Source organism: Aquiflexum gelatinilyticum (assembly GCF_024813435.1).
Taxonomy (GTDB): Bacteria; Bacteroidota; Bacteroidia; order Cytophagales; family Cyclobacteriaceae; genus Cognataquiflexum; species Cognataquiflexum gelatinilyticum.
In genome coordinates, this window is the sequence record NZ_JANAEZ010000010.1 from 57,672 (window position 1) to 115,342 (window position 57,671).

50 protein-coding genes (1 of these 50 only partly in view) are annotated in these 57,671 nt (G+C 40.6%); 24 read left to right on the top strand and 26 right to left on the bottom strand.

The genetic code is table 11. The features are described from left to right. From NK987_RS18465 to NK987_RS18480, 4 genes are all read right to left on the bottom strand, one after another. Positions 1-739, bottom strand: partial view of a glycosyltransferase family protein gene (locus tag NK987_RS18465; protein ID WP_259265065.1) — the 5' portion only. The gene continues 416 nt to the left of window position 1, outside the view; the window shows 739 of its 1,155 coding nt (coding positions 1-739); its start codon is at positions 737-739; its stop codon lies off the left edge, out of view. Between the two features lie 4 nt (positions 740-743). Continuing rightward, positions 744-1,592 carry a UDP-2,3-diacylglucosamine diphosphatase gene (locus tag NK987_RS18470; RefSeq protein WP_258425082.1) on the bottom strand — a complete coding sequence of 283 codons (849 nt, stop codon included), beginning with the start codon at positions 1,590-1,592 and terminating at the stop codon, positions 744-746. A 166-nt stretch (positions 1,593-1,758) separates the two neighbouring features. Beyond that, complete coding sequence (locus NK987_RS18475) at positions 1,759-3,102, bottom strand: sensor histidine kinase (protein ID WP_258425083.1); 1,344 nt, start codon at positions 3,100-3,102, stop codon at positions 1,759-1,761. Continuing rightward, positions 3,092-4,474, bottom strand: a complete 1,383-nt coding sequence (locus tag NK987_RS18480) for a sigma-54-dependent transcriptional regulator (protein ID WP_259265066.1) — start codon at positions 4,472-4,474, stop codon at positions 3,092-3,094. Before NK987_RS18480 ends, NK987_RS18475 begins: the two co-directional genes overlap by 11 nt. Positions 4,475-4,690: 216 nt before the next feature. Between NK987_RS18480 and NK987_RS18485 the strand changes: the two genes are divergently transcribed. Then, positions 4,691-5,119 (top strand): FKBP-type peptidyl-prolyl cis-trans isomerase, encoded by a 429-nt coding sequence (locus NK987_RS18485; protein ID WP_259265067.1) that lies wholly within the window; start codon positions 4,691-4,693, stop codon positions 5,117-5,119. A gap of 59 nt (positions 5,120-5,178) precedes the next feature. Here NK987_RS18485 and NK987_RS18490 read toward each other — a convergent pair whose 3' ends face one another. From NK987_RS18490 to rsfS, 4 genes are all read right to left on the bottom strand, one after another. Beyond that, the gene (locus NK987_RS18490) at positions 5,179-6,009 is read right to left on the bottom strand and encodes a hypothetical protein (protein WP_259265068.1); all 831 of its coding nucleotides are present in this window, start codon (positions 6,007-6,009) and stop codon (positions 5,179-5,181) included. Then, a complete protein-coding gene (locus NK987_RS18495; protein ID WP_259265069.1) occupies positions 6,006-6,767 on the bottom strand; it encodes a UDP-2,3-diacylglucosamine diphosphatase in 762 nt (253 codons plus the stop codon). The genes NK987_RS18490 and NK987_RS18495 overlap by 4 nt, the downstream gene beginning before the upstream one ends. 83 nt (positions 6,768-6,850) lie before the next feature. Further along, positions 6,851-8,908, bottom strand: coding sequence for an ATP-dependent zinc metalloprotease FtsH (gene ftsH, locus NK987_RS18500; protein ID WP_259265070.1), 2,058 nt, complete (start codon positions 8,906-8,908; stop codon positions 6,851-6,853). Positions 8,909-8,968: 60 nt separating this feature from the next. Beyond that, a complete protein-coding gene (gene rsfS, locus NK987_RS18505) occupies positions 8,969-9,316 on the bottom strand; it encodes a ribosome silencing factor (protein WP_258425124.1) in 348 nt (115 codons plus the stop codon). 90 nt (positions 9,317-9,406) lie between these two features. On the opposite strand from rsfS, the gene NK987_RS18510 reads away from it, so the two are divergent. Then, a complete protein-coding gene (locus NK987_RS18510) occupies positions 9,407-10,162 on the top strand; it encodes a biotin--[acetyl-CoA-carboxylase] ligase (protein ID WP_259265071.1) in 756 nt (251 codons plus the stop codon). A gap of 79 nt (positions 10,163-10,241) precedes the next feature. After that, positions 10,242-11,561: an adenosylhomocysteinase gene (gene ahcY / locus NK987_RS18515; protein ID WP_259265072.1), complete on the top strand. Its 1,320-nt coding sequence runs from the start codon at positions 10,242-10,244 to the stop codon at positions 11,559-11,561. Between the two features lie 91 nt (positions 11,562-11,652). Here ahcY and NK987_RS18520 read toward each other — a convergent pair whose 3' ends face one another. Beyond that, the gene (locus tag NK987_RS18520) at positions 11,653-12,468 is read right to left on the bottom strand and encodes a hypothetical protein (RefSeq protein WP_259265073.1); all 816 of its coding nucleotides are present in this window, start codon (positions 12,466-12,468) and stop codon (positions 11,653-11,655) included. A gap of 129 nt (positions 12,469-12,597) precedes the next feature. On the opposite strand from NK987_RS18520, the gene NK987_RS18525 reads away from it, so the two are divergent. Next, a complete protein-coding gene (locus tag NK987_RS18525; protein ID WP_258425092.1) occupies positions 12,598-13,470 on the top strand; it encodes an SDR family oxidoreductase in 873 nt (290 codons plus the stop codon). Between the two features lie 100 nt (positions 13,471-13,570). Here NK987_RS18525 and NK987_RS18530 read toward each other — a convergent pair whose 3' ends face one another. The 3 genes from NK987_RS18530 to NK987_RS18540 form a co-directional block, all read right to left on the bottom strand. Next, positions 13,571-14,095 carry a hypothetical protein gene (locus NK987_RS18530; protein WP_258425093.1) on the bottom strand — a complete coding sequence of 175 codons (525 nt, stop codon included), beginning with the start codon at positions 14,093-14,095 and terminating at the stop codon, positions 13,571-13,573. 78 nt (positions 14,096-14,173) lie between these two features. Beyond that, on the bottom strand, positions 14,174-15,127 hold the full coding sequence (locus tag NK987_RS18535) for a sodium-dependent bicarbonate transport family permease (protein WP_259265074.1): 954 nt from the start codon (positions 15,125-15,127) through the stop codon (positions 14,174-14,176). Continuing rightward, a complete protein-coding gene (locus tag NK987_RS18540; protein WP_259265075.1) occupies positions 15,124-15,612 on the bottom strand; it encodes a hypothetical protein in 489 nt (162 codons plus the stop codon). The genes NK987_RS18535 and NK987_RS18540 overlap by 4 nt, the downstream gene beginning before the upstream one ends. 96 nt (positions 15,613-15,708) lie before the next feature. Here NK987_RS18540 and NK987_RS18545 point away from each other — a divergent pair, with 96 nt between their 5' ends. The 6 genes from NK987_RS18545 to NK987_RS18570 all read left to right on the top strand — a co-directional run bounded on the left by NK987_RS18545 (position 15,709) and on the right by NK987_RS18570 (position 25,322). Then, a complete protein-coding gene (locus tag NK987_RS18545; RefSeq protein WP_259265076.1) occupies positions 15,709-16,623 on the top strand; it encodes a LysR family transcriptional regulator in 915 nt (304 codons plus the stop codon). Between the two features lie 174 nt (positions 16,624-16,797). After that, the gene (locus NK987_RS18550; RefSeq protein WP_259265077.1) at positions 16,798-17,178 is read left to right on the top strand and encodes an HYC_CC_PP family protein; all 381 of its coding nucleotides are present in this window, start codon (positions 16,798-16,800) and stop codon (positions 17,176-17,178) included. Positions 17,179-17,436: 258 nt separating this feature from the next. Next, a complete protein-coding gene (locus NK987_RS18555; RefSeq protein ID WP_259265078.1) occupies positions 17,437-21,306 on the top strand; it encodes an efflux RND transporter permease subunit in 3,870 nt (1,289 codons plus the stop codon). Between the two features lie 76 nt (positions 21,307-21,382). Next, a complete protein-coding gene (locus tag NK987_RS18560) occupies positions 21,383-21,775 on the top strand; it encodes a four helix bundle protein (protein WP_258425099.1) in 393 nt (130 codons plus the stop codon). Continuing rightward, positions 21,772-23,283 (top strand): TolC family protein, encoded by a 1,512-nt coding sequence (locus NK987_RS18565; RefSeq protein ID WP_259265079.1) that lies wholly within the window; start codon positions 21,772-21,774, stop codon positions 23,281-23,283. Before NK987_RS18560 ends, NK987_RS18565 begins: the two co-directional genes overlap by 4 nt. 317 nt (positions 23,284-23,600) lie before the next feature. Continuing rightward, the gene (locus NK987_RS18570) at positions 23,601-25,322 is read left to right on the top strand and encodes an efflux RND transporter periplasmic adaptor subunit (RefSeq protein ID WP_259265080.1); all 1,722 of its coding nucleotides are present in this window, start codon (positions 23,601-23,603) and stop codon (positions 25,320-25,322) included. 7 nt (positions 25,323-25,329) lie between these two features. Here NK987_RS18570 and NK987_RS18575 read toward each other — a convergent pair whose 3' ends face one another. Further along, positions 25,330-26,367: a PAS domain-containing protein gene (locus tag NK987_RS18575; protein ID WP_259265081.1), complete on the bottom strand. Its 1,038-nt coding sequence runs from the start codon at positions 26,365-26,367 to the stop codon at positions 25,330-25,332. A gap of 118 nt (positions 26,368-26,485) precedes the next feature. On the opposite strand from NK987_RS18575, the gene NK987_RS18580 reads away from it, so the two are divergent. Further along, positions 26,486-27,085, top strand: coding sequence for a hydrolase (locus tag NK987_RS18580; RefSeq protein WP_259265082.1), 600 nt, complete (start codon positions 26,486-26,488; stop codon positions 27,083-27,085). A 9-nt stretch (positions 27,086-27,094) separates the two neighbouring features. On the opposite strand, the gene NK987_RS18585 is transcribed toward NK987_RS18580, so the two are convergent. Continuing rightward, the gene (locus tag NK987_RS18585; RefSeq protein WP_259265083.1) at positions 27,095-27,613 is read right to left on the bottom strand and encodes a DUF4494 domain-containing protein; all 519 of its coding nucleotides are present in this window, start codon (positions 27,611-27,613) and stop codon (positions 27,095-27,097) included. Positions 27,614-27,731: 118 nt separating this feature from the next. Between NK987_RS18585 and NK987_RS18590 the strand changes: the two genes are divergently transcribed. Next, on the top strand, positions 27,732-30,011 hold the full coding sequence (locus tag NK987_RS18590) for a patatin-like phospholipase family protein (RefSeq protein ID WP_259265084.1): 2,280 nt from the start codon (positions 27,732-27,734) through the stop codon (positions 30,009-30,011). Positions 30,012-30,017: 6 nt separating this feature from the next. Here NK987_RS18590 and NK987_RS18595 read toward each other — a convergent pair whose 3' ends face one another. Beyond that, positions 30,018-32,033 (bottom strand): cation:proton antiporter domain-containing protein, encoded by a 2,016-nt coding sequence (locus NK987_RS18595; RefSeq protein ID WP_259265085.1) that lies wholly within the window; start codon positions 32,031-32,033, stop codon positions 30,018-30,020. Positions 32,034-32,191: 158 nt separating this feature from the next. Then, a complete protein-coding gene (locus NK987_RS18600) occupies positions 32,192-32,671 on the bottom strand; it encodes an Mpo1 family 2-hydroxy fatty acid dioxygenase (RefSeq protein WP_258425106.1) in 480 nt (159 codons plus the stop codon). Between the two features lie 90 nt (positions 32,672-32,761). On the opposite strand from NK987_RS18600, the gene NK987_RS18605 reads away from it, so the two are divergent. Genes NK987_RS18605 through NK987_RS18615 form a run of 3 tightly spaced genes read left to right on the top strand, consistent with a single transcriptional unit; the run spans position 32,762 to position 36,023 of the window. Beyond that, positions 32,762-33,889, top strand: coding sequence for an NAD(P)/FAD-dependent oxidoreductase (locus NK987_RS18605; RefSeq protein ID WP_259265086.1), 1,128 nt, complete (start codon positions 32,762-32,764; stop codon positions 33,887-33,889). Positions 33,890-33,939: 50 nt separating this feature from the next. Then, entirely contained in the window at positions 33,940-35,421 is a 1,482-nt protein-coding gene (nhaC, locus tag NK987_RS18610) for a Na+/H+ antiporter NhaC (RefSeq protein WP_259265087.1), read from the top strand. Further along, a complete protein-coding gene (locus NK987_RS18615; RefSeq protein WP_258425109.1) occupies positions 35,418-36,023 on the top strand; it encodes a 3'-5' exonuclease in 606 nt (201 codons plus the stop codon). The genes nhaC and NK987_RS18615 overlap by 4 nt, the downstream gene beginning before the upstream one ends. On the opposite strand, the gene NK987_RS18620 is transcribed toward NK987_RS18615, so the two are convergent. Further along, the gene (locus NK987_RS18620) at positions 36,010-36,615 is read right to left on the bottom strand and encodes an IMPACT family protein (RefSeq protein WP_259265088.1); all 606 of its coding nucleotides are present in this window, start codon (positions 36,613-36,615) and stop codon (positions 36,010-36,012) included. The two genes, NK987_RS18615 and NK987_RS18620, sit on opposite strands and share 14 nt — an antisense overlap. Positions 36,616-36,750: 135 nt before the next feature. On the opposite strand from NK987_RS18620, the gene NK987_RS18625 reads away from it, so the two are divergent. Further along, positions 36,751-37,191 (top strand): sugar 3,4-ketoisomerase, encoded by a 441-nt coding sequence (locus NK987_RS18625; RefSeq protein ID WP_259265089.1) that lies wholly within the window; start codon positions 36,751-36,753, stop codon positions 37,189-37,191. Positions 37,192-37,286: 95 nt separating this feature from the next. After that, positions 37,287-38,252, top strand: a complete 966-nt coding sequence (locus NK987_RS18630) for a glycosyltransferase (RefSeq protein ID WP_259265090.1) — start codon at positions 37,287-37,289, stop codon at positions 38,250-38,252. On the opposite strand, the gene NK987_RS18635 is transcribed toward NK987_RS18630, so the two are convergent. From NK987_RS18635 to NK987_RS18655, 5 genes are read right to left on the bottom strand one after another with little or no spacing between them, the layout of a single operon-like run. Next, complete coding sequence (locus tag NK987_RS18635; protein ID WP_275982570.1) at positions 38,239-39,501, bottom strand: M16 family metallopeptidase; 1,263 nt, start codon at positions 39,499-39,501, stop codon at positions 38,239-38,241. The two genes, NK987_RS18630 and NK987_RS18635, sit on opposite strands and share 14 nt — an antisense overlap. A 2-nt stretch (positions 39,502-39,503) precedes the next feature. After that, the gene (porV, locus tag NK987_RS18640) at positions 39,504-40,718 is read right to left on the bottom strand and encodes a type IX secretion system outer membrane channel protein PorV (protein WP_258425113.1); all 1,215 of its coding nucleotides are present in this window, start codon (positions 40,716-40,718) and stop codon (positions 39,504-39,506) included. Then, a complete protein-coding gene (porU, locus tag NK987_RS18645) occupies positions 40,715-43,984 on the bottom strand; it encodes a type IX secretion system sortase PorU (RefSeq protein WP_259265091.1) in 3,270 nt (1,089 codons plus the stop codon). The genes porV and porU overlap by 4 nt, the downstream gene beginning before the upstream one ends. Beyond that, positions 43,977-44,669, bottom strand: coding sequence for a CDP-diacylglycerol--serine O-phosphatidyltransferase (gene pssA / locus NK987_RS18650; protein WP_259265092.1), 693 nt, complete (start codon positions 44,667-44,669; stop codon positions 43,977-43,979). Before pssA ends, porU begins: the two co-directional genes overlap by 8 nt. Further along, positions 44,670-45,323 carry an MBL fold metallo-hydrolase gene (locus NK987_RS18655; protein ID WP_259265093.1) on the bottom strand — a complete coding sequence of 218 codons (654 nt, stop codon included), beginning with the start codon at positions 45,321-45,323 and terminating at the stop codon, positions 44,670-44,672. A 55-nt stretch (positions 45,324-45,378) separates the two neighbouring features. Here NK987_RS18655 and NK987_RS18660 point away from each other — a divergent pair, with 55 nt between their 5' ends. From NK987_RS18660 to NK987_RS18690, 7 genes are all read left to right on the top strand, one after another. Beyond that, complete coding sequence (locus NK987_RS18660) at positions 45,379-46,428, top strand: NAD(P)/FAD-dependent oxidoreductase (RefSeq protein WP_259265094.1); 1,050 nt, start codon at positions 45,379-45,381, stop codon at positions 46,426-46,428. A gap of 44 nt (positions 46,429-46,472) precedes the next feature. Then, a complete protein-coding gene (locus tag NK987_RS18665) occupies positions 46,473-49,856 on the top strand; it encodes a biopolymer transporter Tol (RefSeq protein WP_259265095.1) in 3,384 nt (1,127 codons plus the stop codon). A 16-nt stretch (positions 49,857-49,872) separates the two neighbouring features. Beyond that, complete coding sequence (locus NK987_RS18670) at positions 49,873-50,751, top strand: YicC/YloC family endoribonuclease (RefSeq protein ID WP_259265096.1); 879 nt, start codon at positions 49,873-49,875, stop codon at positions 50,749-50,751. A 316-nt stretch (positions 50,752-51,067) separates the two neighbouring features. After that, positions 51,068-51,385, top strand: coding sequence for a DUF1493 family protein (locus NK987_RS18675; protein WP_259265097.1), 318 nt, complete (start codon positions 51,068-51,070; stop codon positions 51,383-51,385). A gap of 326 nt (positions 51,386-51,711) precedes the next feature. Then, positions 51,712-52,128, top strand: coding sequence for a hypothetical protein (locus NK987_RS18680; protein ID WP_259265098.1), 417 nt, complete (start codon positions 51,712-51,714; stop codon positions 52,126-52,128). A 19-nt stretch (positions 52,129-52,147) separates the two neighbouring features. Continuing rightward, entirely contained in the window at positions 52,148-52,966 is an 819-nt protein-coding gene (locus NK987_RS18685; protein WP_259265148.1) for an RHS repeat-associated core domain-containing protein, read from the top strand. A gap of 12 nt (positions 52,967-52,978) precedes the next feature. After that, positions 52,979-53,698, top strand: coding sequence for an SH3 domain-containing protein (locus tag NK987_RS18690; RefSeq protein WP_259265099.1), 720 nt, complete (start codon positions 52,979-52,981; stop codon positions 53,696-53,698). Positions 53,699-54,006: 308 nt separating this feature from the next. Here NK987_RS18690 and NK987_RS18695 read toward each other — a convergent pair whose 3' ends face one another. From NK987_RS18695 to NK987_RS18710, 4 genes are all read right to left on the bottom strand, one after another. Then, positions 54,007-54,342, bottom strand: coding sequence for a type II toxin-antitoxin system RelE family toxin (locus NK987_RS18695; protein WP_259265100.1), 336 nt, complete (start codon positions 54,340-54,342; stop codon positions 54,007-54,009). Then, positions 54,332-54,541, bottom strand: a complete 210-nt coding sequence (locus NK987_RS18700; protein WP_259265101.1) for a hypothetical protein — start codon at positions 54,539-54,541, stop codon at positions 54,332-54,334. Before NK987_RS18700 ends, NK987_RS18695 begins: the two co-directional genes overlap by 11 nt. 1,506 nt (positions 54,542-56,047) lie before the next feature. Beyond that, on the bottom strand, positions 56,048-56,716 hold the full coding sequence (locus NK987_RS18705) for an energy transducer TonB (protein ID WP_259265102.1): 669 nt from the start codon (positions 56,714-56,716) through the stop codon (positions 56,048-56,050). Positions 56,717-56,836: 120 nt separating this feature from the next. Then, entirely contained in the window at positions 56,837-57,511 is a 675-nt protein-coding gene (locus NK987_RS18710) for an energy transducer TonB (RefSeq protein WP_259265103.1), read from the bottom strand. Between the last annotated feature and the right edge of the window lie 160 nt (positions 57,512-57,671).

The window sequence follows — 57,671 nt, forward strand, 5'->3', positions numbered from 1 at the left end:
GGATTTTTGCTTCGTTTTTTTTATCCCAAAAAGCCTCAATTTTGATCTCCGGATTGTCAACAGCTTCTTTGATTACTTCTTCTGCATAGCCGGGATTGACCATGTAAGCCAAGAAAAATCCCCCTTCAGTCGATTTTAGATTTATGACTTCCTTTCTTAATAGGGGAGGAAGAACCAAAAGATTTTCGATGTTGTGCGCTTTCATTGGCCTAAATGAGAGCGCCAACAGTAAATCCGCACCTAGTGAAGTGATATGGGTATTGGTTTTAAAAAGCAGTTTTTGGAGTGGTTGCCCGGGAGCAAAAGGAAAATCAGGATGGTGGATCAGGTATTGGTGACCGATCACCCAAAACTGGCATTTCGGTTTGTAAAGTGCATTGTATATTCCTCCCAAAACATCGTAAAAATTTAAGATGACATCCGGTTTGTGTGTTTTTACCAAATGATCGATCTGCTTTAGGCTTGTTTTAAAAACCTTGAATTTTAAGAGATTTTGCCAAATTGTTTTGGACAAGTTGATGGACTTTTGTGATTTGTCAGTCACAAAATTCGGACTCTCAAAAAGGCTTATCGGTACCTTGATGTTTTTTGTCACAAATTCCGGGATTTCCCTCCTCTTGCTTTTCCCGATGCAAACCGCGCTGACCTCATGTCCCAAATCCCCGAGCATTTGAAACATGGAGATTGCCTGTGTCATGTGACCACGGCCTTCCCCTTGGACAATAAATAGAAATTTCAATTTTTTAGAAGAAGTTTGGAAGCTTGAAATCACCGTCGAATTTATTGAAGGCCACTAATTTTAATTCAGGAATGGGTTCTGAGGAAGTTTCTTCAGTTAGTGGCTTTACCTTAAAATCAATTTCATTGTAAAAAATCAATTGCCAATTTCCCTCATGATCTTCTGCCAATGCACTCATGGTCTCCACCCAATCTCCCGAATTGAGATAAGTGATGCCATCGATGGTTCTGTTTTCGGCTTTGTGTATGTGACCGCAGATAATCCCGTCACAACCTTTTGATTTTGCCATTTTTGACAGTTCTTCTTCATATTGATCGACATAGGCCACAGCTGTTTTTACTTTTCCTTTGACGTATTGGCTAAGAGAAAAATAGGGCATGCCTCTTTTCCTTCGATGATAATTGACAAGTCGATTGAGCCAAAGAAGGAAGGTGTAGCCCACATCTCCGAGGTAGGCGATCCATCTCAGGTTGGTGGTGACGCTGTCGAAAATATCCCCGTGGGTAATAAAAAATTTCTTTCCGCAGCTTTCATAAATCATGTCAGCCTGAATAGAAAGATTTCCGATCTGAAGGGGGAGAATCTGATCCAAAAAGTCATCATGATTGCCGCGGAGGTAGTAGACCTTGGTGTGGTCTTTTTCAATCATTTTTAGCATTCTGTTGAAAAAGCGGGTGTGTTTCCGCTTCCAGGAGCCGGACTTTCTCAGTTGCCAGCCGTCGATGATGTCTCCGTTGAGGATGAGGTTTTCACAAGTATATTGCTTGAGAAACCTTGCCACCTCTTTGGCCTTTGATCCCTTTGTGCCTAGGTGCACGTCTGAGATGACGATAGTTTTAAAATTGGTTTTCAAATGGATTTGTTTTTCCCAAATCTAAAAACCGCTTATAAACTAGGTGTGAAATGGATGTTATGAAAATGATATGATTTTGACAGCTAGCCTGTTGATTGTAAAAGCAAGGTTAATTTGACGTTAAAACCAAAGGTTAGAGAACCTCCTACAAAATAGTATTCAAGGTTTAAGCATTAAAAATCAGCTTGAAGGTTGATCCTTCACCTAATTTTGACTTCACTTGGATGTTCCCTTTGTGTCTTCGCATGATCTGCTTTGACAGACTAAGGCCTATACCGGAGCCTTTCTTTTTGGTAGTAAAAAATGGGATAAAGATTTTCCCTAGTGCCTCTTCTTCGATTCCTTTGCCACTGTCGCTGATTTCAATGATGATTTTCCCCGATTCATCTATAAATGCCTCAAGCCTTACTACTCTTGTTACGGAATCCTCAACCGCCTGGATGGCATTTTGGATCAGGTTGATCAATACCTGCTCGATCAAAGTCTGATCCCCAAAAAGGATCAAATCCTGAGGTTCAATGCTTTTTTTGAATTGGATTTGATGGGCATCGAATTGATTTTGTAACAAAACTTCCAATTGGTCAAAAAGTTGTTTTAACCTGATCGCCTGAAATTTTGGTGTCGGGATATGGGCAAGACTTCTGAAATCACTGACAAAATTGATCATGCCTTCACTTCGCTTTTCTATGGTGGAGATCGCCATCAGGTAATCTTCCAAGTCGCTTGCATCAATTGGTGCATGGGCGTCGATTTTGGATTCTATGTCCCCTTTGACAGTGGATGCCAAAGAAGAGATGGGAGCGATGCTGTTCATGATTTCATGGGTGAGGACACGGACAAGGTTTTGCCAAGCTTCCATTTCTTTTTCTTCCAGTTCGCTTTGGATATTCTGGAGTGACACGAGTTTGAATTTGACATCACGCAATACCAATTCTATCACATAAACCGAAAGTTGCATGATTCCGTCAGGATGTGCGATTTTGATCAATTCACTTCCGCCGGTTCTTAAAGTATGGATGGCGATGTGGAGCTCTTTGTTGATTTTTTCGACTTCTGAAATGTTACCGAGTTGCTGAATGCTGAGCATTCTTTTGGCTGCAGTATTGACTATTTGAACCTTTCCTTCTTCATCAAAGGTGATCAGTCCGATGCTTAGGTGCTGAAAGACAGAACGGAAATATTGGTAATTCGCTTCCTTTTCCGCCTGATCTTCCTTCAGTTTGGCAAGGATGGCGTTGAATTCGATATGGAGGTCATCTGTGTCAGTACCATCAAATTTGACAGGATAGACATTGGCATAATTGTCTTGTTTGATGTTATTGAGAAACTGACGTACTTTTTTGAAGGAACTTTCCGCATATCCCAAAAGGAAGATGATTTGGGCCAATACCAAAATGATGAATAATGAAATGGCAAAAACCCCCGCACCGTTGAGGATGAAGTATGACAGCAAAAACAAAGAAACCGCCAAAAGGAGAATCCTTCCAAGCAGACCGATTTTATAATCCATATTTTTCTAATCTTCTGTACAAAGAAGCCCGGGTAAGCCCAAGCTCTTTTGCGGCTTTTGAGATGTTGCCACCGTTTTTGTCAATGGCACGCTGTATGGTACTTTTTTCCATCTCATCGAGGTTATAGGTGGCCGTAGCAGCAATTTTTTCATTGGTTGGTTTTGCCGAAAGAAAGAAAAAGTCACGGCTGTCAAGCATGTCTCCTTCTGCCATGATGATGGCCCTCTCGATAGCATGTTGAAGTTCACGGATGTTTCCCGGCCAATTGTACTTTTGCAACAACTGTAAACCCGCAGGAGTGAATCCTTTGAAATCCTTCCTGTATTTTTGTGAATAGGACTTTAGGAAATGGTTGGCCAAAGTTGGAATATCATCCTGTCTCTCCCGCAATGGCGGAAGGAATATCTCCACGGTATTGATTCTATAAAGCAAATCCTGTCTGAAAGTATTGTCCATGACCATCTCGTGAACAGGCATGTTGGTGGCGCATATCAATCTGATGTCGATAGGGACAGCTTTGTTTGAACCTATTCTTGTCACTTCCCTTCTTTGCAATACCGTCAAAAGTTTGGATTGGAGCGGCATGCTGAGATTCCCGATTTCATCTAGGAATAAGGTTCCTTTGTCTGCTATTTCAAACCTGCCCGCCCTGTCATCTTTGGCATCTGTAAAAGCCCCTCTTTTGTGACCAAAAAGCTCACTTTCAAACAGTGTTTCTGTGATCGATCCCATGTCCACTCCTACAAATATTTCATCTTTTCTATTGGATCGGTCATGGATTGCCCTTGCGATCAATTCCTTTCCTGTTCCGTTTTCTCCCAAAATCAGGATATTGGCATCAGTCTGGGCAACTTTGTCGATGATCGAAAAAATATTCTTCATTGAGGCACTTGCACCGATGATGTCTGAATAAGGTTTTTTGAGCTCAGATTGCAATTGCTTTTGCTTTGAGGATAATTTTTCAACCTGATTGTAGCTTTCTTTAAGCCTTGAAGCAGAGGTGAGTGTCGCAAGAAGTTTTTCATTTTGCCAAGGCTTAAGAATAAAGTCTGTAGCTCCTTCCTTAAGTGCGCGAACAGCCATCTCTACATCGCCAAAAGCGGTAATCAAAATCACTACGGCCTTTGGATCGATTTCTTTGATCTGCTTGAGCCAATGAAACCCTTCTTTGCCCGAAGTGGTGTCATCGGTAAAATTCATGTCCAAAAGAATCACATCAAAGGAATTGTTATTGACCAAAAAGGGGATACGTCGCGGATCTTTTTCAATTGTTACCTCCTTGGCATGTTTTTTAAGAAACATTTTTGCTGCAAAGAGCAAATCTTCATTGTCATCTATGATCAGGATTTTTCCTAGTGCTTGGTTTTCCATGTTTTCGGATTATTTGGTGTTTAGCTGTATGAGAAAATGATGCCATCAATCAAAACCGTCATTCATATGACTCAGGACAGTAAATATAGAGAGTTTATGTCCAAATATGAACATATGTATCACAATATCGGACAGTGTCCGCCTTATACTTAAATTGGTTTTTGATCCCTTACAAAAAGTCTTACCTTTGACGATTGTAAAAAAAAACGATAAAATATGTCAGTTGCAACCAAAGGAAACGCTGTAAAAGTACATTACACTGGAAGACTTACAGACGGAACCGTATTTGATTCTTCATCCAACAGAGAGCCTTTGGGTTTTGTACTAGGTGATGGAAATATGATCAAAGGATTTGATGCCGCCGTGTACGGAATGGCGATCGGAGAGATGAAAAGTGTCACTATTCCTTCTTTAGAGGCATATGGCGAAAAAAGAGAAGACATGATGATAGATATCCCTATGGATCAGGTTCCTGCAGATATCAAACCTGAAATCGGGATGGAACTTTCCCTTCAGAATCAAGCCGGTCAGCCAGTCCCTGTAAAAGTTGTCCATGTGGACGAAGAAAAAATTGTATTGGATGCCAACCATCCTTTGGCAGGTGAAGACCTGATTTTTGATATTACTTTAGTGGAAATCGGATAATTCCAACATGAAATATTTAAAAAGGGAAGCTTAAGATTTTTGTCTTTTGCTTCCCTTTTTTATTGGCCTTTCATTGGGGTATTTCTCCTTTGATAAATCCTGATTTGAGTATTGTCAAACAAAAGGATAATTTGTTGATTTAAAAGGACTCCAGATGGTTTGAAATCATCTGGGAGTAAAAAAGTATCTTTTTTTTCAGACTGAAAGTCCATCGAAATCACTTTTTCATTTTCAATGAACACAGTTTTGTTTTTCCAAAACCCAAAATTTCGGGAAGGATTGGCCTGTATCTTTTTGATCAGATTTCCTTGATTGTCGAGGATAAAAATCCCTTCACCTTTGATATGGATAAAGAGGAGGTTTTGGTATTCTCTCATCTCAGTGATGTCGAGGGTAGACCTGTCAAGAATCAGATTTAAAGGCTGTTGCTGTACAACCTGATTTCTCATGTAATCAAATTGCTTGAGAGAAAGGTCCGCTTCATCATATACCCATATGATATTATTGTTTCCCAGCGTAGCTGCTTTGGCAAGGGTTATCAGATTTAATGGGATTCTATTATCTGCAACAGGATTAATAAACCTGTCCAAAATCCTGTATTCCTGAAGATCAATAGAAAAAGTGAAAATATTAATGGTCCACCCTGCTTCCAACTGACTGATTCTGCCTTGTCTGTGAGGGGAAAAATTATTGATTACTTTTCCTGATTTGTTGAATTGATACAAGTTTCCTTCAAGGTCTGTGACAAAAATGAAACCCTGGTTATCCATGGAAACTTTGTCCATTCTTGGCAGGTTGATCTCTTCAAAATCACCCCATTCAGATTCTTGTGAAAAAGCCATCTGACAAACAGCCAAAAGAAAGGTGGATATGAACAGCAGATTTTTCAAACTGTGTGCTTTTTTATTTGAAATTCCTTTCCATCAAATACACCATACGTATAATGATTTACCCATTCACCGAGATTATAATATCGGGATTTGTTGTTTACAGGCAAATCTAAGGGAAGATGCCTGTGACCAAAAACATAATAATCAAAATGCTTGCTTTGTGCTACTTGTTTGCAATAAGCCCAAAGCCATTCATCATCTCCCTTAAACTCATTCTCGTTTTTGGCGACATTGGTAATTCTACTCTTGCTTGACCATTGGTTTGCGATCCTGACACCAATATCGGGATGCAACCACCTAAACGCCCATTGACATGCGGGGCTGGTAAAGAACTTCTTCAATACTTTATAGGAATTGTCACCCGGTCCAAGCCCATCTCCGTGTCCTACAAGAAAAGATTTGTTTTCGACAGTCAGTTCAATAGGATGGTGAAAAACTGGAATTCCCAATTCCTTGGTAAAATAATCTTTCATCCAAAGATCGTGGTTGCCTGTAAAAAAGAAAATCGGGATATTTTTATCACGGAGGTCAGCAATTTTTCCTAAAAATCTGATAAATCCTTTTGGAATTACTTCTTTGTACTCAAACCAAAAATCAAAAATATCACCCACCAAAAAAATCGCGGCCGCTTCATTCTGGATTTCATTGAGCCATTGGATTATTCTATTTTCACGGGCTTTGCTGCTTTTGGCATCAGGTGCACCCAAATGGAAATCCGATGCAAAAAAGATCTTTTTTTCGTGAAGTTTTAAATTCATAGAATTTTGACAATGCGGTAAAGGTAACAGGAAAATAAAAAAGCCTCCAAATCGGAGGCTTCTTATTGGGGTATTATTTTGTTTTAATCCTCACTTTCTTCCACTTTCAGATGCTCTTTGGTGTCACCGTGATCGGCTTTTCCGTTACCGTTTTCCTCTACTTTTGCGATGATTGTGTCTTTTTTATCTGCTTTTTTTGTATAAGCCTCGTAGGTAGTTTCTTTGGCAAAAGGTCTTTTGCCAATGAGGTTTTCCAAATCTGATTGGAAAAGGATTTCTTTTTCGAGCAGCTCCTTAGCCAATGTTTCTAGCTCCTCTTTCTTTCCGCGAAGCAAAGTCTTTGTTCTTTCATAAGCTGATGCTACAAGCTTCCTTACTTCTTCATCAATTGTTTCGGCGGTTGTTTCAGAATAAGGTTTTGTCATTCTATAATCAGCGGATTTGCTGTCATAGAAGGAAACATTTCCAATTTTGTCATTCATACCATAAATAGAAACCATTGAATAGGCCATTTTTGTAACCCTTTCCAAGTCGCTCAAAGCGCCTGTAGAGATTTTGCTGAAAATGATTTCTTCAGCTGCCCTTCCGCCAAGAGTCATACACATCTCATCTAAGAGTTGCTCAGTCTGATATAGGAATTGTTCCTTTGGAAGGTATTGTGCGTAACCCAAAGCTGCTATTCCCCTAGGAACAATGCTGACTTTGACCAATGGATCTGCATGTTCCAAGAACCATCCTGCAACCGCGTGACCTGCTTCATGGTAAGCAACAATTTTCTTTTCTTCAGGAGAAATGATTTTGTTTTTCTTTTCAAGACCTCCGATAACCCTGTCTATGGCATCTTGGAAATCCTGCATATCTACAGCTGTTTTGCTTCTTCTAGCGGCTATCAAAGCTGCTTCATTACATACGTTTGCTATTTCAGCACCTGCAAAGCCCGGGGTTTGGGCAGCAAGTTTCTTCGGATCGATGTCATCACCGGTTTTTATCGGACCAAGATGGACTTTAAATATAGCCTCTCTACCCACAATATCTGGTTTGTCAATACTGATCTGTCTGTCAAATCTTCCAGGTCTCAACAATGCACTGTCCAAAACGTCAGGCCTGTTGGTCGCAGCTAGGACGATTACGCCAGAGTCCGTACCAAAACCATCCATTTCAACCAAGAGTGAATTTAGGGTGTTTTCTCTTTCGTCATTGGATCCCGGCATTTGGCCTTTTCCTCTCGATCTACCTATGGCATCGATTTCATCTATGAAGATAATACAAGGTGCTTTTTCTTTGGCTTGCTTAAACAAATCCCTAACCCTTGCAGCACCTACACCTACAAACATCTCCACAAAGTCAGAACCTGACAAGGTAAAGAATGGAACTCCTGCTTCACCTGCAACAGCTTTGGCCAACAAAGTTTTACCTGTTCCTGGAGGTCCTACCAACAATGCACCCTTTGGAATTTTACCGCCTAGTTTGGTGAATTTTCCTGGGTTTTTAAGGAATTCTACGATTTCTTGGATTTCTTCTTTGGCCTCATCCAATCCTGCTACATTGTCAAAAGTAATTTTGACTTTGTTTTCCGCATCGAAAAGTTGGGCTTTTGATTTTCCCACATTAAATATTTGTCCGCCCGGACCACTTGGTCCTGACATCCTTCTCATCATGATCCAAAAGAACACAAAAAGGATGATCAAAAAGCCGAAGCTACCAAACCAATTGGACCAGCTTTCTTCATTTTTCACATTATATCCGATGCGCTGGGATTCAGGTACCTTACTTTCCAATTCTTCAAAATCCTTTTCGAATTTTTCTGCACTTGCAACCTCTATGGAATAATGGGGACCTGTTGGATTAAAGAAAGGACTATTTGCCTCAAGCTCGCTTTTGTATTTTTCATTTTGAAGTGCGGCCTCTTTCAAGGTCACATCGATTCTGTTTTGGTTTCTGATGATCATCACCTTGGCCACGTCATTGGCGAGGTAAATGTCTTCAAACCTACTTTTCGTAATATTGATTACGGTATTTCTCTGGTTGAACCAGGTAATTCCAACCAGAACAATCACAGCCGTAATGATCAGCCAAAGCTGAAAATTAGGCTTTTCGGGTGTTTTGGGCATGAAATTTTTACTCTTCTTGTTATCAGCCATTATTTTTTATTTCAAACTTTTTTTAAAAACGATTCTAGCTCCTTAAAGTTTAACCTGACTTTAAGATTCAATTTTTTTGATTTTTGCATCTCCCCACAATTCCTCCAAACCATAAAACTCTCTTTGTTCTTTGAGAAAAATATGAGCCACTACATTGACATAATCCATCAATATCCACTGATTGTTCTGTCTTCCCTCATTTCTCCATGGTTTTTCTTTGAAATTTTGGGTAACTTCTTCTACCGAGTCGGAAATTGCTTCGATTTGAGTGTCAGAGTTTCCTGAGCAGATAACAAAAAAATCAGTGAAAGCATTCTTTACACCTCTTAAATCCATCACTACAATATTGGAAGCTTTTTTCTCCTGCATTCCTTTTACGATAATTTTGCTCAGCTCCTCTGCTGTCATCATTTATTTACAGTAATTTTACAACTTAAATTTACAATAGATGGAGAGCAAACAAATTTCTTCATTGCTTTCCAAATAAGCTAATTTGAGATGTATAAAATCCTTGCCAATACGGTATTTCTTGGTAAAGATATCATTTACCTGACAGAGTGTCACTCAACTAATGATGAAGCGCTTGAAAGACTACGCAGGCGGGAAATAACTGAAGGCAGCATCATATTTACTGACAACCAAACCAGGGGTAGAGGCCAAAGGGGCAACGTTTGGCTTTCTCAAGCAGGAATGAACATCACTTTTTCGCTTTTGTTGAAGCCTAATTTTCTGATTCCGTCCGAACAATTTTACCTCAATATGATTATCAGCTTGGCTGTTGTCGAATTATTTTTGGAGTTTCCTGATGACATTAAAATCAAATGGCCAAATGATATCCTCCATCGGAGTGATGGTAAAATTGGCGGAATCCTGATTGAAAACATTATCAACCAAAAAGGAATTGAATATTCGGTGATTGGAATTGGACTCAATATCAACCAAACCGTTTTTGAAATCCCCAAAGTAACGTCTCTCAGGTTACTCACAGGGCAGGATCATGAAAGGTGGGAATTATTGCAGATTCTTGTAGCCAATATGGAAAGAAGGTACATGACCTTGAAAAAAAAGGAATTTAAAAAGATCAAGTCCGATTACCTGGCACATTTATACAGATTTGAGGAATGGGCCATGTTTGACGATGGGGAAATTTTTGAAGGAAGAATCAAAGGGATCGATGAAAACGGCAAACTCAATATCGAAAAAAGAGACGGAAGAGACTGTTTTTATGGATTGAAAGAAGTCGCCTTCTTGTAACAGGCAAATTTTATTTTGGGTACAAAAATCCTAACTTTGCATTTTCAAATTGAAATTCAATTAATTAAATCATACAACTATGTCTGAAATTAAATCAGAAAAATTTGTCCAATACAAGGTGAAAGACATTTCCCTTGCAGCGTGGGGAAGAAAAGAAATAAAATTGGCGGAAGCTGAAATGCCGGGTTTGATGGCAATAAGAGAAGAATATGGACCATCACAGCCTTTGAAAGGTGCAAGAATCGCAGGCTGTCTCCACATGACCATTCAGACTGCTGTTTTGATAGAGACTTTGACGGCTTTGGGTGCTGAGGTAACCTGGTCATCCTGCAATATTTTTTCCACACAGGATCATGCCGCTGCAGCGATTGCAGCAGCAGGAATTTCTGTATATGCCTGGAAAGGAATGACAGCTGAGGAATTTGACTGGTGCATTGAGCAGACGATATTCTTCGGAGAAGACAAAAACCCATTGAACATGATCTTGGATGACGGAGGTGACCTTACCAATATGGTCTTGGACAATTATCCTGAATTGGTAGCAGGCATCAAAGGGCTTTCTGAAGAAACCACCACAGGAGTACACAGACTTTACGAAAGGATGAAAAACGGCACACTTCCTATGCCGGCGATCAACGTGAACGATTCTGTTACCAAATCAAAATTTGACAACAAATATGGATGTAAAGAATCTTTGGTAGATGCTATCAGAAGGGCAACAGACATTATGATGGCAGGAAAAGTCGCTGTAGTGGCAGGTTACGGAGATGTTGGAAAAGGTTCCGCAGCTTCATTGAAGGGTGCCGGAGCCAGAGTAATCGTTACCGAAATCGACCCTATCTGTGCCTTGCAGGCTGCAATGGACGGTTTTGCTGTGAAGAAAATGGCAGATGCTGTAAAAGAGGCTGATATCGTAGTCACTGCGACTGGCAATAAAGACATCATTACCAAGGAACATTTCCTTTCTATGAAAGACAAAGCCATCGTTTGTAACATCGGCCACTTTGATAATGAGATTGATATGGCTTGGTTGAATAAAAACTACGGTCATACCAAAGATGTCATTAAACCACAGGTGGATCTTTACACAGTGGAAGGAAAAGAGATCATCGTCCTTGCTGAAGGAAGATTGGTGAATCTTGGCTGTGCGACAGGTCATCCGTCTTTTGTGATGTCAAATTCATTCAGTAATCAGACTCTTGCGCAACTCGAGCTTTGGTTGAATATAGATCAGTATGAGCCGGGTGTCTATGTTTTACCAAAGCATCTGGACGAAAAAGTTGCAGCTTTGCACTTATCCAAATTGGGCGTTGAATTGGACACACTTTCTAAAGATCAGGCTGAATATATTGGAGTGACTCCTGAAGGTCCTTTCAAACCAGAATATTACAGGTATTAAGATTCTGAATTTATTTTAAGAAAAAGCCTTCAGGAGAGATCCTGAAGGCTTTTTTTTTATTTTTATTTTCAATCAAATTCATAAATCCTGCTTACTCAGTCAATTTAAACACCATTAAGCGGCCATCTTCCAAGGTGATGGTGGCATTTGAATTACATTGATTAACTAAACTGTAAACCAATCTATGGTTTGTAGCCTTGGTTTCATTTCTAAAAATCTGCCAATTTTCCGATCCCTGTCTTGGTAATATAAGGCCGCTGTTTATACAATTGATTATATAATTCTTGGCTACAGTTTGATTCATTTTGATGGGTCTTCCTGCAATATTTCTTCCCTCAATCGCACCGCTGCTTGAAAATTCTGTCAACAAACCGTTTGTTATGATCAATTGATGGGTATAATTGCCATCTATTTTTGAGGAAGAGTTATTCCTATTTATGATTAATAAATTCTGAAATGATTCAGCCCTTCGGTTGGGATTAAGTAAAATGTTTGCACGCTTAAATTCCCTGTAGCCTTCGATTTTTATTCCGCGAACTGAATAGTTTTCATATTCCAACCTCACTACTGATTCCAAAATAGAATTGGAAATATATTGAAGATGGATTTTCCCCAATCTTGGAACATAAAGATTGTTGACACATTCTTTCTTTACGGAAAAATCCAAGGTTACTTTTTTTAAATTTTCATCAATGCTGACATCAGGACAGCCGGGTATTGCAAGACTTTCAGCAAAACGGAAATAGTCGATGGTCTGAAAAGGAAAAAAAAGGGATTCTTCAAGGGAAAATGAAATATTGAAAATTTCATTTCCTTCAAACTGTAAATCCGTGCTGATGTCCTTTTCAATATCCCCAAAACAGGAACCTAAAACCAAAAGCAATAAAAAAAAGACAGATTTCTTCATTGAATAATTTTCTTTAGACAAAGCTAATCCCTTTGTTTTGTTTATAAAATGATAAATGGAAGATCGGTGCAGCTCTTTTTTTTAGAGGTTCTATTCCCTATCTTCAACGGTAATTAATCCCAAAATAATATGTCATATACAGATGGAATGCTTAGAGATGGTGCTTTAAAGGGAAAAACCATTCTTGTCACCGGAGGTGGTACAGGTCTTGGAAAGTCTATGGGCCTTTATTTTTTGAAACTTGGAGCCAACCTAATTATTACAAGCAGAAAATTGGATGTTCTCCAAAATACCGCCAAAGAAATGGAAGCAGCTACCAGCGGAAAAGTCCTGCCTCTTGCCTGCGATGTGAGAGAAATCGATCAGGTCGAAAAAATGTGGGCTGACGCTGTTGCCCATTTTGGAAGAGTGGATGTCGTGCTCAACAATGCTGCGGGCAATTTCATCAGTCCAACGGAAAGACTTTCGAGCAATGCTTTCAATACAGTATTGGATATAGTGCTAAAGGGGACATCCAACGTAACCTTGACTGCAGGAAAATATTGGATCAAAGAAAAACAGCCGGGAACATTTTTGAACATAGTAACTACCTATGCTTGGACAGGATCGGGATATGTGGTCCCAAGTGCTGCCGCAAAAGCCGGTGTTTTGGCGATGACAAGGTCACTTGCTGTAGAGTGGGCAAAATATAAAATCAGGTCAAATGCCATTGCACCGGGGCCTTTTCCTACTGAAGGGGCATGGAGCAGACTGCTTCCCGGAGACTTGGTAAAGAAATTTGATCCAGCAAAAAAAGTCCCTGTTGGAAGAGTAGGGGACCATCAGGAGTTGGCAAACATCGCTGCTTACTTGGTTTCGGATTTCTCTTCCTATGTCAACGGGGAAGTAATCACCATAGATGGTGGCGAATGGCTGATGGGTGCAGGAGAATTCAATAACTTAGACGCCATCCCCCAGGAGCTTTGGGATATGATGGAAGCCTCAAGAGGAAAAAAAGCATGAGCCCCAAAGTAATTTGGGGCTATCTGAAAGCAAAATGGAAAATCAGGAATTTGTAAAAGAAAAGGACATCCAAATCAGGATGTCCTTTTGTATTTTAAGTCTATTTGTCTTCTCTGAAAACTGGTGCTTTTTTGAAAGGCAGCAACATCGAATTGTCCCAACTTGCTAAAACTTTGTTGACATTCCCGTCATCAAGTGAAGTAGTCTCTATAATATACCATCGGGTATTTTTTTCTGCTCCCACTACAATGATATGACTTTCCGTAATGACTTTACCACCTGGAACTTTCGAAACCGTCGTTACCGGCACGATGGCATGGGTCTCTTCACCGGTTTCGGTTAATTGGATGTGGGGCTTGCTTTTGAATTCCTGCAAAACAAATCCTTTTTTCCGTTGTGTGTCATGAATCAACTCAAGAGCCTTGATGACATTCTCCGGACCACCTGCTTTTTCTACCACATCGGGATAAGTGAAGTTCAGCAAAGTCTGGTAATCGTCACACATTTTGGCAGAATAGTAAGCTTTTGCCGCTTCCTGAATATCAAATTCAACCTGAGCAATACTTTTGAAACTGAAAAAAAGGCATAGTGCCAATACGCTACTGTATTTGATTGACTTTCTCATGAGATAGATAAACTTTGGGTGATGGGCGAATATATCGAAAACTAAGAAATACCCAAACATCTATTTCATTTTTTTATTTTACATGCTCGCCACCATATAATATAAAGGAAATCCTATAGTTATATTAAATGGGAAAGTTACAGCCAAGGCCATTGGGAGAAAAATTCCCGGATTGGCTTTTGGAACAGCGATTTTCATGGCTGCAGGGACTGCAATATAGGAGGCTGAGGCAGCCAAAATGGCAAACATAAACCTGTCGCCTACATTGGAAGTGATGAATCCACTCAGAAAAGCTACCATGCAACCATTAAAAAGAGGGACCAAAACAGCAAAAGCTGCTGTGAATTTTCCCGATTCAAAAAAGTCTTTCAGTTTTTTGCCGCTTGTAATTCCCATATCCAAAAGAAATATTGCCAAGAATCCTTTAAAGATATCTGTTGTGAAAGGTTTGATACCTTCAGCTTCTTTTTCGCTTGCCAAAAATCCGATCACAAGACTTCCCAAAATGAGTAAAACAGAACCGTTGGTAAAGGAATGGCTGACAACTTTTCTCATTTTCGTGGCATTGGTTTCACCGAAGGATTTTACCAAAAGTACGCCTATAATGATCGCAGGAGCCTCCATCAAAGCCATGATAGCAACCATGTGACCACTGAAGGCCTGCTGCTGGATCTCAAGAAACGAAACCGCTGTTACAAAAGTCACTGCCGAAACAGAACCGTAAGCTGCTGCAATTGCACCGGAGTTTTCGATACTCAGTTTCCTTTTCAGGATAAAGAAAGTATACAGAGGGATCAGACTCGCTGCTGTTATCCCAAAAAACACAGCCCAAATTATTCCCAAATTGAATTCAGAATGGGCCAGTTCCTGTCCGCCTTTAAATCCTATGGCAAACAATAAATATAGTGATATGAATTTGGAGGAGTTTTGAGGTATTTCTAAATCACTTTTGACCTTGACGGCAATGATACCCAAAACAAAAAACAACAAAGCGGGATTTGTAAAATTGTCAATCAATAATTGAAAGTTCATAGTTGCTGAAAGTCCATTTGGATGTCAAATTGAATTGATTTTCTTTTGTCAATTTGGGAAAGTAGACCTTGGATTGAAATTTTATTTTCAATGATAATGGCAGATAACCTCGGGTGTCGTAAAAAGAGATTGACTTGATGCTTCATGTGAATCAGTGCAAGTGAAGCGACTTTATTTGGTTCCTGTATGACGTCACAATAATTTTCTTTGTACAATTCTGACAAAAATTGATGTGAAATTGAATTATAGGTAACTTCCTCATTCACAATTGACCTAAGTAGGGGTGAGTTTATGTCATGGACATGAAAGATTTCTGTGATATCCTCTTGAAGAAGTAGGTGGATCAGAGAATCAACATAAGCCATATTGTGGAAGTCAAAAACAGAACCCAATGCTGTCATGAAAAATGATTCATTTCCAAACCGATTTCGCAAATAAACCTCTCCATGGATCAAGGGGCAAAGCAAGAAGAGTTTTTTCGACATTTTTCTTTTTTAAATAATTGAAACCTTTCACAAAAATCTTGAGTATATATCATATATTATTATTTATATTTATAATAAAATACATTAAATATATTTATGCATTATACGCTCCACCAATTACAGGTTTTTCTTAAGGTTTCTCAGACTGAAAGCATCACAAAAGCTGCTGAGGAACTACATCTTACGCAGCCGGCGGTATCGATACAGCTGAAAAATTTTCAAGACCAATTTGAAATTCCTTTGACAGAAGTAGTTGGGAGGAAACTTTATGTGACAGATTTTGGTAAGGAAATAGCCATCGCAGCTGAGCGGATAGTTGATCAGGTATATGCCATTAATTACAAGACCATGGCCTTTAAAGGCCAACTTACTGGGAGATTGAAAATCTCGGTGGTGTCGACTGGGAAATATGTCATGCCTTACTTTCTCGGTGATTTTATTCGAAAAAATCCCGGAATTGAACTCAAACTTGATGTCACCAACAAAGCCATGGTGGTCAACAGTTTGGATGAAAATGAAATAGATTTTGCTCTTGTTTCCATTTTGCCTGAAGCTTTGCAAATTGAAACTGTAGAATTGATGGAAAACAAACTGCTTTTGGTGGCTGGAAGGGACTTTGAGATTCCCGGTTCTGTTTCCGGTAAGCAGATTTTTGAACACATTACATTGATATACAGAGAAGTAGGATCGGGAACACGGCTGACGATGGAGCGTTATCTGAGAAATAACAACATCCCCGTTACCAAAAAACTGGAGCTTACCTCAAATGAAGCTGTGAAGCAAGCAGTAATCGCCGGTTTGGGTTGCTCAATCATGCCACTTATCGGGATTAAGAACGAACTCAAAAACGGTGACCTTAAAATCATTGAGGTAGAAGGCCTTCCAATCGTGACGACCTGGAACCTGATATATCTCAAAAATAAAAAATTCTCCCCCGTTGCTGAGTCATATCTTGATTATATCAAGGCAGAGAAAACCAGAATTATGAAAGAGAATTTTGATTGGGTATGATTTTCAGGACTATGAATTGCTTAGTACAATAAGCCAAATGGGATTGGTTAAATTTTGATTTTCTATCATAGAGCCAATAAAAGCTGTTTACACCTTTCCGTTTATTAAACCTTTCAAAAATTTTATAACTTTAAAACGCAAAACCTGATTACCTTTGAATCATAAATCTCTCTTGTGAAGCAATTTATCAAAATAGCGCTCCCTGTTTTCTATGTGTTTTTCAACGCAGGGTTGAGTTATTCCATGCATTTTTGTGGAGATGATTTTCAGTTGATCAATCTTTATGGGGAATCCAAAACCTGTTGTGAATCAGAGGAATCAATGCCGGGATGCTGTGATGATGTCTCAAACCTTGAGTTACCCAATTCAGATCAACAGCTAACAGAAATCATATATTTTCAGCCTCTTGGGTTTGATTTTGTTTTACCCACTTTTCAATTTGAATTGCCCGAAAGAGTAATTGGCATTTCTGAGAAAACAGCTTTTTCTGATTCCTCACCACCAATATTACAGCATACTCCAATTTATATTTTTTGTCAGGTATTCCTGATATGATTTTTTCTCTCTTAAGAGAAATGAATCCCAGAATGGGACATAGTGAACTGCATTTCTATTTTGCTTCCATTTAGCTTACAAAAATTGTAAGATAAAAGTCTGGCCTGGCCTAATTGCATTTCACCAATCATTTTTCTTTAATTTCCAAATCAAGGTTCAATTGTAGGAGCTTAATATCTACCAATATCAAATATCTATTTATATCTTAATCTACTGAAATAAAGCAGATTATATAAATGGAAGTTAGTTTTAGAAACTATGCTTAATAAAACAATAAAATTCTTTCTTGAAAACAAATTGGTAACGGTGATCCTTTTGGTACTTGTAGTCCTTTGGGGAATTGTCGTTGCGCCGTTCAACTGGAATACCGGTTTCCTTCCCAATGACCCCGTTCCTGTGGATGCGATACCTGATATCGGAGAAAACCAACAGATCGTTTTTACCGAATGGATGGGGCGGTCACCTCAGGATGTGGAGGATCAGATTACTTATCCTTTGACGACTTCTCTCTTGGGAATGCCGGGTGTGAAGACTATCCGAAGCACTTCCATGTTTGGGTTTTCTTCTATCTACATCATTTTTGAAGAAGACATCGAATTCTATTGGAGCCGTTCAAGGATATTAGAGAAGCTCAACTCCCTGCCTTCAGGATTATTGCCTGAAAGTGTGCGGCCCAAGTTGGGGCCGGATGCCACAGGTTTGGGTCAGGTGTATTTTTACACTTTGGAAGGTAGGGATGAAAAAGGGAATCCTGTAGGAGGTTGGGATTTGAATGAATTGAGAAGTATTCAGGATTTTTATGTGAAGTATGGACTTGCCGGGACTGCAGGTGTGGCAGAGGTGGCCACCATCGGCGGACATGTCAAAGAATATCAGGTTGACCTGGATCCGGTGGCTTTGAAAGCCCACAATGTCACCATGATGGAAGTGATGAATGCTATCAAGCAATCCAATCTAGATATCGGTGCCAATACCATGGAAATCAACCAAGTGGAGTACATCGTCCGTGGTTTGGGATATGTCAAATCCTTGGAAGACATCGAATTGGCGGTAGTGAAAGTAAGTAACAATGTTCCCCTTAGGATCAAGGACATTGCCAAAGTTAACATCGGTCCGGCGAGTAGGGCAGAAAGGGCGATCTTGGATAAAGGTGGCGCTGAAGCAGTAGGGGGTGTAGTCGTGGCAAGATATGGGGACAATCCGCTTCAGGTGATCGATGCTGTCAAATCCAAAATTGAAGAAATGACTCCGGGACTGCCAAGCAAAACCTTGGCCGATGGGACAGTTTCCAAAGTCACCATTGTACCGTTTTATGACCGCTCAGGGCTGATCAAAGAGACACTCAACACACTCAATGAAGCCATTATACTCCAGATACTCATCACGATCATTGTAATCATGGTGATGGTTTTCAACCTGAGAGCTTCGCTTCTGATTTCCGCTTTGTTGCCTTTGGCGGTGCTGATGTGCTTTATCATGATGAAGTATTTTGGGGTGGATGCCAATATCGTGGCGCTTTCAGGAATCGCCATCGCGATAGGGACCATGGTTGATCTCGGGATTATTCTGAATGAAAATATTCTCAGACACATAGAAGAATCCGGCGGTCAAAAAACCAAACTTCAGGTCATTTACGAAGCGACTACGGAAGTGGCCTCGGCGATAGTCACCGCGGTGATGACTACCATTGTGAGCTTTTTGCCGGTATTTACCTTGCAGGCAGCTGAAGGAAAGCTTTTTGGCCCATTAGCCTATACCAAAACTTTTGCGTTGATAGCGGCTTTGATTTTTACTTTGGTATTTATGCCGGCTTTTGCCCATTGGGTTTTTGGCACCAATGTCAAATCTAAGTCATACAAAAATATACTCAATTTCGCCTTGCTTCTGTTGGGCTTCGTCTTGCTCTTTTTCTTTGCCTGGGCAGGATTGGTATTGATTGCCTTTGCCATCAACAATCTGGTTCATTCCTATTTTCCTGAAAAAACACAGCACGGAAAATACAAAGAATGGGCTTCGATGGCCATTGCCGTGGTGGCAGTTTCCGTTTTGTTGGCTGAAATGTGGCGGCCTTTGGGGCTGAGTCAATCCGTTTTTGTCAATTTTATTTTCATCGGGTTGGTGATTGGGCTGAACCTTGGCGGGTTTTCACTTTTCATCCGTTTTTATGCACCTATTTTGAAATGGTGCCAAGAAAACACGAAGACATTTCTTGTGATACCTGCCTTCATTATTTTCCTTGGGGCCAATATCTGGCTGGGATTTGGGAAGATTTTTGAATTTTCTGCTGTGGCTTTTGATAAAATCGGATGGAATATCAGGACATCGTCACTTTGGTCGGGGATGACGCATACTTTTCCGGGGATGGGGAAGGAATTTATGCCGGCTTTGAATGAAGGATCATTTTTGCTCATGCCAACGTCCATGCCACATTCCGGGGTGGAGGCCAACATGCAGATCGTAAAGCAATTGGATATGTTGGTTCAGGCGATTTCTGAAGTGGAGATGGTTGTCGGCAAAGCAGGGAGGGCCGAAAGTCCGCTTGACCCTGCACCGATGTCCATGTATGAGAATATCATCAATTACAAAACCGAATACCTCCAGGATCAAGATGCCCAAAAATTAAGATTCAAAACCGATAAGGATGGTTTTTTCCAATTGAATATCGATGGCAAAGACCATTGGTATGATCGCGTCTCGGGGACTATCTGGGATGAAGATTTCAATTATTTAGACGAAAATAAAACCAAATCCATTGTCAAAGAAATCCAAAAGCACCTGATCCTGGATGAGAAAAGTGGCCAATACTTCCGTCAGTGGCGGGATCAGATCAAATCTCCGGATGATATTTGGGATGAAATCCAGCTCAGGACCTCCGGTATCCCCGGCGTTACTTCTGCGCCAAAACTCCAACCGATTGAAACAAGGTTGGTGATGTTGCAGACGGGAATGCGTGCGCCGATGGGCATGAAAGTATATGGACCGGACTTGGAGACGATTGAGAATTTCAGTTTACAACTTGAAGACTTGCTACAGGAAGTTCCATCAGTCAAAGCAGAAGCGGTATTTGCTGACAGGTCATTGGGCAAGCCCTACCTGGAAGTGGATCTGGACCGGGTGGCTTTGGGGAGATATGGACTGAATGTCGCAGATGTGCAGGAGTTTATAGAAGTGGCGATTGGCGGCATGACTTTAAGCACCACTGTCGAAGGCCGGGAGCGTTATGCCATCCGTGCCAGGTATGCAAGGGAGTATCGGGATGACCCTGAGGCCTTGAAGAAAATCCTGGTCAACAGCCCCACTGGAGCTCAGATTCCATTAGGTCAAATTGCAGAAATCACTTATCGTCCGGGGCCGATGATGATCAGGGGTGAAAACACCTTTTTGGTAGGCTATGTGATGTTTGACAAAAGGGATGGGTATGCAGAAGTCAATGTGGTAGAAAGTGCCAAAAACCTGCTGGATGAAAAAGTAAGAACCGGTGAACTTGTGGTTCCTGCCGGGGTATCGTATGTTTTTTCCGGCAGTTATGAAAATCAGATCCGGGCCGAAAAGCGCCTTGCCTTGGTCATCCCGCTGTGTTTGGCGGTGATATTCCTGATCCTTTATTTCCAATTCAAGTCCACGGTACTCACCATGATGGTCTTTACCGCTATTGCAATGGCTTTTTCCGGAGGATTTATGATGCTGTGGCTATACGGGCAGGACTGGTTTTTTGACTTCAGTTTCCTCGGTACCAATATGCGTGAGTTGTTTCAGATGCGGACGGTCAATCTAAGTGTGGCAGTTTGGGTTGGTTTTATTGCCCTGTTTGGGATTGCAACAGATGACGGTGTAGTAATGGGCACCTACCTGACGCAGAGTTTTGACAAAGTCAATCCGACAACTGTTCCAGAAATCCGAAAGGCAGTATTGGAGGCCGGCCTGAAAAGAGTAAGGCCATGTCTGATGACTACGGCAACGACTTTATTGGCCTTGTTGCCGGTATTGACCAGCTCCGGTCGGGGATCCGATATCATGATCCCGATGGCCATTCCGGCATTTGGAGGGATGGCGGTGGCGCTGATATCGTTGTTTATAGTACCGGTGCTTTATGGAAAATATAGGGAAATCATGTTGAGGAGGAATTGATATTAATTGATATTAATTGATATTGGATATTGGTGGATATTGATTTTAGGAACAAGCGTGATTAGGAAGAATTGATATGGAGGAGAAAAAAGAATATATAAAACTTGAGGATTTGGAGGTATATAAATTAGCCAGAGAACTATCAAAAATGGGATGGGCCATTTATTCAAAAATGACATGGCAGACAAGAAAGATCATAGGCGACCAGTTTATTGAATCCATAGATTCGATAGGGGCAAATATTGCGGAGTCTTATGGCCGATTTCATTATTTGGATAGGGTCAAGTTTCTTTACAATAGCCGTGGTTCTATGTTGGAAGCCATCAATCATTGGTTAAGCCTTATGGAGGAAAGGGAAATCATCTCAAAGGAAGAGTTTGCCAATTTTAAGTTGATTTCTGATAAGCTTTCCCTTAAACTGAATAACTACATTCAATCAATTTACAATTCAAAAAAAGAATTGAAATGAAAAAATTCAAAAGCATAAAATCCTTTAAGGAATGGTTTGAAGCCGGTCTTTCCCGCCAATATCCATCAATATCCAATATCTATAAATATCTGATGTTTGCTGCATTGATGCTCAGTGGAAAAGTAAATTCCCAGTCCTTGGATACCTACCTAGAAATAGCAATTGAAAACAACCCTGGGATAAGGGCTTCCTTCAAAGGTTACGAAGCTTCCTTGGAGAAGGTAAATCAGGCCAATTCATTGCCGGATCCGGAATTGAATGTCGGGTATTTTCTCAGACCGATGGAATTGCTGATGGGTAACCAAAGGGCGGAAGCTTCTGTCATGCAGATGTTTCCATGGTTTGGCATGCTCAAAACCCAAAAAGATGAAGCCACTCTGATGGCAGAAGCAAGATACGAGGCTTTCAAAGAGGAGCGGAATAGGTTGATGCTGCAGGTGAAAGAGACGTATTTCCAGTTGCAGCAACTTGAAAATACCATTGCCATTACCCAATCCAATCTAGAAATCCTGAAAAGTCTGGAGCGTTTGGCCATCATCAAGTACCAAGGCGGAAATACCTCCGAGGCAGTGTCATCGGTAAGTTCGGTGGTCAGGAAACCTATTCAGATCCAATCTTCCGGAAGTTCTTCCGATGGCATGGGAATGGGAGGAGGCAGTCCTGCTGCAGGTACAACCCCATCCAGTCCATCCTCAGGAATGAATGCCATGGGCGCCACCAGCAGTTCCGGCAAATTGACGGATGTACTCAGACTTCAGGTTCAGATCAAAGCCCTCCAAAGCGAACTGATCCAGATGGAGGTCAACAAAAAACCTTTGATTACCAAATTCAACCAACTCTTGGGAGTCGAACAAACTGAAAAAATCAACCTTTCCGAGAAGTTCGATCCGATCAATATTGCCGGATTGGAAGAACTGATGTTGGAGGGGATTCTGACCAACAATCCCATGGTGCTGATGCTAGAAAAAGAAAGTGAAGCTTATTGGAAACAAGCCCAAATGGCCAAACTGGAAGGACGACCGATGTTGGGGGCGGGTTTGAATTACATGGTTTTTTCCCCAAGACCCGAATCAGGAATAATTGGAGGAATGGATGGAATGGAATATATGCCATCCGGAATGGGTAACAACATGTTTATGGTTATGGGAACGGTGACCCTTCCCATTTACAGAAAAAAATACAAGTCGATGGAAACGGAGGCGATTTATTGGAGAGAATCCGCCATCAAGCAAAAAGAAGATCTTCAAAACAGCCTGGTCACAGAATTTGAAAGTGCCATTGCCCAGCTCAAAGATTCGCAAAGAAAACTTGAATTGCTGGAAGAACAGATTGAACTGACCGAACAGACCATGGAGCTTTCCGTGACTTCTTATGCGACCGATGGAAGTTCCTTTGAGGAGATTCTGAGTATTCAAAGAGAACTCCTGAACTTCAGGTTGGAATTGCTCAATACCCAGATCGAGCAGCAATTGAATTATGCAAGGCTTGTGGTGCTTTCTGGATATTAGGTAAAAGACCGAAGACGGAAGACCGAAGACAGAAGTAGCATCAAACAAGCTATAGGGCTAGTTCCCTTTTGAATTATCATTTAACAAGCAAATGCCAAAACAACAATTATAAAAATCAAATAAATCGTTAAAAATGTCAGGAAAAGGAAGTGAAACCAAAACAAGTTCCGTTGTTAAAAGCTAACAACATCGGTCATCGGTCTTCGGTCATCCGACATCGGACATCCGACTTCCGTCTTCTGTCCTGTTTGAAAACGAATAAAATGTCGCTTTAAGAAATGCGCAAAAATAAAAATGAACATTGAATCATAAACGCCATGAATACAAGAAAAAATATCGTCATCATCATCTTTGGTTGTCTCCTCTTTGGGGGGATTTTCGGATGGATTATCAGAGGTGGAGGAGAGCCTGAAACGGAAAATCAGGAAGCGCTTGCCTCCGACGGGGAAACAATCTGGGTGTCTCCCATGCATCCCCATATCCGCCAAAACGAACCCGGCAAATGCCCGATCTGCGGCATGGACCTCGTTCCGCTGTCACAACTCAGTGGTTCTAACAACGAATACCAGTTGGAAATGACTCCCGAAGCCATGGCGCTTTCCAAAGTCATGACGACCAAAGTCACCTCAGGCGCTTCTGCCTCGAGGCTGCAACTTTCAGGAAAAATCCAACCCGATGAGCAAAGGATCAAAAGCCTTACCTCCAATTTTGCAGGAAGGATAGACAAGCTTTTTGTCAATTTTACCGGTCAGGAAGTGACCAAAGGCCAAAAATTGGCGACCATCTACTCACCTGATTTGGTCAATGCCCAAAAAGAACTGCTGGAAGTGGCCAAGATCAAAGACCGTCAGCCGGCATTGTACCAAGCTGCCAAGGAAAAACTGCGCCTTTGGAAAATCTCGGAAGGGCAGATTGCGGAGATTGAAAAAAGTGGCGCCGTTCAGACGCAATTTGACGTCTATGCCGATGCTTCGGGAATTGTGAGCGCAAGGAATGTCTCTTTGGGGGAATTTGTCAGCAGGGGTTCTGTCCTGTTTGAACTCATGGATTTGAGTCAGGTTTGGGTAATCATGGATGCGTATGAATCTGACCTGGCCGGAATCAAAAAGGGTGATAACATCACTTTTCAGGCAGCAGCTTATCCGGGAAAGGAATTCACAGGAAAGGTAACTTTTATTGATCCGACTTTGAATCCCGAAACAAGGACAGTCGGAATCCGTGCGGAAGCTGTCAATACAGGCATGCAGCTGAAGCCCGAGATGTTTGTCAGTGCCACGATCAAAACGTCCGCTACAGCCAAGTCAGGCTTGATGGTTCCTAAGTCCGCCATCCTATGGACAGGGCCGCGGTCTGTGGTGTATGTGCAGGTGGGCAACAGCGAGTCCCCGGCTTTTGAAATGCGCGAAGTGACTTTGGGTGCGCGCTCGGGTGACGATTATATGGTGACCTCCGGCATCAGCGATGGAGATGAGGTTGTCAGCAACGGGGTTTTTGCGATCGATGCCGCAGCTCAGCTATCAGGAAAATACAGCATGATGCTGAGGCCTGAGGCCAAAGCTGTTTCACAGAATCAGGCCGTCCCTGAGCAATTCCGTAAACAACTTACCGCATTTGTAAAAAGCTATTTTACCATCAAAAATGCCCTTACTGCTTCCGATGTTGCTTCCGCCCAATCGGCGGTATCCAAATCCAAGGCTTCTTTGACCAAGGTAGAAATGGGGCTTTTGGATGAAAAATCACACGATATTTGGATGGGATTATTGAAACCGATCCAAGGAAGTCTGGACAAAATCCAAAGCACCAAAGACGTGGAAGTGCAGCGTTCCCATTTCGAAACACTCTCGGACAACCTGATTTCGGCAGTGGCTTATTTTGGTGTGGAGGAAAATACCGTTTACAAGCAATACTGTCCGATGGCCTTCAAAGACAAAGGGGCCTTTTGGCTGAGTGGGGAAAAGGAAATCAAAAACCCATATTTCGGGGAAGCGATGCTGACTTGTGGGGAGGTGAAGGAGACTTTTCAACCCACAAATCCATAAAAAACCCTTAAATCATCAATGCCTGGTTTTCGGATTGGGGTGGGGTATTCTGCAGGCTGCTCGAGGCGGAGATGCTTTTCCTCAGTTCCTCGTCCAGCTTTCTGGCTTCGGTTTTGATCATTTTGAGAAAATGCAATGTTTCCATTGAGGGTTTTTTGGGATCGATAATTTCCAAAATCCCAATGATATTGGCCAGTTTGGCGCGCATCAGGTGTGTTTGGTTAAAAGTCACCGTCGTCAGGTATTGGGTTTGTTGCCGGAAAAGTGATTCTGTTTTTTTCCTTTCAGAAATATCAAAGAAGCATCCCGCCATGACCAATGGATCTCCTTCGGGGCTCCACTGCAGGACTTTGCCATATCCCAAGACCCAAATGTCTTTTTTATGGAGATTCTTGATCCTAAACTCACAATGGAACGGAAGCTTACCATTGCTCGCAAAATGCTCCTTCAGATGTGTCTCTACTTTGGACTTATCTGAAGGGTGGATATGTTTTTTCCATTTCACATTCTTTTGGCCTTTGGTTTTTTGGATAGCACTGTATCCAAAAACCTCATTCAAAGAAAGACTCAGCTGGTCAGATTGTTGTGCAATGTCCCAAATCCAAAACCCGATCAGGTTTTCTTCAAGCAATCCTTCCATCAATGAATTTTTAGCATGCAGGTCATTGATGCTGTCAGGGAATTGGACAGATTTTTCGTTTACATTTTCTATGATGTGACCAACTCCCAAAATCTCAATGTTTTCACTGTTGCCTGAGATGATGGTAAACTCCCATTTGGTCCAATAAAAATCCAGCCCATCCGATTTAATCTTCCTTATGTCAAGCGTGAACTTCCTTTCTCCTTCCATCAGTGATTTTTCCAAGAGGGACTGATAATTTGAAAAGTCCTTGTAGTAGACCAATTCTGAAAAGGAGGAACCTTCTAAGGCATGATTCAAAAACCTTGTTTCTTTTTGAAGATGTTCATTGCTATCCAATATATTAGCATCCCTGTCCAGACAGATATAATAAAAGTAATCTGAATGCTTAAAAAAATCTTTCATGAGGCAAACGGGTAGATAGGTGGGGGATAATTTTGAAAGTTCAAAATCGTATTACAAATTACATAAATACTAATGTAAAAAGCAAAAAAATTGTTTTTAAATCATAAATCGACCCATCATGGAATCTATATATTTATTAAACCGGCAAGAATTTGGTTCTGACTCGAACCTTGGACAAATAATGACTTTGGAAGAAGCGATGGAATTGTTGATTCTTTGGGTCAAAAACGAGAAATTGCTTTTTCACATGAAGCAGGTCGGACACTTGATGAAAGCCTATGCTGCCTCAAAAGGTTATGACGAATCCATGCAGCACATGTGGCATTTGGCCGGATTGCTTCATGATGCCGATTGGGACCAATGGCCTGATCAGCATTGCCGCAAAATCATAGAAGAATTGGAATCAAGGAATATAGATCCACGCATCATCCGGGCCATCGCCTGCCACGGTCCAAGGTTTTTTGGGGTAGAGCCGGTGACCGAAATGGAAAAGATGCTCTATGCCTTTGATGAATTGTCAGGTTTTGTCCATGCCTACTCTCTGATGCGGCCACAGGGCTATGAGGGAATGGAGGTCAGCGGCGTCAAAAAAAGGCTGAAAGACAAAACCTTCGCTGCCCAAGTGAGCAGGGAAGATATTGCCGATGCTTCAGAAAGGGCAGGAATACCCGTTGAGGATTTGATCAGTTTTGTGATAGCAAATCAGCTGAGGGCATAAAAAAAAGGACTATTCGTCCTTTTCTTCATATTCTCTCAGTTCTGCCTGAACCTCCCGAAGGGGTTTTAGATTTTCGGGAATCGGTGGATTCAGTTCCTCGTCTTTTTCATAAGGGAACACTTCTATGATCGGACTTTCAGTCACTTCGGTCACCCGGAAAGAAACGAGCATGTTGTTCAGGCTTTCAAAGATCCTTTCGTAAGCTTCCTTCACATCATGCGCAGTAACAATCATGAACTGTGTCACTTTCTTTTCCTTCCCGCTGTCGCCATCAGCTACGATATAGGTGATTTTGCATTTGTGCCAAATGTCAATATCCTCATAGAAAAACACATCTACAAGATTGCTTTTGCTGATATTGGTCACCTGAAAGTCTCCCCGGATGACAGATCCAAGCATGTCATAAATCCTCGCCTCAGCTTCCGTAAATGACACGGCATCTACCAGATATTGCTCGGAAACATTCTTGAGCAGACCTTGCTCAGTTTCTTTGGCATATTTTAATTTACACAAAAACCAGGTTCTCATAATTCAATTTTTCAAATTCAGGAAGCGAAGGTAAGTCATATTGGCAAAAGCCACAATGAAAAATGTCGATTTAGAATTCAATTAAAATTCCCTTATATTTTGACAGAACAATTCACCAATGTGGGACAAAATCATCTATAGTTTTCCGATCCAGCTGTTGATTTTGCATCTGAAAAAGAATCTTTTTCTGGTGGCACTGTGGGTTATGTTGGCGCTGATCATTTTGCAGAAGTTTGGGACAGTGCTTGGGATTCCATTTCTTTTTCTAGATCCTGAGTACCTGAATCAGGTTTCATGGCAGGGCTTTTTTCTGGTAGGGGTGACGCTTGCAATCTTCACAATGTCATTCCATATGACGACATACATCCTTGATGGCTCCAAATTTAAATTTTTGGCGGTTGTCCCAAGACCTTTTATTCATTATTGTGTCAACAACTCCATCATTCCTTTCGCTTTTTATATCCTATACCTTGTCGCATTTATTTCATTTCAATTTGATAACGAGCACGAGGATAATACCATCATCTTGGTCTATTTCCTTGGTTTCTCTGCCGGAACATTGACTACCTACACCTTGATTTTCGTTTATTTTGCACTTACCAATAAGGACTTTTTCAAACTCTTTGCAGATAGTGTGGAAAAGAGACTTCGCAAAACCAAAATCCCGAGGGCCAATATGCTCAGAAGGATCAAGGAAAGTCAAAAAGCCAAAGACAAGGTTGTAGACTATTTGGACATAAGCTTGAGGTTTAGACAGGTCAGGCAGGACTTATCCAGGTTTGAAACACATCAATTGCTCCGTGTTTTTGACCAAAACCACCTCAATATGGTTCTGATTCAGATTGCATTGATCGGTCTGATTTTGATTTTGGGTTTGTTTAGGGAAAATCCATTTCTTCAGATCCCTGCAGCGGCAAGCAGTATTTTGCTTTTTTCGATTCTGACGATGGTGGTAGGCGCCTTGGCCTTTTGGCTGCGAGACTGGTCCACGCCAATTGTCATCGCGGTCATAATTTTTTTCAATTTCTTATCCGGTACAGAAATCTTCAACAGACCCCATGCTGCTTTTGGAATGAATTATGATTCCGAGCCTGCCATATATGACCTCGACCACCTTAAGGAAATGTTGCATCCGGATAGTGTAGAAAAAGATAAAAGGTATGCACTGCAGATTCTTGAAAACTGGAAAAGCAAATTTCCTCCAAATTCAAAACCCAAAATGGTTTTTGTCGCCACAAGCGGAGGAGGCCAAAGGGCAGCATTGTGGACGGTAAGGGTCTTGCAGGAAGCAGAGAAGGTGAGTTCAAATCAATTTTTCAAACATACCCAAATGGTCACAGGAGCATCAGGTGGGGTGGTTGGTGCTGCTTTTTTTAGAGAACTTTACCTGCGAAAAGAAGAAGAAAAGCTCGACCTTTTTGATGCAAAATACCTCGATCAGATCTCTGCGGACAACCTCAATCCGATCATATTTACCTTATTGGTCAATGACTTACTGATCAGAAACCAATCCTTCGAATACAACAACCGCAAGTACCTCAAAGACCGGGGGTATGCATTTGAAAACCAATTCAATATCAATACCAAGGGTATTTTGGAAAAGAACATCGGTGACTATAAAATTCCTGAATTTGAAAGTTTGATCCCCATGCTTCCTGTGACACCTCTGATTACGAATGATGGAAGGAAATTGTACATTTCACCCTATCCAATGTCTTATATGGGGATTTCATTGGAAAGATCGGAAGGGAATGAAGAGAAAAGTCAGGGTATAGATTTTCAAAGGTTTTTTGCCCATCATGGAGCCAATCAGCTGAGGTTTATCAGCGCCTTGAGGATGGGGGCGACTTTTCCCTTTATTACCCCCAATATCCAATTACCATCCACACCAGGGATGGAAACCATGGATTCGGGATTATCTGACAACTTTGGCGTGCAGGATGCGCTTCGGTTTATGTATGTTTTTCAGGATTGGATCAAAGAAAATACTTCAGGGGTCGTTTTGGTTTCCATCAGGGACTCTGAGAAATTCTCTGAAATCCAACAAAAACAACCTCCCAAACTTTTGGAAAAACTTTTTACTCCAATTAAAAACATATACATCAATTGGGACAATGTTCAGACGTTAAACAATGAGGTATTGTATAACCGTATGAAAGAGACCGCACCTTTCCCTATCGAAAGGATTGAATTTGAATATTCCACCTTGCAATACCTGAAGGAAATGGGATTGGCGGATCAGGAAGGGGTTTTTAATCCAAATCAGCAGGAGATTCTCAGGGCCTCACTGAATTGGAGACTTACGGCGAGGGAGAAAAAATCCATCATTGACAATATTTACAGCTACAAAAACCAAATGGCACTGGAAAGACTGAAAAATGTAAAGTTCTTAGAATAAGCATTTTCAATCTATTTCCACCTCTTTTTCAAAGGCAAGCAATGATTCGGATTTACCCACCACATAAACGAGGTCCCCAAGTTTGATTTTCATATCTCCTGAGATTTCGGAATAGGTTTTTTCGCCTCTTTTGATAGCCACGATATTGACACCTATCTCCTCCCTTAATTTTACTTCTTTGAGGGGTTTGTTAATAAATCTGCCGGAATCTTTTTCAACCTTAAATCCCACCATATTGATCGGGGGAAGGTCGACCTTAAGTCTGCTTGCTTTTTGGTCTGCCGGTTTTCTGAACATCTCATAATTGAAAGACCTGACTTCCTCTGTAAAATGTTCGATTTCATGTCGGGAAACCAAGTATTTTCCCAATACTCTGGTGAATATTTCTATTGAGGTTTCAAATTCTTCTGGAATCACTTCATCTGCTCCGAGTTTGTGGTTTTCCTCCATTTCATTGACATACCTTGTTCTCACGATGATGTAAGGGTTGGTGGTCATATACCTGATATTTGAAATGATCCTTTTGGTTGCAGCGGCATTGGATATGGCAATGACAGCCACCCGTGCTTTGTGAATTTTGACATGCTCAAGGACCGATTCGTTTGAGGCATCTCCAAAAATAATGGGCTCACCGTTGGCAGCTTCTTTTCGGACTGTTACGGGATTCATTTCTACGATCACATAAGGGATCTTGGCGGATCTTGCAGCCTTGGCGAGATTGTGCCCGTTGAGCCCAAAACCAATGATGACCAAGTGGTCCTTAAGATCTGTTTCAAGGGTGATGTTTTTTGGGATATCCTCATTGCCAAATTTTTCATTGAGTTTGCTAGGCAAAGATTTGTTGAGAATACTCAGCGAAAGCGACTCTCTTTTGTTCAAAAAAAATGGCGTGATCGCCATGGTCAAAATTGAAATAGCAAGAAAGAACTGATAAGTTGTTGGGTCCATCAGTTCATATTTCATCCCTTCTTTGGCTAGCAACAAAGAAAATTCACCGATCTGAAATATTGAAAAACCTACAATAAATGCTTCCTTGAAACCTTGACCTATGGTTCTGACCGAAAATGCAACAATTATGAATTTGACCAAAAAAGTCAATATGGTCAAGCCCAGAATCAGCAGGATATTGGAAAACAGGAATCCAATGTCAAAAAGCATTCCCACTGACACAAAGAAAAAACTCAAAAACACTTCTCTAAATGGGAGGATTTTGCCGGTAGCATGGTGGCTGTAATCGGATTCACTGATGATCAATCCGGCCAAAAATGCCCCCAATCCCAAAGACAGTCCCAACAGTGAAGTTAGATAAGCCACAGCAAAGCAGATGACAATGATGCTAAGAAGGAAGAGTTCTTCATTTCTTGTTTTTGCGATACGGAACAGGAGCGAAGGGATAAGGTATTTGGCGCTTAAGAAAGTCAGGATTATCACTGCAATGCCTTTGCCTGCCATCAGAAGCAGTGAAAGGGCAATATTTTCTGTTTCCCCTGCCAACATGGGTATAAACAGCATCAATGGAACGATCACCACATCCTGGAAAATCAAAATTGCCAAGGTTGTTCTTCCTGAAATGGTATTGACCTGACCGCCTTCCTGTAGTAGCTTGAGAACGATCGCAGTGGAACTGAGCGAAAACAGGAAACCAAGAAATACAGACACGTTCCAATCAAAGCCCAAAAAATGAGCAATAAAAGTTGTGGCTAAAATTGTGGTAAATACCTGAAGTGATCCCCCGATAAAAACAGCCTTCTTGATTGATAAAAGACTTTTTAAAGAGAATTCCATACCGATCACAAACAATAGAAGGATTACCCCAATCTCTGATAGCGCCTCAACCGTAGTGGAAGCAGTGACCAAAGATAAGCCGTACGGACCTGCCAATGCCCCTGTAAATAAGAAGCCGATGATGGTGGGGATTTTTAATCTCATGAAGAGAAAAATCACCAAAGTGGCCAAGCCAAAAATCCATACAATGTCAGATAGCATGGGAAGTTCAACTGCTGCAAAAATAAAATGAAGCATGTTTTTAAGCTTTGATGGATTTTACTGTTTCACAAAATACAACTTAAAACCTTAGAAAATTCCCGAAAGAAATTTATAAGGCCGAAAGAAAATGATAAAAAGCAGGGATTTGGTTTGGAATGACTATTTCACCATCCTGAGAATGAGTGCTTCACCCATCAATAGGCGAGCCCAAGTTTTTTGTAAATGAAATGCATCAGCCAAGCGGGCCCGATCATCAAAAACTGAACATCTTTGAAGAAAGAAGGTTTTTTTCCTTCGATTTTATGTCCATAAAACTGGAATATCCAAGCCAAAATAAAGATGGCGATGCTGACTGCCCAAAGGGGAACAGGAGAAACCAAATTGATTAAATTAGCGACAGCGAGGCACAATGCAGAGAAGAAAAACATTCCCAAAGCTAAAGGAGGAGACAAGGAGACATAATAAAACAAAACGACAATCAAAGCTAGGGTGGCCCAATTTGCAAAATCTCCCAAAAATGGCAACAATGATTCAACTGAACCGGAAGGAATGCTATAAATCAAACCCACAATACTGAAAAATATAGCAGGGACACAGATCCAATGTATGGCTTTATTGGTCTCATTTTGATGGCTTTGACCATATTCCAATAAAAGTTCATCAATTTTTCTCATGGTTATTTGGATGGGGATTTAGTGGAATTTTTTGGATTCTGAGCATTAAATTAATAAATAGCCTTAAATATTTTATCCGATTTTATAATAATGTTGAGCTATTGGGAAAAGAAACATTTTGTGGACCATGATCTGATCGTCATCGGTGGAGGAATAGTGGGATTGTCTACCTCCATTCAATACAAAATCAGATTTCCGCATGCAAAAGTCCTGATTTTGGAAAGAGGGATTTTTCCCAGCGGTGCAAGTTCCAAAAATGCAGGATTTGCCTGCTTTGGGAGTTTGACAGAAATCTTGGATGACCTCAATCACATGTCTGAACCCGAAGTCCTACAATTGGTAAGCAAAAGATATCGTGGACTGCTTTCAATCAGAGAATTTTTTGGCGATGAAAACCTCGGTTACCTTCCTTCCTGTGGACTTGAACTCCTGACTGACAAGGAAATCGATGCTTTGGAATCCCTTGATACAATCAACCAATTATTGGCGCCGATTTTCCATGAATCGGTTTTTGAACAGATAGAGGATGTCAAGCCGTTTGGTTTTTCTGCCAAAGTGAAGGCTGTTATCAAAAATAAATTTGAGGGTGAATTGGATTCAGGCAAATTTTTGAACTCACTTTGGAAAAAATGTCTTGAGGTGGATATCAAAATTTTGACAGGTTCAAAGGTTTCTAGAATCGACTTGGATGGCAAAATGGTTTTCGTCCAAAACCCAACAGATAAGGAAGATATCTGCTTCCATGCAGCAAAAATAGCGGTTTGCACCAATGCATTTACCAATCTCCTATTACCCGGATTGGATATCCAACCCGGTAGGGGTTTGGTGATGGTCACCAAACCGATTTCCAAACCTATCCCACTTTCAGGAACATTTCACTATGACAAAGGGTATGTTTATTTCAGGAAAGTGGAAGACAGGATTCTTCTCGGTGGCGGTAGGAACATTGATTTTGAGGGAGAAAGAACTGTTTTAATGGAATCAAATCCCAAAATCAGGGAATATTTGATCCATATTCTTAACAACATTATCCTGCCGGAAAACGATACGGAAATAGATTTTGAATGGACAGGGATTATGGCTTTTGGGAAAAATAAAAAGCCGATAGTAGAAATAGTAAGACCAAATGTGGGAATAGCAGTCAGGTTAGGTGGAATGGGGGTTGCAATTGGATGGCAGGCCGCTGAAGAATTGGTAAACCTCCTAGCGGAAGTGTAATTTTCCAAAAAATTCTTAATTTCAGTTTTTTAAAATTTCAATAAACATTAATGATAACAAAACACAAAGAGCCCACCATCCTTGAAGCACTGTTTCCTATCGCTTTCTTAATTGTTTTGTTGGTAATCAATATCTGGATTTTTGGAACGGACGCATTGTCGGGATCCAATCAGATGGTACTCATATTTTCTGCTGCCGTTGCGGCGTTGATGGCAGTCTACAGGCTAAAATTCAAATGGGAAATTTTGCAGGATGGGATTGTAAAAAGCATTTCCTCCGCGATGTCAAGTATCCTGATCTTATTGTTGATCGGGGCATTGGCCGGTACATGGATGTTGAGCGGAATTGTGCCTGCTATGATATATTATGGACTTCAGATTCTCAATCCTACCATATTTCTTATTGCCGCCTGCATGGTTTGCGCTATAGTATCCATTGCGACAGGAAGTAGCTGGACTACTGTGGCTACGGTGGGGGTAGCTTTATTGGGAATAGGTAAAGCATTGGGTTTTGAGGAAGGGATTATTGGTGGGGCAATTATTTCAGGGGCCTATTTTGGAGATAAGATGTCACCGCTTTCTGATACGACTAACCTTGCCCCGGCAATGGCCGGGACGGACTTGTTTACCCATATCCGGCATATGACCAAGACCACAGTGCCTTCCATGACCATTACCTTGATTATTTTTGGAGTGATAGGTGTTTTTTCGGGAGCGCAAGGTTCTGTTGATCAGGTGAAAGATATTTCTGCCGTTATTTTAGAGCAGTTTAATATTTCAGGATGGCTTTTCATCGTTCCTGTTGTAGTGATTGCCATGATCGTAAAGAAAGTTTCTGCTGTTCCTGCCCTGCTGGTCGGTGCAGTGCTCGGCGGAGTTTTCGCGATTATTTTCCAGCCTCAGGCGATACATCTGATTGCGGGAGATACCGGTTTTGGGTATGCTTACCAATCATTCAAATCGGTGATGATGGCTTTGTATGGAAGTATCAGCATAGTCACTTCCAATGAGATCGTCAATGAGTTGTTGGTCACTAGAGGAATGTCAGGAATGCTCAACACCATTTGGCTGATCATTTGTGCGATGGCTTTTGGGGGGATTATGGAAGAAAGCGGCATGCTCAAAGTATTGGCAGAGGCAGTGATCAGGAAAGTTCATTCCATCGGTTCGCTGATCGCTTCCACAGCAGCGACATGCGTGTTTTTCAATGTAACCACTTCAGACCAATACCTTGCGATTTTGGTTCCGGGAAGGATGTATGCCAATGTTTACAGAAAGCGGGGCTTAAAACCCGAGAATCTTAGTAGAACTTTAGAGGACAGTGCCACTGTTACCTCTGTGTTAATCCCTTGGAATACATGCGGTGCTACACAGGCTTCAGTGCTTGGTGTTGCGACATTGGCTTATGCTCCGTATTGTTTTTTCAATATCATCAGCCCGATTATGACAGTATTATTCGGATACTTCAAATTGGGTATAAATTATTACAGTGAAGAAGAAATGAAGGAGATAAGAAAGGAGTTTGCGGTATGATACCAATGAAAATTTCGAAATTGGAAATCAATGACTTGCCTCTCGGACAATTTGAGGGGGATATTGTATTGGTGGACAAAAAAGAACAAGTCAAAGAGATAATCGATGAAATCAGCAGACACGAACTCATTGGATTTGATACCGAAACCAGACCTTCCTTTACCAAAGGAACTCAATATCAGGTGGCCTTGCTACAGTTAGCTACAGATGATATTGCCTTTTTGGTCCGATTAAATCAAATTGGGATGCCAGGTGAACTGAAGGAACTGTTGGAAACAAAGCATATCGTCAAAGTAGGTGCTGCTGTCCATGATGACCTTAAGGCATTAAAAAAACTGAGAGCTGGTTTTATTCCTGAAAATTTCTTTGACCTCAATGAAGAGCTCAAAAAAGTTGGATTTCAAAATGTCGGGGTAAGAAACCTCGCAGCCATGGTATTGAATGTCAGGATTTCAAAATCTGAGCAGGTATCCAATTGGGAAGCCCAAACTTTGACGGAAAAGCAATTGCTCTATGCTGCCACGGATGCATGGGCCTGTCGGGAAATTTATAAAAAGCTGCATTATCAGGGATATTTGGAGACTTTTTTTAACTCTCAATGATTTTCACCCCTTCCAATTCCAAAGCTTTTGCAAGAACTATCTCCAAGATTCCGTCGGGGACCAATAATTTTATTTCGCAGGAATTGTCGAATTTTTGACCTGAAATTTCAAGTTCATGGTCTTTGACCAATTTCATCACCTGATTCATTTCCGGATAGTTGAAGTGTAGGTTCAGTTCTTGACTATCTTCTGTTTCTATGATTTGGTTGTTGGCAATTGCTTCAGCCGCTGCGGTTTTGTAGGCATTGATCAATCCCCCTACACCAAGTTTTGTACCCCCAAAATACCTGATCACGACAATCAAAACATTGGTCAAAGAGTGGGATCTGATTTGACCTAAGATCGGATCACCCGCAGAGTGGTTGGGTTCTCCGTCATCATTGGCACGGAATACATCTTTGTTCTTGCCAAGCATATAGGCATAGCAGTGGTGCCTTGCATCAAAATATTTTTTGCGTAAACCATCCAGGATTTCCTTTATCTCCTGTTCACTTTTGACCGAATAGGCAAACGCCAAAAACTTGCTGCCTTTTTCTTTGAAAAGACCTTCTGAAACCGTGGAAAGCGTGAGGTAGGAGGCTTTGTTTTTCAAGTTGATTTCAAACAAATGTTGGGGAAAGGATATCAGTTCTTTTATGAAACGACATGGAGGGAGACCAAAGCTTTTCGACAAATTAAGCTACAAATAAAAAACTATTCAAGTATAAGTGATAATTTAGCAATGTGTATGAGGTTATTATCAAAACCGGAACTGATATTCCTGGAGCCAAATGGGAATGAAAGCGGTCAGCTTCACTTTGTAGAAGAGCCGACAAAAATCCCTTTTCCTATCAAGAGACTGTTTTGGCTGAATAAGATTGCTCCGGGAGCCAAAAGGGGCATACATGCACATCGGGAAGAATCACAGGTTCTTGTCTGTTTGTCGGGGAAGGTGTCTGCCTTACTTGAAGTGCTTTCGGGGGAAAAGTTTTTGTTTGAATTGGATTCCCCTTCCAAAGCCTTACTAATACCTCCGATGGTTTGGACAGAATTTACCTTTGACAAAGATTCTGTACTGTTGGGGATTTCTGATAGACAGTACTCGGAAGGAGATTATATCAGAGAAAGGGCTGAATTTGAGGTTTTTCAGAAAAAATTCAGAAGCAAATCCGAAACTTTTACCATTTGACCAATGTATCTCAAAGGGGAAAAAGTTTTTTTTAGCATTAATTGCAAGATTCTGAGTAAACAAAGTATCGTAACCATTGCAAATACAAAATAGCCATGGAACCAACACCTTTAGTCACAATTATCCTTACTGCTTTCAACCAAAGTCCATTCATCGAACAAACTTTGGAAAGCATTAAAAATCAGGGATATCCTAACCTGGAAGTTTTTATTATTGACAATGGAAGTACGGACAATACCAAGCAGCGCATCACTGGATGGTTAGAAAAAAACAGCCCTGATTTTAATGCTTCCACTTTTTTCAGACAGGAGACGATGCCTTATTGCAAATCTTTCAATCAGGTTTTTTTGAAAAGTAAGGGAAAATTCCTCATAGACTTATCAGGAGATGATGTGCTGTTGCCTGGACATATTTCTAGCTCAGTTTCAAAACTCCAACAGTCTATCGGTGCTGCTGTTTGTTTTTCGGATGTGTTGATGGTTTATTCCAATGGAAAGGAAAAAACATTTTACAAAAGAACCCCCGATGGACATCTCAACCAAAAAGTGAAGATCGGAGATGTTTATAGCAGTCTTGTGCAAAGAAATATTATTTCTTCTGTTTCATTGGTTTTTGATGCTTCCATATTTACAAAAGTAGGAGGATATGATGAAAGCCTGGCTTATGAGGATTTTGACATTATGGTCAGGTTGGCGAGGAATTACCAATTTGTTTTTTCAAACCATATCGGAGTCAAAAAAAGAATCCATTCCAAATCCTTTGCCGCGGGGCAGTATCAGCCAAAAAAATCGAAAATGCTGCCATCAACACTGAAGGTCTGTCAAAAGATAAAGACAATGAACAGAAGACCAAAAGAGGACAAAGCATTGATCAAAAGAGTACTCTTTGAAGCAAAACACGCACTATGGTCTGCGAATTTTGAGTCTGCAAGGGGTTTTGTTTCCCTTGCAAAAGCACTTGGTGCGAAAGGATTGAAAATGTCTCTTTATGATTCTTGGGCAAGCATGAAAATGGATATCTCAGGGTTATACCTACTTTTTAAGAAAATTAACCCACGATAATCTCCACCATTTTTTCTCTTTCCAGATATTTCTGGGCCACTTCCATAATGTCCCCAGGTTTGGCGGTCAGGATATAGTTAAGATGTTGCTTGTAGAACCCAAAATCCAATCCTGCCTGATGAATAGATTTATACCTTCCAATGAGTTCAAATCCGGAACTGAATTGGGACAATAACTTGCCCACCAAATAATTTCTGACCACTTCAAGTTCTTGTAGGGATATTGGCTCGTATTTGAGTTTGTCTATTTCTTTATATACTTCCTCGATGACAGCTTCATCGTGTTCTTTGATCACATCTGCCATCACTACCCAATAATCAGAATTTTTCAGTCCACCAATGCTGCTGTATATACCGTAGGTGTGGCCCTTGTCCTCCCTGATGTTTTTAATCAACCTGCTTCCGAAGTATCCTCCCAAAATGGTATTCATCAGATTCAGTTTAAAATAATCGGGATGGTTTTTTGGAATCAAATGACAACCAATCCTGATACTGCTTTGGACGGATTTTGCTTTTGATTCTATGACTCTAGGGTGGATTTGATTTTGAAATCCGGATACGGGATTGTCAAAAAAAGATACCGGGATATTCCCGATTTCTTTGATAATATCTTCCAGTTGGGAAACATCAAGATTTCCTGTCAGAAAAATCTCAGAATTGGTCCAAAGGTCTTTTTGATAGAAATCCACCAAATCCTCCCGGTCAATCACATCTACATCATTTTCTTCTGTAATCTTACCAAAAGGATGGTTTTGTCCAAAAAGTGTTTTTCTGAATAATTGTGATGCCCTGTGGCTGTTTTTGTCTCGGTTGATATGGATACTCAGTGCTTTCTGTTTTTTCCTTTTAGCCAGTTCCTTTTCAGGAAATGTAGCTTCAGTCAGTAATTCCCGAAAGACCGGCAATACGGTACTGAAATGTTTTTTGGTGGTCAATAAGGAAAGCCCATGGTTTTCAAATCCTGATTCTGTCTCCACCTCGGATGCGTAGGTATCAAAAAAATCATCCAACTCTGCAGCATCTTTTGAATTGATTCCTTCTGTGACCATCTCCAAGGCGAAGTAAGGTGCCAACAACTTATTGTTTGTGGATTCATTGATAGAGGAACTAATCTCTAATTTGACCGCATCATTTTCAGGGGTAGGTATAAAATACAAATGGACTCCGTTTGGAAGAGTCCTTTGTATTGGTGTAGGAAATTCTATTGATGTTGGTATTTTAAAATCAGGTGCTTTGGATCGATCCAGCATGATTATTTTCCGGCAATATTATAGGAAAGAGACAACCTCAAAGTTTCTGCAAGGGGATGGTTTTGTACCTGTGGTACCAAGTAGGAAAAATCAAATCCAAGCTTGTTGTAATCAATTCCAAAACCCATTGTAAAATACCTTCTTCCACCCTTGTTCGGATTTTCATAGAAATAACCCGTTCTTAATGCAAAAACATTATTATAAATATATTCAACACCAAAAGAAATCATGACTTCTTGCAATTCTTCACTGAATCCTCCCGGAGCATCAAAAAAGGAAGTAAACATTCCATTAATCAATGGTCTATTTGGATCTCTACCACTTTCAATTATAAAATCCCCATTGTCGTCAGTTACCAATACACCGTTTTCATCTCTCAATAAAATCGGAGGACTTGGAACCATCAGCTTATTGAAATCTAAGGTGAAAGTCAATGAATTGTATTCATTTAAATTCATCAGATAAGCTGTTCCTATCCTGAAATTGGTTGGGATAAAATCCAGATCATCCGCACTGTTGTAAGTGATTTTTGGACCAATATTATTGATCGCAACACCCCAAGAAAATTCTCCGGTTTTATTTCCAGACAGCACTTCAGTATTGTAATAAAGACCAACGTCTGTTCCAATGGTAACACCCGGTCTGCTTTCTGCACCGCCGGCGGAAGAAATATTGCCCGAAAGGTTAGAATGGATAAATCTTGCGGATATACCCAAACCCAATTTCTCTGATAATTTTCGGGAGTATGTTCCACCCACAGCGATATCTCTTGGGGTAAATTCTCCAAGTTCATTTCCTCTTCCATCAGTCAATTGGATGTCCCCCATGTTGAAATACCTCAAGTCAAAACCCCAAGCGGATTTGTCATCGATTTTTCTGTAGAAAGTCAGGTAGCTCAAGGACATGTCATTGACCAGCCTGCCCAACCAAGGGGAATAAGAAAGTGAAACGCCCATATCATTGTCGATAAAGGATAATTTACCGGCATTCCAATGTGCGGAAAAAGCATCAGGGCTTGTGGCCACTCCGGCATCTCCCATGGCAGAATGTCTGCTGTCAGGCGCAAAATTCAAAAAAGGAACTGCGGTGGTAATTACTCGCCGGGTCGGATCTTGGCCGGATACAATTGGGCCGTTTTGACCTGATACATGAAATGTAAATAGGAATATCCCTGAAAAAATCGATAGGGTGACAAGGGTTTTCATCTGTATTTTCATTGAATGATAATTTTTCCGCTCTTTGTTTCAGATGAATTGTCTTTTTCTGAAATGAGCATTAGGGTGTAAATATAAGTTCCTTTTACGGGATATTTGGTTGTTGAACGGAAAAAATTCCATTCGATTCCATCCAGTAAAAAATCAGCTTCTACATAACGGCGCTGCATTGAAAATATTTCACTGCCGTAAATAGAATAAATTTTTAATTCAAGGTTGATTGTCTCATTAGGCCTATTGTGCGCAACTCTAAATTTGCTGCTTTCTGTGGTCGGATTTGGGTAAGTACCATGCTCTAAGATCTTTAATTGTAAAGAGCCCTTGATTTCTATTTCTTGGGTCATTTCCGAACTATTTCCGACATTATCCCATGCGGATACGGTAATTGTGTTTTTACCTTCTTTTAGATCAGCTAACAATGTGTTGATTTCTCCTAGTTCAAATCCATTGTTTTTGGCTTTGAAAAATTGATTGAGGATTATGGGACTTTGGTCATTGATAGTCAACTCGATGTCTTGGCCATTATCTTGGGAAGAAATATTGATTCCACTTTCATCCTCCAACAAAATTGTCAGCGGAAGGTTTGAAAAAGGAAATGATCCGCTAGCATCTGATTGGTTTTGTCCAAAACGAAGTGCAATATCAGGTCCAAGTTTGTCATTAGAGGTGTAGGATGCCGTGCCGCCGATTGGGATTTGGATGGCACCGATTGCTTCATCTCCCTGATTTAGACTCGCAAATAACCGGATTTTTGCAGTCCCAATATTACTGTCAATATTTTTGGGGATAAAAACATCCGAGATAAACTCACCGTCTTTGACTTCGCCCTTTCCTCTGAACAAAACATTGACTTCTTCTAAAAATTCAGTAGGTGGACTTTCGTCCCCAAGAGAGGTGATGGTTTGGGCTTTGTCCGTAATTTGGATATCATAAGTCCCGCTACTTGTAGGAAGTATGGCTCCTGTAAGTGGGTCGATTATTTTTCCTTTGATCTGAATTCGCTGTAAAGCCCGTAAAGTATCGGTCTCGGTTTCCAGTACGACATCCCAAACAGGGTCTGTCTGTGTGGTCAATTCGGGTATGGCCAACTTCAGCGACGGATCCCCAAGCAAAGAAAAATTCCGGTTAAAAGGTCCGTTTAAGCTGTTGTTTTTGGTAAGTCTAAAAATCTCTCCCAAGTCGCGGGTTTCGCCGTTGTCTTTTTCAAAAACAGATTCCACAAAAGCGGTATTCAATGCAAAATTGACTGAACTGAATACCGGTCTGCCTGTGGTGAGCAGGCCTATTGCTCCCTTTTTTTCGGCAAACAAAAACTCTTCAGCACCTGACCTGATAAAAGGACTGTCATGCCTTCCAAATTCGCAGGTAGCCGTCACAATCAATGGAAGAAGTGGGTTTTCAGGCCAGTCATATAGATCCGAAACTGTAAAGACCCTTTCCGCAGTAAGGACAGTTTCATTGCCATGCCCGATGTAATTAAGTATCAAAACCCCCTCTTCAATTGTGGACTTTAGGGCTGCTTTGGCTAAAGGAGAACTTTGGGCTGACCCTGATCTCTGCTGCTCAAACCTGTCCAAATAAAGTTTTTTAATCAGGTATTCGGGATGGTTTTTGGACAAATACCCGTAATGAACCTCGGCGTCCCTGAGGTGAATATTGTTGTCAGCATCATCAGCAAAAAAAGCCAGATTCCTTTTCCACTCACCACGGTTATTCTCCCCATTTTCATAGGCGATTATTTTATTGACCATTTCTCCTGCTTCGCTGACGGAAATTGCAGGAATCCTTCCTACGCCGATTTGCAATTGCTCATCTCCGGCATTTGATTCGTCCCACTGACCTTGTCCCCAATCAACAAATCCAAAGAAATCATCTGAACTGTAAGTAGTCAGAGGATTCAGGCTATTCCGCGAGCTATAGGTCGGCACTAAATTTGGTCGGCCACCCTGTTTCGATTTGTAATCATAGGTTCCTTTACCAAAAAACAAGACATTCTTTAATCCTCCGGAATAATGAAAATGAAATGCGATCAGGTTTCTGATGGCTGTCACATCCCGATTGCCATATCCAAAGCTGTCATAAATATCCTCCAATACAACTACTGAACTCTGGATTCCTTTTTGGTTTTTGTGGGAGGAAAGCCGCTGCGCTTGGGAAAGAAGTGATTTATGGGTGATGATCAACAATTGGGGATCTGAGTCGTCTGTTCTCAAACTTGTATTGGCCAATTCGAAATCTGTGATTGCCTTTACGCCATTTGGCTCAAATGCTACAACCATTTCACCTTTTCCAAGGAAAATACGGTCGGATTCTTCGGTGATCTCATAAGTATTTTTGATTTTCCACGTGGTTTTTGCTGTAGAAAATGAAAAAGAATTATCCCCATCAAGATTATAAAATAATCCCGATCCGATTTTATCTGATGGATAAGGTGTGGCCAAAAGTGCATAGTCCAAATAGCCGGTACCATTGGGATTTGGACTTTGGTAATTTACACGAAAATCCATCTTCGATGCAGTGGATTCCGGAATTTCAAACTCCTCTGATTTTTCCCTGCCTTTGATTCCATATGTGGTATTTGGGATTGGCAAGATGGTGCTTTGTCCGATATTTTGTCCTCCTGCAAAAACCCGGAATACATTATCAGCCAATGACTGTGACATCAATCCCAGTTTTATTTTAGAAGGGCCACTTTGGCCACTAGGAAGCTCAAAAGAAAATGTCAAGGATTGCCCTATAAACAAAGGTTGGGAATACCAAGCCCTGCCTGAATTCAACAAGTTTGTTTCCTCCCATTTTTTGCTTTGGATCAAAAATAAGTTTTCTCCAGCTATAGGACCTGCAGGTGGATTATTACCTTCCAGAATCTCATTTCCTTTGATTTTATTTCCCACCATATAAAAAAGTGTATCTGAATATAAGTGAGGTTGAAAATTTACTCCGTCTTCGTTTACAATGATTTGATCCGGGCCATAGGCAAAGAAAAAAACATCATTTCCGATGATTTTGGAAGGGATTTCCTGTAAGGTAAGTTGCAGGCTATCGAGTTTTTGTGGTAACATTCCGGGGTTTCCAAATATTGAAACCTCTCCGGCATTATTAAAACCCAAATTTTTTAGCTGACCTTCACTTACCTTATATACACCGGGCTCCAGGATTGGAAATTTAAAGTACAAGTCTTGGGTCTGGGCTAGAGATCCAAAGAAAACGAACAGCTGAATGAATGTTATTCCTGCTGAAAAAAGGATTTTAATTTGCTTGTCAAGCATTCCTGGTGATTAATGCCTCTGTAATTGAGAGCGCAATATACAAAATAATTGCAAAAGGAATACCTGCTATCCCAAAGAGGATGAGCGAGATAAGGGCTGAAGCCACCACCAAATACCTGAAGATGTTTTTGGAAAATGAGAAATCTTTGAATTTCAAAGCAACCAAGGGAAGCTCAGCAATCAACAAATACGACATGATAAGTCCAATGGCAACAAGGACTGTTGGGTTGGACAATAGATTACCGAAAAAGGGAGATTTTTCTGAAAGAAAAGGAAGGGTACTGATGAATAAGGCATTTGCCGGCGTAGGAACACCAATGAATCTTTCAGATTGTCGGAGGTCTATGTTGAATTTGGCCAATCTCAGGGCAGAAAATATACCGATCAGAAAGGCGGTGTATGGGAGATAGGTATTGTCCGAGTTGGATTCGATCAAGGAAAACAAGATAAAGGCCGGGAGAACACCAAAAGTCACCATATCAGCCAAGGAGTCAAGCTGCTTTCCAATCTCACTGCTAACCTTTAAGATTCTGGCCACAAACCCATCCAAAAAATCAAATAAAGCTGCCAAGAAAATCAAATAAGCACTATAATCAAGTTGGCCGTCAAGGACAAAAAGAATACCTGCCATGCCGGAGGCAAGATTTAAGGAAGTAAGTGCGTTGGGAATATGTTGCTTGATCATTTAGATTCTGGCCCGTTTGCCAACAAATGGGTTGTTTTCTTTCTCTTCTCCTATGGTAGTTTCCGGCCCATGACCGGGGTATACGGTAGTTTCTTCCGGCAGGTTGAACAACTCCCGCCTGATTGAAGACAAAAGTGTCTGATGGTCACCGCCAGGAAGGTCTGTTCTTCCGATACTTCCCTGAAACAAGGTGTCACCTGCAATGCATATTCCTGAAGGCTTATGGTAAAATACCAAATGTCCCGGAGCATGGCCGGGGACGAAGAGGATGTCCAAAGATTGATTTCCGATGGTCAGTTTTTGTTTTTCATCTATGAAGGCATCCGGTTCAGCTTCTTCATATCCCGCAAAACCGTAATTAGGTGCGTAGACTTTAACCGATTTGAGAACCGGAATTTCATTTTGGTGAATACAAAGCGGAACTTTAAAGGTGTTTTTGACAAATGCATTTCCCAAAACATGGTCTATATGACAATGTGTATTGACCAATTTGGTGACCCTAAGGCCTTCAGCTTGGATGAAGCTGCTGAGGATTTCTTTTTCTTTTTTCTCAAAACATCCCGGATCAAAAATTATCGCCTCTTTCGTCTCATCAAAAAGAATGTAGGTGTTTTCGTAAAAGGGATTGAAAGTGAATGTTTTGATCTGCAGCATGGGAAATCTTTTTATAATCACCTCAAAATAACGAATAAAGAAACTAATTTTGACCATGGAAGTTGATTTTTTACTTATCGGTCAGGGATTGGCAGGCACGGTATTGTCACATAGATTATTGCAGCTTGGCAAAAAAGTGGCAGTCATTGACCTGCCTTCTGCCAATCAAAGCAGTCGCATTGCTGCAGGTCTGTACAATCCGATCACAGGGAAAAAGATGGTGAAAACCTGGAATGCAGATTTGCTTTTTCCGGAGATTGAACCGCTTTATTCTGAACTGGAGGAGCTTCTCGGGACCACATTTCTTTACCGAAAAAACATTTACCGTCCTTTTTTGAATATAGAGGAGCAAAATGAATGGATGGGAAAAACAGGCGAACCAGGATTCGAACCTTATTTTGAAAAGATATTCTCCAAAGAAGTTTATCCCGAAGCTATCAATCCATTTGGAGGAATCCTTTTGAAAAACTCAGGGTATCTAGACATCAATACACTCCTGAGTGCTTATTCGGCATATTTAAAGAATAATAACCTCCTATTGGAGGAAAAATTTGAGGAGGATTTTCTTGAAGTCCAGGAAGGTGGATTTAATTATCAAGGACTTTACGCAAAGGGAATTGTTTATTGCAACGGACTAGGTGCAATGAAAAGCCGGTATTTTTCCTTTTTGCCTTTTGCTCCAGTAAAGGGTGAAATTCTTGATTTGGTTCAAGATTTTTATCCGGAGGAAATCATAAACCGTGGGGTTTTCAGGATTTCTCTGCCCAATGGAAATCAAAGAGTGGGCTCTACCTACACTTGGCATGACTTGGATCAGGGACCTACCGAAAATGCCAAAAATGAATTGTTGGACAAACTGGAGAAACTTGTGCCTGCACCGGTTCAATCCATCCAAAATCACCGCTATGGGATCCGGCCTGCCACAAAAGATCGAAAACCATTTTTAGGTGAACATCCTGCTGTTTCGGGCGTTTATATTTTCAATGGTTTTGGTGCGAAAGGCGTATCTTTGATTCCCTTTTACAGCAAAATGATGGTTGAAATGCTTTTAAATGGTGACCAACCTGAAAAAGAAGTAAACATTGACAGGATTAAAAAAACATAATTCAAATTTTTAAGTATATTTAAAACCCAAGTGAATCAGGTTAGATGAAAAATAAGATCGTATTCTTAGTCTTATCAATCTTCTTTTTGCAGCTCCCATTGCTGTCTTTAGCACAGTTCAATGGGGATAAATTCGGTAAAAACCGAATCCAACACAAAAATATTGAATGGTACTACTACAGCTCCAACAACTTCGAAGTTTATTATTATGACGGGGGGATGAACAATGCCAAAATGGCCATTGATTACCTTGAGAGTGAATTCGAACGACTTACCCAATTGATAGGCTATGTGGCCTACACCAAACCGAAAATTTTCATTTACAATTCTCCTGAGGAAATCCTCCAAAGCAACGTCGACCTGAATAAAGATGAATTTACCATCGACGGACAGACCTTTTTCAGCAAACTGATCGGAGAAGTGGCTTTTCCGGGAACTTGGGAAAGTTTCAAACGGGAATTGATCTACACCACTTCTAAAGTGATTATCGAAGAAATGCTATATGGGTCTACCATTGCGGATGCATTTCAATCCAACCTGATCAACAGCTTTCCGGAATGGTACATAGACGGTGTAGCCATGTATCTCGCCCATGGATGGAGTATGGAAATGGACGACTTTGTCAGGCACTATTTCAAAGAAGAAAAAAATACCAAACTCCATAAGTTAAAAAGTAGGGAGGCTGGACTTGTCGGACAGTCTATTTGGAATTTTATTGTTGAGAAATATGGAAGGCGTTACATATCCAGTATCCTTAACCTTTCAAGGATCAACCGGAATGAAGAAAACAGTATTGCCAATACCATCGGACTTAACTACAGAGTATTTCAGGATCAGTGGAAGCAGTTTTATGTCGGTACCAACCAGCAGGTTTTCAATACTTTCAAAGATATCAATACTGGCAACGAAATAGCAGAGACTTCAGAATCCTACCTTGGCATCATCAATGACATCAAATTTAGTCCGGACGCCAAGCATCTTGCTTATGTAATCAACAGTGGAGGCAAATACAAAGTGCAGGTAAGGAATCTCGCCGACGGTAGGGAAATGACCGTTTTTTCCGGTGGGGCTGTTTCTGTGGATCAGCCAATAAACCTCACAGTTCCGGTTATCGCCTGGAAAGACACTCTTAATTTAGCCATTGCCACTTTCAAAAGAGGAACGACGACTCTAAGGTCAAGGGCCATTGACGGTTCAAGTCAAGACAAGATATTTTTAAGGAATATTACACAGGTTCTTAGCTTGGATTTCAATTCTACAGGAAAGAATATGGTGCTTTCCTCCATCGCCAACGGAAAAACAGATGTTTATTCTCTCAATGTCAGGGGAGTAGGAAAAAGGATCACAAATGATGTTTTTGACAACATCACCCCGATGTTTTTGAATGATTCCACCATTATCTATTCCTCCAACTTTGTGCAACTCCCTGATTCGGCGCTAACAAAAACACCGGATGTCAAAATCCTTCCTGATTACTTCAACCTGTTTCAAGTTGATCTTTGGGATTCCTTGAAAATCACGAAACTTACCAACCTCAACAATAAAAATACCAGGCCTCGAGTCCTCAACGGGAACAATATTCTCTTCCTTAGTGACCAGAGCGGGATCAATAACATGATGCGACTGACTGTGTCAAATGGAATTTCAAGTCAGATGACTGCTTTCAATAAGAGTCTCGAAGCATTTGATTATTCTTCCAAAATAAACAAGGTCGCCTATTCGTACAGGGATGGAAACCAAAGCAGGTTAGTCATTGAAAGCTATTCCAACGTCGACCAGTTTACGCCTAGTACACCAAGAATCCAGCTTTCCCAGGCCAAGACACTCTCCGAGAGGATTTCATCAAGGAGATCAGAAATCGACGGGGCAGGTAAGAAGCCGACGGTAGAACTTACCCGTCGTGCCGAACAACCCACAGTGAAAAGGGATTCAGTTTTGAATGTCAGGTTGGAAGACTTGATGCTCACCACACCACCTGCCAACGATCCAAAACAGCAGCAAGCAGCCAAGGACTCTATCCCTGCACCTAAGAGTCTCACAGGAAGTATCAATACAGACAGGCTGAGATTTGAAAGAAAAGGTGGGATAGATACAGAGAATTATGCTTTTGACACGGTGCCCAAACCTGCCTCAGCACAGCAGTCACCAACTCTCGGACAATCCTCAGGAAGAGGTAACATGTTGGAAAATTTCAGGAGGCAAAGTCTTCAGAAGAGAATTACAGGTCCGGTCAGAATGACTCCGCAATTTATCACTTCCAATCTGAGTACAGATTGGGTAGTCGATCCATTACGGGGATTTGGATTGGCCTTATCGGGTAGGATGACTGACATTCTCGATAACCATAATTTCAAAGGAGGCATCATGTTTCCTTTGGATTTCAGGTCCGGAAGCGACGTATTCTTCGAATACGAATACCTAAAACAGCGGATTGATTTTTCACTGAGGTATGATAGGAGGTCAATTCAGATTGAGGAGTTTGACCGGATTGTATTCCAAAAATATGTTTTGAATAAAATAGAGTTTGGATTTTCCTACCCATTCAATGTTCACTCAAGGGTGACGGCAGCGCCTTTGATTGCCAAAACCCAATACTTCAACCTCAATTCCGACTCCATCATCCGTGCTCAGGACCCTGACCAAAACAGGTTTGATGTTACTTATGCAGGTGGAAGGTTTGAATTTGTCTATGATAAAACACAGCAGTTGGGATTATATACCCAAAGAGGTGCTAAAGCAAAGATGGGAGTTGTTCATTATCAGGGATTGAATAATGCATCCAGGTCTTTCTCCAATTTCTACCTTGATTTCAGGAATTACCAAGTTATTCATAAAAACCTCATTTTGGCAACAAGATTGTTTGGGGGCTCCTTTTTTGGAAAAAATCCCCAAAATTATCTTGTCGGGGGAATGGACAATTGGCTCTTCAACGAGTTTTACCAGCCACCATCCAATAGACCTGAGCAATCTCCCGTCAGAAATCCGGGAGGAGTGGAAAATTCAAATATCCTCTTTGCGGATTTTGTAGACCTCAGGGGTTACTTGTTTGATGAAATTAGAGGCCGAAATGTCGTTACATTTACTACAGAATTGAGGATTCCTTTGTTTTCATACCTGTCAAGGGGAAATATCACTTCCAATTTTGTAAAGAACTTCCAGATGGTTGCTTTCTATGATGTAGGATCTGCATGGAATGATGCTGCACCTTGGGAAAGGGTCAATGACCAGAATACGGAGATCATCACCACTCCGGGTTCGCCTTTTGTGATTACACTGAACAATTTCAACAACCCTTGGCTCCAAAGCTATGGTGCTGGTCTCAGGACTGTTCTGCTCAATTATTACTTTAAGTTTGATGTAGCTAGACCCATCAGAAATTACCAAACCGATGAGTTGAAATTTTACGTTACCTTGGGCTACAATTTCTAATCACAAGAAAAATTTTATGATAAAGTCAATGACAGGCTATGGTTTGGCCGGTTTTGAAGATGACAGTTATGTAGTCAGTGTCGAGGTAAAAACCCTCAATTCAAAATTTTTGGACCTTTCGATCCGGTCCCCAAAGCAGTTTTCGGACAAGGAACTAGAAATCCGAAACTTGGTAAGTGCGGTTCTTGAAAGAGGGAAGGTGAATCTAAACCTTGATTTTTCTTACAAATCTGCAGCCGAAATGCCGGTTGCTGTCAACGAGGATTTGTTTTTGGCCTATTATAAAACCTATCAAAATCTTGCTGAAAAGACTCAGACGAGTTCCCCCGACTTATTCAAATTGGCCTTACAATCCCCACAAGTGCTCAATTCCAATGTGGAAAAGAAAACGGATACAGATGAATGGGAAATTGTAAAGAAGATAATTGAAAAAGCCCTGAGGCATTGCGATGCTTTCAGAAAAGATGAAGGCAATACTTTGGAAAGTAAATTTTTGGAAAACCTAGCTGTCATCAGGGAAGGTTTGGATACAGTCAAAACCCAAGATCCGGAGAGAAAAAGCAGGATCAGGGAAAGAATCAAGGGTAATTTCAGGGATTGGATGGAGGAGAATAGCTTTGACCACAACAGGCTGGAACAGGAACTGATTTATTATTTTGAGAAAATTGATATCACCGAAGAAATCGTCAGGTTGGAATCTCATCTTGATTATTTTGAAAAGAACCTTAGAGCGGGAGACAGTCAAGGCAAAAAGCTGGGATTCATCAGTCAAGAATTAGGCAGAGAAATTAATACCATCGGATCCAAAGCCAATGATGCGATGATCCAAAGAAGTGTGGTGGTGATGAAAGATGAGCTTGAAAAAATAAAAGAGCAAAGTTTGAATATATTGTAAAAGAGTGCCAAACTTCCACACTGAGTTAAGAATTGCTAGGTGCTAGGTGGAGGTTTCCTGCCCTGCATTTTGCCTACTCACTACATAGCTTAACCAAAGCGATTCTTTTCGATCGCCCATACCTTTTTATTTTTTGATCCCGTACAGCAGTCGGGAGTAATTCAAGTTGCCAAGAAATACATTAATTTTGGGTGTTTGGGTACATAGTCCAATTACAAATTGGAAAGGATAAAAAGGTGGGATTACAAATCCGACCCAGTCTTAGCATCAAGCGTCTGGCTACAACCGGGTGAGTATTTTGAAAATTAGTTAAAAAATGGAAAATACGTTTGAATGTTTGAAAAATTATCTAAACACTAGATACAAAATTGATGCTAGTCTCGTGAGGAGAGATGTATCCCTTATAGATATCCAAATTTATGGTGATGATTTAGATGATTTCTTAAATCAACTAATATATGATTTTTCAATCGACGTAAAGCAATTAGATTTATCCCGATTTGACAAAGGATCAGAACCTTTTGATTTGTTTTATGCGCTTTCTAAGCTTTTTCTTAAGTGTTTTGACCTTCAAAAACAACCCTTAAGGATTGAGAACATAGAAAAATTTATTGAGACTGGAATTTTGAAATAAATATAAATTTCTTTTTGGTTTTGAATAAAATCGCAATTTGCCCCCCGCTGAGTGTAGTTTGGGGTTGAATTTAAAAAAGGAGTTGCCTAGGCGTATCCCGATGGCTATCATGGATGAAATTACGGCTTTTGATGAAATGAATTCGTAATTCAATAAACTACAATTACCTTTCGATTTGAGGGTTTTGATTTGTATTCAATTACAAATTGAATATGATAAAAGGGTGTAGTTTCAAATTACACCCAGTCCTAGCATCAGGCGTTTGACTACACCCCGGTGGGGATTCGTACAGCAGTTTATAATCAGGGTGAAATTAAACCAATAGAATGAAACCGAAACAAATATATTTTCATTTAATTTTCATAGCAGCTTTAATATTGTTTGCGGTGTTGAAACAACGATGGGACCATTTAGAGGTGAGAAAAAAAAGGGATTCTGTCAATTTCGAATATCCATCGATAGGGGAAAAAGAGGAAATCAATTCTAAAGTTTTGGCCTTAAGAAATCCTTTCAATGGTCTAAGGCTAAGAGAAAGCGTCAATACGGTTTTTATTGAAATTGATGACGGAAGGAAATTAGGGATTTCTGTTAATGGTAAAGCACTTAATTCTCAAAAAGAAGGAATTTACATTAAGTCAATAATATCCCCTGGTGATGTTATTATTAAAAATTCTGAATCAGATATTCTTTACCTCGTAAAAGAATCTAGTCCAGACACTTTAAAATTTAAGATTATATTTTAAGTTTCCTACTCTGGGGGGGATCAAGGCCAATAAGTACCTATATAACGGCAAGGAATTCAATGACCACATCAGGATCAACCTCTCTGACTATGGGGCGAGGATGTACGATGCGAGTATAGGAAGGTGGTTTGTGGTGGATCCGCTGGCGGAGAAGTTTGTAGGCCTTTCTCCTTACAACTATGCACTAAACAGTCCTCTAAATGTCATAGATCCTGATGGGATGGAGGCCTTACCATTGGATGGACAGGTGACATTTGGTGGTTATGTCGGAGATGATGGAAATGGAAATTATTCAGGAACGACTAAAGGAATTGAATCTAAGAAAAAAACAGATTCTCAAATAGTTAAGGAAAAGTCCGAGGCATTATATAATAGCTTTCAAGACGATTTACAAGGAGATAAAGGTGGAGGAGGTGATTATTTACAGTATGAAGCCAAGTTTGTGAATGCTACCCGGACACAGGGTAATCTAATTTGGTATAATTCATCTGGCAAAGTAATAGCAACATATCCCGCCGTAAGTGGCAGCGGAGATCCTAAATATTATACTATTCCTGAAGGAACTTGGGATGCTACATACTTAAACTCTGAAGCTAATCCTAAATATAGCAGACATGATGTGAGTTTTAGAGTAACATTAGGTCCTGATAGGTATGATCCATTAAGAGAACGGGAAACGGGTTTAATCCGTATTCATCCAGCTAGATCGATGGGTACGGAGGGTTGTATTGGATTAATTGGGGATAGAACTAATTTGATGGATTTCTATAACAGGTATAGCAATTACAATAAAACATATGGTACGATACCTGTTCATGTTATTTATCGTAAACCCTAAATAATTCAAGCTATGAAAATTTTACTTTTCTTTCTATGGATTCCATATTTTGCTTGCTCCCAACCTCAAGAAAATGATTGGGTCAAAGAGTATCAAGAAGATTATAAAAATGTAGTTAAGAATTTTTATACCTTATTGTATAACGAAAAGACCAATAATCAAAAACTTTCAGAAATTTATTGGGACGCTACTCTTGATTCAGGAATGTTCAAGAAAATGAAACCATATTTGAAGGAGCTGACAGGTGGACTCTCTAAAGATGAAATATTCAAAATTATTGATAAAGCCGAAATATCTGATGAAGGTCTAAAATTTGGTGTTTATATCGAAATGTCTTTTTCAGGAGCAAAAAGAATTTATTTTGAATTAGGCTCAAAAGATTTACCAACAATTATTCAATATATATGGTTAAGTGATGGAGCCTTGTTAGGTAGTAAAGTACGCAATGAATCCCCAACACAGAAATTATTGTTGGTAGGAATTTCTAATGTCAAAGACGGTTATACTAATGTTAGGGAAGCACCTTCAAACGAAGCAAAGGTCATTGACAAGATTACAGACAAAGAATATTTTTATTATGTACCGAATAGTAATAGCGATTGGGTACAGGTATCAAGAAAAGACGATATAAAAGCAATTATAGGCTACGTATACAAAAGCCAAATAATAAAATACTTTGAGATGCCAAATGAAATACAAAAGAAAGTTGCAAAAGAAAGGAAAAGTGATTAAACATTGTTAAAATCTCCCACTCTACTCTTATAAAGGTGTAACCGCTAGGTGTAGATTTCCTGCCCTGCATTCTGGCTACTCGCTAAATAGCTTAACCAAAGCTATTCTTTACGCTCGCCCCTACCTTTTTATATTTTGATCCCGTACAGCAGTCGGGAGTAATTCATTTTACCAAGAATTACCTTTCGTTTGGGTGTTTGGTTGGCTAGTTCAATGGCATCCCGACAATTGTAGTGGAGGGAAGGATAAAAGTGTAGGACAAGGCGTTTGGAAATGATCCCAGAATCTCGAAGTGTTTTGTTTATATTTTATACATCCAGTTCCAAACTATCAATCATATCTTTGAGTTCATTTGGTTTTAGATCGGATTTTTCGCCTTTGTCATAAATGGTAAGCAGATAAACCGTTTCGGTATCAATGTATAAGTAAGTGATAACCCTTGCCCCTCCGCTTTTACCTTTCCCTTTGCTAACGATGGCCAAACGAATTTTATAGCAGTTTTTACCAATGGAAGTGCCGGCTTCGGGATTAGCAGTAATTTTTGCAATCAGCTCCCCAAACTCATTTTTGAGTGATGGAAATTTTTTAGCCAATCGTTTTAGTTCCTTCTCAAAGCGATGGGTCGGAAAAATACTATAACTCATTGAGTAAATCTTGAGCCGTTTTTAGTTTTAGTTTACCTTGTTTGTGTAGGCGTACTTCATTGGCAGCTTCATTTAAATCTTCCCACAAATCCACCGTAGCATCACTCATAGGCTTTGCTTTTTTTACAAAAGAAAGGCTTTTTAAAACTTTCATAGCGAAAGATGCTTCATTATCAGGTATATCTATTAATACTTTCATGGTCTTTTGTATTCAAACGGTTATACTTATTGCAATGTTAAAAGCTCGTTTTAAGGAAACCTTAATATTGTAAAGTTACGAAAAAGCCAAAATAGTCAATATTTAAAAATCTAGAGTAAAACTATTAAGTTTCTTAAAGTTCGAAATGGATGATTGTTTCCATCTTAAGAAGGAAATTGAAAATGAATTGACTTTTCTACCTTCCCTGTTTTTGGTGGAAACTCCATTCAGTACTTTACCTTTTCGCTCCCAAAAACCTGCGACATCACGTTTGCATTACCCCGGGCGGCGGTGCTTAGGGATCGGTGAGTATATAAAAATCAGAGATGCACCTTGCCCGGGGCTATTCATGTTTCGCTCCGCCGCGGCGGAGATCAGATAAAGCAGGAAAATAGGTTTAGCACCTTACCCATGGCTTTAAATATTTCGCCCCGATGGGGCTTTTCTACATAGGAATTTTAATCTGGGGACTTCCCTCCCCATTTCGGTAATTAAGATTCTCCAACTTAGGGAATCTGTGACCGAAATAACTACTTCCTTGCAATTTCTACCATGGGCTGCGGTGCATGGGGATCAGATAAAGCAGGAAAATAGGTTTAGCACCTTACCCATGGCTATAAATATTTCGCCCCGGTTGGGGCTTTTCTCCATAGGAATTTTAATCTGGGGACTTCTCTCCCCATTTCGGTATTGGGGATTCTCCAACTTAGGGAATCTGTGACCGAAATACCTACTTCCTTACAATTTCTACCATGGGCTGCGGTGCATGGGGATCAGATAAAGCAGGAAAATAGGTTTAGCACCTTACCCACGGCTATAAATATTTCGCCCCGATGGGGCTTTTCTCCATAGGAATTTTAATCTGGGGACTTCTCTCCCCATTTCGGTAATTAAGATTCTCCAACTTAGGGAATCCGTGACCGAAATACCTACTTCCTTACAATTTCTACCATGGGCTGCGGTGCATGGGGATCAGATAATGCAGGAAAATAGGTTTAGCACCTTACCCATGGCTATAAATATTTCGCCCCGATGGGGCTTTTCTCCATAGGAATTTTAATCAGGGGACTTCTCTCCCCATTTCGGTAATTAAGATTCTCCAACTTAGGGAATCCGTGACCGAAATATCTAGTTCCTTACAATTTCTACCATGGGCTGCGGTGCATGGGGATCAGATAAAGCAGGAAAATAGGTTTAGCACCTTACCCATGGCTATAAATATTTCGCCCCGGTTGGGGCTTTTCTCCATAGGAATTTTAATCTGGGGACTTCTCTCCCCATTTCGGTATTGGGGATTCTCCAACTTAGGGAATCCGTGACCCAAATACCTACTTCCTTACAATTTCTACCATGGGCTGCGGTGCATGGGGATCAGGTAAAGCAGGAAAATAGGTTTAGCACCTTACCCATGGCTATAAATATTTCGCCCAATTCGGGGCTTTTTTCCTAGGGTTATTTAGTCAGGAAAATTATCAGAAAAAAAGGGGCAAGGCCCCTTTTCTAATACTATTGTAACCTGAATCTGATCGGGACCCGCATCTTTACTTTTACAGGAATCCCTCTGTTTCTGCCCGGCAACCAATCCTCAGCTGCTAATATCACCCGCAAGGCTTCCTCATCACATCCTGCACCGATTCCTCTGACAAGCTCCACATCCTCAATCTGTCCAAGTTTGTTGACCACAAAGGAAACATAAACTGTTCCCTCGACCCCCATCCGCCTCGCTTGGGTTGGGTATTTTAAGTTTTTGGACAGGAAGCTATTCCAAGCTTCCATTCCCCCCACAGGTTGTGGCATTACTTCCGAAAAATCTACAGTTTCATCTGCAATCTCTTTTTCAGGCTCTATTTCAATGGTTACTTCGGGGTTTTTATCTTCAGGATCTACCTCTATCTGGAAGTCCGGGAGATCTTTGATTTCGATATCGTCCGGGACAATCTCAATGACCGGGTTTTTGATCTTTGGTGGGGGAGGAGGCTGCAATACCTGAGGGATTTCAGGGATATCTTCCTCCCCAAAAAGGATGTCCTGCCCATCGATGATGATGTTGTTGATCTGTGCTGTTTTCCATTCAAATGCCAAAAGGGCAATGAAAATACTGATGCAAAGACCGATGTTGAGGAAATATCCTCTCTTCGGCCTTAAATCTGCAGAAGGATTTTTCTTGGTTTCCATGGTTGTAAAGTTTAGTGTTCATGAATTTAAATATCGCAGGCCAATATTTTTTCATTTTAACTAATTTTACAATATTAAAAAATGTTAAAAAAATAAGGGGCTTTAAGCCCCTTATGTATTTTATCCAAGTTTGAATCTGATCGGAAGTCTCATCCTAACCCTTACAGGGCAACCTCTTTGCTTGCCCGGAGTCCATTTTGGTGCTCCTTTGACTACCCTGAGGGCTTCTTCATCACAACCTCCACCGATACCTCTGAGGAGCTCTACGTCCTGCACAGTACCGTCAGTGTTCACAACGAATACAACATATACAGTACCTTCTATACCCATACGTCTAGCTTGAGTAGGATATTTGAGGTTTTTCCTCAAGTATTCATTCCAAGCTTCCATACCACCTGGGAATTCAGGAGAGTTTTCAACAACGTCGAAGATTTCATCTGCTTTTTCCACCACAGGTGCATCAGCTATGATAACTTCTTTGATTACTGTTTCTTCCTGAACATCCACGTCGAAGTTAACCTCGATTTTTTCTTCTATTTCAACCTCATCTGGAATTTCCTGAATAACCGGCTGCTCAATCGGCGGTGGCGGTGGGGGTGGTTGTTCTGTGATCGGAATATCGAGTAGTTCTTCAAATTCATCGGTAACACTACCTAGATCTTTCAAATTCCTATCATCATAGGATTTATATTCAAAAGCAAAAAGGCATAACCCGACGCTAACTGCTAATCCAAGATTCAGGAACATTCCTGTTTTTTTGGATAAATCCGCTTGTGGCGTCTTTTTAGCTTCCATGGTTGTTAATTTATTAGGTTAATAATTTTTTGACAGATTAAGAGAAAACAATTTTAGCCATTTATTTTAATTTTTACAAGAGATGAAATTGCCTTGTATAAAATTTATATGCCATTTAGCCTAAATTTTTCTCCAATTTTTGGTAGGTGGGATCAGATCT

Coding starts and splice junctions, on each gene's coding strand:
- NK987_RS18475 (WP_258425083.1), bottom strand. CDS start 3,102: ATGGATTATAAAATCGGTCTGCTTGGAAGGATTCTCCTTTTGGCGGTT.
- NK987_RS18480 (WP_259265066.1), bottom strand. CDS start 4,474: ATGGAAAACCAAGCACTAGGAAAAATCCTGATCATAGATGACAATGAA.
- NK987_RS18485 (WP_259265067.1), top strand. CDS start 4,691: ATGTCAGTTGCAACCAAAGGAAACGCTGTAAAAGTACATTACACTGGA.
- NK987_RS18495 (WP_259265069.1), bottom strand. CDS start 6,767: ATGAATTTAAAACTTCACGAAAAAAAGATCTTTTTTGCATCGGATTTC.
- ftsH (WP_259265070.1), bottom strand. CDS start 8,908: ATGGCTGATAACAAGAAGAGTAAAAATTTCATGCCCAAAACACCCGAA.
- rsfS (WP_258425124.1), bottom strand. CDS start 9,316: ATGACAGCAGAGGAGCTGAGCAAAATTATCGTAAAAGGAATGCAGGAG.
- NK987_RS18510 (WP_259265071.1), top strand. CDS start 9,407: ATGTATAAAATCCTTGCCAATACGGTATTTCTTGGTAAAGATATCATT.
- ahcY (WP_259265072.1), top strand. CDS start 10,242: ATGTCTGAAATTAAATCAGAAAAATTTGTCCAATACAAGGTGAAAGAC.
- NK987_RS18520 (WP_259265073.1), bottom strand. CDS start 12,468: ATGAAGAAATCTGTCTTTTTTTTATTGCTTTTGGTTTTAGGTTCCTGT.
- NK987_RS18525 (WP_258425092.1), top strand. CDS start 12,598: ATGTCATATACAGATGGAATGCTTAGAGATGGTGCTTTAAAGGGAAAA.
- NK987_RS18530 (WP_258425093.1), bottom strand. CDS start 14,095: ATGAGAAAGTCAATCAAATACAGTAGCGTATTGGCACTATGCCTTTTT.
- NK987_RS18535 (WP_259265074.1), bottom strand. CDS start 15,127: ATGAACTTTCAATTATTGATTGACAATTTTACAAATCCCGCTTTGTTG.
- NK987_RS18540 (WP_259265075.1), bottom strand. CDS start 15,612: ATGTCGAAAAAACTCTTCTTGCTTTGCCCCTTGATCCATGGAGAGGTT.
- NK987_RS18545 (WP_259265076.1), top strand. CDS start 15,709: ATGCATTATACGCTCCACCAATTACAGGTTTTTCTTAAGGTTTCTCAG.
- NK987_RS18555 (WP_259265078.1), top strand. CDS start 17,437: ATGCTTAATAAAACAATAAAATTCTTTCTTGAAAACAAATTGGTAACG.
- NK987_RS18560 (WP_258425099.1), top strand. CDS start 21,383: ATGGAGGAGAAAAAAGAATATATAAAACTTGAGGATTTGGAGGTATAT.
- NK987_RS18565 (WP_259265079.1), top strand. CDS start 21,772: ATGAAAAAATTCAAAAGCATAAAATCCTTTAAGGAATGGTTTGAAGCC.
- NK987_RS18570 (WP_259265080.1), top strand. CDS start 23,601: ATGAATACAAGAAAAAATATCGTCATCATCATCTTTGGTTGTCTCCTC.
- NK987_RS18575 (WP_259265081.1), bottom strand. CDS start 26,367: ATGAAAGATTTTTTTAAGCATTCAGATTACTTTTATTATATCTGTCTG.
- NK987_RS18580 (WP_259265082.1), top strand. CDS start 26,486: ATGGAATCTATATATTTATTAAACCGGCAAGAATTTGGTTCTGACTCG.
- NK987_RS18585 (WP_259265083.1), bottom strand. CDS start 27,613: ATGAGAACCTGGTTTTTGTGTAAATTAAAATATGCCAAAGAAACTGAG.
- NK987_RS18590 (WP_259265084.1), top strand. CDS start 27,732: ATGTGGGACAAAATCATCTATAGTTTTCCGATCCAGCTGTTGATTTTG.
- NK987_RS18595 (WP_259265085.1), bottom strand. CDS start 32,033: ATGCTTCATTTTATTTTTGCAGCAGTTGAACTTCCCATGCTATCTGAC.
- NK987_RS18600 (WP_258425106.1), bottom strand. CDS start 32,671: ATGAGAAAAATTGATGAACTTTTATTGGAATATGGTCAAAGCCATCAA.
- NK987_RS18605 (WP_259265086.1), top strand. CDS start 32,762: ATGTTGAGCTATTGGGAAAAGAAACATTTTGTGGACCATGATCTGATC.
- nhaC (WP_259265087.1), top strand. CDS start 33,940: ATGATAACAAAACACAAAGAGCCCACCATCCTTGAAGCACTGTTTCCT.
- NK987_RS18615 (WP_258425109.1), top strand. CDS start 35,418: ATGATACCAATGAAAATTTCGAAATTGGAAATCAATGACTTGCCTCTC.
- NK987_RS18625 (WP_259265089.1), top strand. CDS start 36,751: ATGAGGTTATTATCAAAACCGGAACTGATATTCCTGGAGCCAAATGGG.
- NK987_RS18630 (WP_259265090.1), top strand. CDS start 37,287: ATGGAACCAACACCTTTAGTCACAATTATCCTTACTGCTTTCAACCAA.
- NK987_RS18635 (WP_275982570.1), bottom strand. CDS start 39,501: ATGCTGGATCGATCCAAAGCACCTGATTTTAAAATACCAACATCAATA.
- porV (WP_258425113.1), bottom strand. CDS start 40,718: ATGAAAATACAGATGAAAACCCTTGTCACCCTATCGATTTTTTCAGGG.
- porU (WP_259265091.1), bottom strand. CDS start 43,984: ATGCTTGACAAGCAAATTAAAATCCTTTTTTCAGCAGGAATAACATTC.
- pssA (WP_259265092.1), bottom strand. CDS start 44,669: ATGATCAAGCAACATATTCCCAACGCACTTACTTCCTTAAATCTTGCC.
- NK987_RS18655 (WP_259265093.1), bottom strand. CDS start 45,323: ATGCTGCAGATCAAAACATTCACTTTCAATCCCTTTTACGAAAACACC.
- NK987_RS18660 (WP_259265094.1), top strand. CDS start 45,379: ATGGAAGTTGATTTTTTACTTATCGGTCAGGGATTGGCAGGCACGGTA.
- NK987_RS18665 (WP_259265095.1), top strand. CDS start 46,473: ATGAAAAATAAGATCGTATTCTTAGTCTTATCAATCTTCTTTTTGCAG.
- NK987_RS18670 (WP_259265096.1), top strand. CDS start 49,873: ATGATAAAGTCAATGACAGGCTATGGTTTGGCCGGTTTTGAAGATGAC.
- NK987_RS18675 (WP_259265097.1), top strand. CDS start 51,068: ATGGAAAATACGTTTGAATGTTTGAAAAATTATCTAAACACTAGATAC.
- NK987_RS18680 (WP_259265098.1), top strand. CDS start 51,712: ATGAAACCGAAACAAATATATTTTCATTTAATTTTCATAGCAGCTTTA.
- NK987_RS18690 (WP_259265099.1), top strand. CDS start 52,979: ATGAAAATTTTACTTTTCTTTCTATGGATTCCATATTTTGCTTGCTCC.
- NK987_RS18695 (WP_259265100.1), bottom strand. CDS start 54,342: ATGAGTTATAGTATTTTTCCGACCCATCGCTTTGAGAAGGAACTAAAA.
- NK987_RS18700 (WP_259265101.1), bottom strand. CDS start 54,541: ATGAAAGTATTAATAGATATACCTGATAATGAAGCATCTTTCGCTATG.
- NK987_RS18705 (WP_259265102.1), bottom strand. CDS start 56,716: ATGGAAACCAAGAAAAATCCTTCTGCAGATTTAAGGCCGAAGAGAGGA.
- NK987_RS18710 (WP_259265103.1), bottom strand. CDS start 57,511: ATGGAAGCTAAAAAGACGCCACAAGCGGATTTATCCAAAAAAACAGGA.